At 62.4% G+C, this 57229-nt stretch carries 54 protein-coding genes, 1 tRNA gene and 1 pseudogene (1 of these 56 cut by a window edge); 36 read left to right on the top strand and 20 right to left on the bottom strand.

The window, feature by feature from the left end; translation table 11 throughout:
• The 11 genes from GM676_RS06350 to GM676_RS06300 all read left to right on the top strand — a co-directional run.
• Positions 1-736, top strand: the 3' portion of a protein-coding gene (locus GM676_RS06350; RefSeq protein WP_155462591.1) for a VOC family protein. Its footprint begins 128 nt before the window's first position; only the last 736 of its 864 coding nucleotides appear in the window; the start codon falls outside the window, past its left edge; it ends in the stop codon at positions 734-736.
• Positions 733-1431 (top strand): class II aldolase/adducin family protein, encoded by a 699-nt coding sequence (locus tag GM676_RS06345; RefSeq protein WP_155462590.1) that lies wholly within the window; start codon positions 733-735, stop codon positions 1429-1431. The genes GM676_RS06350 and GM676_RS06345 overlap by 4 nt, the downstream gene beginning before the upstream one ends.
• A 2-nt stretch (positions 1432-1433) precedes the next feature.
• A complete protein-coding gene (locus GM676_RS06340; protein ID WP_155462589.1) occupies positions 1434-2897 on the top strand; it encodes a 2-hydroxymuconic semialdehyde dehydrogenase in 1464 nt (487 codons plus the stop codon).
• Positions 2898-2904: 7 nt separating this feature from the next.
• Positions 2905-3684 carry a fumarylacetoacetate hydrolase family protein gene (locus tag GM676_RS06335; RefSeq protein ID WP_155462588.1) on the top strand — a complete coding sequence of 260 codons (780 nt, stop codon included), beginning with the start codon at positions 2905-2907 and terminating at the stop codon, positions 3682-3684.
• Positions 3685-3692: 8 nt separating this feature from the next.
• Positions 3693-4481, top strand: coding sequence for a 2-oxo-3-hexenedioate decarboxylase (gene dmpH, locus GM676_RS06330; RefSeq protein ID WP_155462587.1), 789 nt, complete (start codon positions 3693-3695; stop codon positions 4479-4481).
• Positions 4482-4498: 17 nt separating this feature from the next.
• A complete protein-coding gene (gene thmT / locus GM676_RS06325; RefSeq protein WP_155462586.1) occupies positions 4499-4690 on the top strand; it encodes a 2-hydroxymuconate tautomerase in 192 nt (63 codons plus the stop codon).
• Between the two features lie 18 nt (positions 4691-4708).
• Positions 4709-5647 (top strand): acetaldehyde dehydrogenase (acetylating), encoded by a 939-nt coding sequence (locus GM676_RS06320; protein WP_155462585.1) that lies wholly within the window; start codon positions 4709-4711, stop codon positions 5645-5647.
• Between the two features lies 1 nt (position 5648).
• The gene (dmpG, locus tag GM676_RS06315; RefSeq protein WP_155462584.1) at positions 5649-6659 is read left to right on the top strand and encodes a 4-hydroxy-2-oxovalerate aldolase; all 1011 of its coding nucleotides are present in this window, start codon (positions 5649-5651) and stop codon (positions 6657-6659) included.
• A 36-nt stretch (positions 6660-6695) separates the two neighbouring features.
• Positions 6696-8045 (top strand): MFS transporter, encoded by a 1350-nt coding sequence (locus GM676_RS06310; protein WP_155462583.1) that lies wholly within the window; start codon positions 6696-6698, stop codon positions 8043-8045.
• A 24-nt stretch (positions 8046-8069) separates the two neighbouring features.
• Positions 8070-9161 (top strand): porin, encoded by a 1092-nt coding sequence (locus tag GM676_RS06305; protein ID WP_155462582.1) that lies wholly within the window; start codon positions 8070-8072, stop codon positions 9159-9161.
• Between the two features lie 165 nt (positions 9162-9326).
• Complete coding sequence (locus tag GM676_RS06300; RefSeq protein ID WP_229262562.1) at positions 9327-10238, top strand: LysR family transcriptional regulator; 912 nt, start codon at positions 9327-9329, stop codon at positions 10236-10238.
• Positions 10239-10336: 98 nt separating this feature from the next.
• Here the strand turns inward: GM676_RS06300 and GM676_RS06295 are convergent.
• Positions 10337-10468, bottom strand: a pseudogene (locus GM676_RS06295) (IS3 family transposase); the annotation flags it as partial.
• A 185-nt stretch (positions 10469-10653) separates the two neighbouring features.
• Between GM676_RS06295 and GM676_RS06290 the strand changes: the two are divergent.
• From GM676_RS06290 to GM676_RS06270, 5 genes are all read left to right on the top strand, one after another.
• On the top strand, positions 10654-11205 hold the full coding sequence (locus GM676_RS06290) for a TetR/AcrR family transcriptional regulator (protein ID WP_155462580.1): 552 nt from the start codon (positions 10654-10656) through the stop codon (positions 11203-11205).
• 47 nt (positions 11206-11252) lie between these two features.
• On the top strand, positions 11253-12422 hold the full coding sequence (locus GM676_RS06285) for a glycoside hydrolase family 113 protein (RefSeq protein ID WP_229262561.1): 1170 nt from the start codon (positions 11253-11255) through the stop codon (positions 12420-12422).
• Between the two features lie 331 nt (positions 12423-12753).
• Entirely contained in the window at positions 12754-12993 is a 240-nt protein-coding gene (locus tag GM676_RS06280) for a hypothetical protein (RefSeq protein ID WP_155462579.1), read from the top strand.
• A gap of 65 nt (positions 12994-13058) precedes the next feature.
• Positions 13059-13286 carry a hypothetical protein gene (locus tag GM676_RS06275; protein WP_155462578.1) on the top strand — a complete coding sequence of 76 codons (228 nt, stop codon included), beginning with the start codon at positions 13059-13061 and terminating at the stop codon, positions 13284-13286.
• 64 nt (positions 13287-13350) lie between these two features.
• Positions 13351-14139 carry an alpha/beta fold hydrolase gene (locus GM676_RS06270; RefSeq protein ID WP_155462577.1) on the top strand — a complete coding sequence of 263 codons (789 nt, stop codon included), beginning with the start codon at positions 13351-13353 and terminating at the stop codon, positions 14137-14139.
• On the opposite strand, the gene GM676_RS06265 is transcribed toward GM676_RS06270, so the two are convergent.
• Positions 14127-14639, bottom strand: a complete 513-nt coding sequence (locus tag GM676_RS06265; protein WP_155462576.1) for an Lrp/AsnC family transcriptional regulator — start codon at positions 14637-14639, stop codon at positions 14127-14129. The two genes, GM676_RS06270 and GM676_RS06265, sit on opposite strands and share 13 nt — an antisense overlap.
• A 131-nt stretch (positions 14640-14770) precedes the next feature.
• On the opposite strand from GM676_RS06265, the gene GM676_RS06260 reads away from it, so the two are divergent.
• From GM676_RS06260 to GM676_RS06240, 5 genes are all read left to right on the top strand, one after another.
• Positions 14771-15958 (top strand): amino acid aminotransferase, encoded by a 1188-nt coding sequence (locus GM676_RS06260; protein ID WP_155462575.1) that lies wholly within the window; start codon positions 14771-14773, stop codon positions 15956-15958.
• A 1-nt stretch (position 15959) separates the two neighbouring features.
• Positions 15960-16256: a 4a-hydroxytetrahydrobiopterin dehydratase gene (locus tag GM676_RS06255; RefSeq protein ID WP_155462574.1), complete on the top strand. Its 297-nt coding sequence runs from the start codon at positions 15960-15962 to the stop codon at positions 16254-16256.
• A complete protein-coding gene (gene phhA / locus GM676_RS06250) occupies positions 16243-17097 on the top strand; it encodes a phenylalanine 4-monooxygenase (RefSeq protein ID WP_155462573.1) in 855 nt (284 codons plus the stop codon). Before GM676_RS06255 ends, phhA begins: the two co-directional genes overlap by 14 nt.
• Position 17098: 1 nt before the next feature.
• Positions 17099-18166, top strand: coding sequence for a 4-hydroxyphenylpyruvate dioxygenase (hppD, locus tag GM676_RS06245; protein WP_155462572.1), 1068 nt, complete (start codon positions 17099-17101; stop codon positions 18164-18166).
• Positions 18167-18390: 224 nt separating this feature from the next.
• On the top strand, positions 18391-19488 hold the full coding sequence (locus tag GM676_RS06240; RefSeq protein WP_155462571.1) for an ABC transporter substrate-binding protein: 1098 nt from the start codon (positions 18391-18393) through the stop codon (positions 19486-19488).
• On the opposite strand, the gene GM676_RS06235 is transcribed toward GM676_RS06240, so the two are convergent.
• Positions 19475-21091 (bottom strand): GMC family oxidoreductase, encoded by a 1617-nt coding sequence (locus tag GM676_RS06235; protein WP_155462570.1) that lies wholly within the window; start codon positions 21089-21091, stop codon positions 19475-19477. The genes GM676_RS06240 and GM676_RS06235 overlap by 14 nt on opposite strands.
• 109 nt (positions 21092-21200) lie before the next feature.
• Here GM676_RS06235 and GM676_RS06230 point away from each other — a divergent pair, with 109 nt between their 5' ends.
• Entirely contained in the window at positions 21201-22217 is a 1017-nt protein-coding gene (locus GM676_RS06230) for an AraC family transcriptional regulator (protein WP_155462569.1), read from the top strand.
• Here the strand turns inward: GM676_RS06230 and GM676_RS06225 are convergent.
• Positions 22187-25177 (bottom strand): sensor histidine kinase, encoded by a 2991-nt coding sequence (locus GM676_RS06225; protein ID WP_229262560.1) that lies wholly within the window; start codon positions 25175-25177, stop codon positions 22187-22189. The genes GM676_RS06230 and GM676_RS06225 overlap by 31 nt on opposite strands.
• Positions 25178-25348: 171 nt before the next feature.
• On the opposite strand from GM676_RS06225, the gene GM676_RS06220 reads away from it, so the two are divergent.
• From GM676_RS06220 to GM676_RS06210, 3 genes are all read left to right on the top strand, one after another.
• Positions 25349-26503 (top strand): ABC transporter substrate-binding protein, encoded by a 1155-nt coding sequence (locus tag GM676_RS06220; protein WP_155462568.1) that lies wholly within the window; start codon positions 25349-25351, stop codon positions 26501-26503.
• 138 nt (positions 26504-26641) lie between these two features.
• Positions 26642-27283, top strand: coding sequence for a DUF4351 domain-containing protein (locus GM676_RS06215; RefSeq protein ID WP_155462567.1), 642 nt, complete (start codon positions 26642-26644; stop codon positions 27281-27283).
• A gap of 94 nt (positions 27284-27377) precedes the next feature.
• On the top strand, positions 27378-29480 hold the full coding sequence (locus GM676_RS06210; RefSeq protein ID WP_155462566.1) for a beta-galactosidase: 2103 nt from the start codon (positions 27378-27380) through the stop codon (positions 29478-29480).
• Between the two features lie 15 nt (positions 29481-29495).
• Here the strand turns inward: GM676_RS06210 and GM676_RS06205 are convergent, their stop codons facing one another.
• The 5 genes from GM676_RS06205 to GM676_RS06185 all read right to left on the bottom strand — a co-directional run bounded on the left by GM676_RS06205 (position 29496) and on the right by GM676_RS06185 (position 37483).
• A complete protein-coding gene (locus GM676_RS06205) occupies positions 29496-31589 on the bottom strand; it encodes a GGDEF domain-containing protein (RefSeq protein ID WP_155462565.1) in 2094 nt (697 codons plus the stop codon).
• 277 nt (positions 31590-31866) lie between these two features.
• The gene (locus GM676_RS06200; protein WP_170304235.1) at positions 31867-33741 is read right to left on the bottom strand and encodes a cellulase family glycosylhydrolase; all 1875 of its coding nucleotides are present in this window, start codon (positions 33739-33741) and stop codon (positions 31867-31869) included.
• 358 nt (positions 33742-34099) lie between these two features.
• Positions 34100-34176 (bottom strand) — tRNA-Pro (locus GM676_RS06195).
• 52 nt (positions 34177-34228) lie between these two features.
• On the bottom strand, positions 34229-35215 hold the full coding sequence (locus GM676_RS06190) for a Gfo/Idh/MocA family protein (RefSeq protein WP_155462564.1): 987 nt from the start codon (positions 35213-35215) through the stop codon (positions 34229-34231).
• Between the two features lie 15 nt (positions 35216-35230).
• Complete coding sequence (locus GM676_RS06185; RefSeq protein WP_155462563.1) at positions 35231-37483, bottom strand: heme-degrading domain-containing protein; 2253 nt, start codon at positions 37481-37483, stop codon at positions 35231-35233.
• Positions 37484-37543: 60 nt separating this feature from the next.
• Here GM676_RS06185 and GM676_RS06180 point away from each other — a divergent pair, with 60 nt between their 5' ends.
• From GM676_RS06180 to arsC, 3 genes are all read left to right on the top strand, one after another.
• Positions 37544-38902, top strand: coding sequence for a metal-dependent hydrolase family protein (locus GM676_RS06180; RefSeq protein WP_155462562.1), 1359 nt, complete (start codon positions 37544-37546; stop codon positions 38900-38902).
• A gap of 139 nt (positions 38903-39041) precedes the next feature.
• Positions 39042-41369 carry a TonB-dependent receptor gene (locus tag GM676_RS06175; protein WP_155462561.1) on the top strand — a complete coding sequence of 776 codons (2328 nt, stop codon included), beginning with the start codon at positions 39042-39044 and terminating at the stop codon, positions 41367-41369.
• Positions 41370-41410: 41 nt separating this feature from the next.
• Complete coding sequence (gene arsC, locus GM676_RS06170) at positions 41411-41758, top strand: arsenate reductase (glutaredoxin) (protein WP_155462560.1); 348 nt, start codon at positions 41411-41413, stop codon at positions 41756-41758.
• On the opposite strand, the gene ispB is transcribed toward arsC, so the two are convergent.
• On the bottom strand, positions 41755-42732 hold the full coding sequence (ispB, locus tag GM676_RS06165; RefSeq protein ID WP_308936679.1) for an octaprenyl diphosphate synthase: 978 nt from the start codon (positions 42730-42732) through the stop codon (positions 41755-41757). The genes arsC and ispB overlap by 4 nt on opposite strands.
• Before the next feature lie 216 nt (positions 42733-42948).
• Between ispB and rplU the strand changes: the two genes are divergently transcribed.
• The 4 genes from rplU to proB all read left to right on the top strand — a co-directional run bounded on the left by rplU (position 42949) and on the right by proB (position 46053).
• On the top strand, positions 42949-43260 hold the full coding sequence (gene rplU / locus GM676_RS06160; protein WP_092278707.1) for a 50S ribosomal protein L21: 312 nt from the start codon (positions 42949-42951) through the stop codon (positions 43258-43260).
• A gap of 37 nt (positions 43261-43297) precedes the next feature.
• Entirely contained in the window at positions 43298-43555 is a 258-nt protein-coding gene (gene rpmA, locus GM676_RS06155; protein ID WP_155462559.1) for a 50S ribosomal protein L27, read from the top strand.
• Positions 43556-43659: 104 nt separating this feature from the next.
• Positions 43660-44769, top strand: coding sequence for a GTPase ObgE (obgE, locus tag GM676_RS06150; protein ID WP_155462558.1), 1110 nt, complete (start codon positions 43660-43662; stop codon positions 44767-44769).
• 165 nt (positions 44770-44934) lie between these two features.
• Complete coding sequence (proB, locus tag GM676_RS06145) at positions 44935-46053, top strand: glutamate 5-kinase (protein WP_155462557.1); 1119 nt, start codon at positions 44935-44937, stop codon at positions 46051-46053.
• Here proB and nth read toward each other — a convergent pair.
• The 7 genes from nth to fdxA all read right to left on the bottom strand — a co-directional run bounded on the left by nth (position 46050) and on the right by fdxA (position 52542).
• Positions 46050-46697, bottom strand: a complete 648-nt coding sequence (nth, locus tag GM676_RS06140; RefSeq protein WP_155462556.1) for an endonuclease III — start codon at positions 46695-46697, stop codon at positions 46050-46052. The two genes, proB and nth, sit on opposite strands and share 4 nt — an antisense overlap.
• On the bottom strand, positions 46694-47368 hold the full coding sequence (gene rsxB, locus GM676_RS06135) for an electron transport complex subunit RsxB (RefSeq protein WP_371866130.1): 675 nt from the start codon (positions 47366-47368) through the stop codon (positions 46694-46696). The genes nth and rsxB overlap by 4 nt, the downstream gene beginning before the upstream one ends.
• Before the next feature lie 28 nt (positions 47369-47396).
• Entirely contained in the window at positions 47397-49148 is a 1752-nt protein-coding gene (locus GM676_RS06130; RefSeq protein ID WP_155462555.1) for a chloride channel protein, read from the bottom strand.
• The gene (locus GM676_RS06125; protein WP_155462554.1) at positions 49141-49551 is read right to left on the bottom strand and encodes a MarR family winged helix-turn-helix transcriptional regulator; all 411 of its coding nucleotides are present in this window, start codon (positions 49549-49551) and stop codon (positions 49141-49143) included. Before GM676_RS06125 ends, GM676_RS06130 begins: the two co-directional genes overlap by 8 nt.
• 100 nt (positions 49552-49651) lie before the next feature.
• Positions 49652-50887, bottom strand: coding sequence for a polyhydroxyalkanoate depolymerase (locus GM676_RS06120; RefSeq protein ID WP_155462553.1), 1236 nt, complete (start codon positions 50885-50887; stop codon positions 49652-49654).
• Positions 50888-51108: 221 nt separating this feature from the next.
• Positions 51109-52176: an NAD(P)/FAD-dependent oxidoreductase gene (locus tag GM676_RS06115; RefSeq protein ID WP_155462552.1), complete on the bottom strand. Its 1068-nt coding sequence runs from the start codon at positions 52174-52176 to the stop codon at positions 51109-51111.
• 42 nt (positions 52177-52218) lie between these two features.
• On the bottom strand, positions 52219-52542 hold the full coding sequence (fdxA, locus tag GM676_RS06110) for a ferredoxin FdxA (protein ID WP_092278688.1): 324 nt from the start codon (positions 52540-52542) through the stop codon (positions 52219-52221).
• A gap of 220 nt (positions 52543-52762) precedes the next feature.
• On the opposite strand from fdxA, the gene GM676_RS06105 reads away from it, so the two are divergent.
• Together GM676_RS06105 and GM676_RS06100 are read left to right on the top strand one after the other, a co-directional pair.
• Positions 52763-53041 carry a polyhydroxyalkanoic acid system family protein gene (locus GM676_RS06105; RefSeq protein WP_155462551.1) on the top strand — a complete coding sequence of 93 codons (279 nt, stop codon included), beginning with the start codon at positions 52763-52765 and terminating at the stop codon, positions 53039-53041.
• 129 nt (positions 53042-53170) lie between these two features.
• Positions 53171-53947, top strand: a complete 777-nt coding sequence (locus GM676_RS06100) for a PEP-CTERM sorting domain-containing protein (protein WP_155462550.1) — start codon at positions 53171-53173, stop codon at positions 53945-53947.
• A 25-nt stretch (positions 53948-53972) separates the two neighbouring features.
• Here the strand turns inward: GM676_RS06100 and GM676_RS06095 are convergent, their stop codons facing one another.
• Entirely contained in the window at positions 53973-54224 is a 252-nt protein-coding gene (locus GM676_RS06095; RefSeq protein WP_155462549.1) for an acyl-CoA-binding protein, read from the bottom strand.
• Positions 54225-54384: 160 nt separating this feature from the next.
• Entirely contained in the window at positions 54385-54702 is a 318-nt protein-coding gene (locus GM676_RS06090; RefSeq protein ID WP_255490429.1) for an HU family DNA-binding protein, read from the bottom strand.
• A gap of 174 nt (positions 54703-54876) precedes the next feature.
• Between GM676_RS06090 and GM676_RS06085 the strand changes: the two genes are divergently transcribed.
• Positions 54877-55641, top strand: coding sequence for a hypothetical protein (locus tag GM676_RS06085; RefSeq protein ID WP_155462548.1), 765 nt, complete (start codon positions 54877-54879; stop codon positions 55639-55641).
• Between the two features lie 5 nt (positions 55642-55646).
• Here GM676_RS06085 and GM676_RS06080 read toward each other — a convergent pair whose 3' ends face one another.
• The gene (locus GM676_RS06080) at positions 55647-56003 is read right to left on the bottom strand and encodes an FKBP-type peptidyl-prolyl cis-trans isomerase (RefSeq protein WP_155462547.1); all 357 of its coding nucleotides are present in this window, start codon (positions 56001-56003) and stop codon (positions 55647-55649) included.
• A 97-nt stretch (positions 56004-56100) separates the two neighbouring features.
• Between GM676_RS06080 and GM676_RS06075 the strand changes: the two genes are divergently transcribed.
• On the top strand, positions 56101-57063 hold the full coding sequence (locus GM676_RS06075; protein ID WP_155462546.1) for a YVTN family beta-propeller repeat protein: 963 nt from the start codon (positions 56101-56103) through the stop codon (positions 57061-57063).
• The last annotated feature ends 166 nt before the right edge of the window (positions 57064-57229 follow it).

The raw sequence follows: 57229 nt of genomic DNA, 5'->3' as shown, positions 1-57229 counted from the left end.
CTCGGACAGCCGAGATCACACACTGTGTTATTTCGAAGGCGATCCGGGCGATCACACCACGGCCTTCGAAGTGGAGGACGCCGGTGCCTTCGACGCGGCGGCCGCCACGCTGGAAGCCAACCACTTCCACATCCACGTTGGCACGGCGGACGAATGCGAGCAGCGTCATGTGCGCGGCTTCCTGTCCTTCAAAGACCCCACTGGCAACAAGATCGACCTGGTGCTGGCGCCGCACCACAGCGGCCAGCGCTACTTTCCGGCGCGCGACGTCAAGATCACCGGGTTTAGCCATGTCGGCTTGCGCACCACCAACGCCAGGCGCGACGAGGCGTTCTGGACCACGCTGTGTAGTGCCAAGGTGAGTGACTGGATCGGAGACGCGCCGCTGCTCCGCATCGACGACGTCCACCATAAGATTGCGCTGTTCCCGTCGACTTACGCCGGCATCCAGCACATCAACCACCAAGTCGAGAGCATCGACGAACTCATGCGGGCTTATTACGTTCTCATGGAGCGGAAAATCGCCATCCGCTTCGGGCCTGGACGCCATCCGACCTCTGGCGCGATGTTCCTTTACTTCGAAGGCACGGACGGCCTTACTTTCGAATACTCGACCGGGGTGCGCACCATCACCGAGGAGGACGAGCGCACCTATATACCCCGCCACTTCCCGTTCGTGCCGGAATCGTTCTGTCAGTGGGGCTCGCGGCCCGACATCCCGGAGTTCAAGAAATGAGCCGCGCCACCCAACTGAAGGTGCGGGTGGCGGCGCGGGCGTTGGCGCGCGCGGGCTTGGTGCACGCCTACGGCCATTGCAGCACGCGGCTGGACGCCGGTCATTTCCTGGTCTGTGCGGCCAAGCCCATGGCACTGATCATGCCGGACGACGAGGGCGTCATCGTGCCGGTGCACGGCGAATTGCCCGACGGCGTGCTCGGCGAGGTGCGCATCCACCAGCACATCTATCGCGAACAGCCGGACGCAGCCGCTGTGGTCCGCAGCATGCCGCCGACGGTGATGTCGCTGTCGGCGGCGCGGCGTACGCCGCGCCGGCTGCACGGCATGGGCGCCTATTTCACCGACCCGGTGCCGCTGTGGGACGACCCGCAATTGATCCGTACCGAGGCGCAGGCGGCGGCCGTGGCCCGGACCATGGACGGCGGCAACGCCGTCGTCATGCGCGGCAACGGCCTGGTGATCGCGGCGCCGTCGCTCGAGCAGGCGGTGGTGCTGACCTGGTACATGGAGGATGCCGCCCGCACCGACTGGCAATTGCGCGCCGCTGGTCTGGAGGCCCAAGCGGCCGTGCTTAGCGCGCAGGAGGCGCGGGCGCGTGCGGTCGGCACCGGCCGGATCTACGAACGCATGTGGGATTACCTGACCGACGGCGATCCCGAACTCTCACAAATCACGAAACAGGATGCACAATGAACATGACGCGACCCGCTGGTTTCCCCAACTTTATCGACGGACGATGGGTGGAGAGCGCACGCCGCTTTGAAAACCGCAATCCGGCCGATAACTCCCTTATCGGCATGGTCAGCGAGGCCAGTCGCGCCGACGTGGACGCCGCTGTGCGCGCCGCCCGCGCGGCGCTGGACGGCCCCTGGGGCAAGATGTCGATCGCCAAACGTGCCGAGTTGATGCACGCGGTCGCGGACGGCATCATGGCCCGATTCGACGAATTCGTCGCCGCCGAGGTAGCCGACACCGGCAAGCCGTACGCGATGGCCAGCCACCTGGACGTGCCACGCGGTGCGGCGAACTTCAAGATGTTCGCCGACGTCGTCAAGAACGTCGCCACCGAGAGCTTTGAGATGGTGGCGCCGGATGGGGGGGACGCCCTGAACTACGCGGTGCGCGTGCCCAAGGGCGTGATCGGCGTCATTTGTCCGTGGAACCTGCCATTGCTGTTGATGACCTGGAAGGTCGGCCCGGCGCTGGCCTGCGGCAATACCGTGGTGGTCAAGCCATCCGAGGAAACGCCGGCCACGGCGGCGCTCCTGGCCGAGGTGATGAACGAGGTCGGCGTGCCGCCCGGCGTCTACAACGTGGTGCAGGGCCACGGCCAGGATTCGGCCGGCGCCTTCCTGACCGCACATCCGGACGTCGACGCCTACACCTTCACCGGCGAGACCGGCACCGGCGAGGCCATCATGGCCGCCGCCGCGCGCGGCATCCGGCCGGTGTCGATGGAATTGGGCGGCAAGAATCCGGGCATCGTGTTCGCCGATTGCGACTTCGACGCGGCGGTGGCCGGCATCCTGCGCTCGGCCTTCTTCAACAGCGGCCAAGTCTGCCTGGGCACCGAGCGCGTTTACGTGCAGCGGCCCATCTTCGAGCGCTTCGTCGCCGCGCTCAAGGCAGGCGCCGAGGCGATGCGCCCCGGCGATCCGAACGACAAGGACACCAACTTCGGACCGCTGGTGTCGCAAGAGCACCGCGGCAAGGTGCTGGGCTACTACCGCCGCGCGGCCGAGGAGGGCGCGACGGTGGTCACCGGCGGCGGCGTGCCCGACATGCCGGCGGCGCTGGCCAATGGCGCCTGGGTGCAGCCGACCATCTGGACCGGACTGCCGGAAAGCTCGGCGCTGATCCGCGAAGAGATCTTCGGGCCGTGCTGCCACGTGGCGCCGTTCGACACCGAGGAGCAGGCCGTGGCGCTGGCCAACGACACCCGCTACGGCCTGGCCGCCACCGTCTGGACCAAGGATGTGGGTACCGCGCACCGCATGGGCAAGCGGCTTAAGGTCGGCATTTGCTGGATCAATTCCTGGTTCTTGCGCGACTTGCGCACCGCGTTCGGTGGCGCGCGCCAGTCCGGCATCGGCCGCGAAGGCGGCGTCCATTCGCTGGAGTTCTACACCGAACTCCGTAACGTTTGCATCAAACTTTGAGGACTTTATGAACCAGCAAGAAATCGAAACCCATGGCGCGCGGCTGTATGAGGCGCTGTTGGCGCGCGCACCCGTCGCGCCGCTGACGCAAGGTGCGCCGAGCATGACGCTCAAGGACGCCTATGGCATCCAGCAGGATCTGCTGCGCCGCCGCCTGCAACGAGGTGAGCGCCTGATCGGCCACAAGATCGGCGTCACCAGCCGGGTGGTGATGGAGATGCTTCAGGTCGACCAGCCGGACTTCGGCCACCTGACCTCGGCCATGGTCTACTACGACGGCGCGGTGCCGATCGATAGCCTGATCGCCCCCAAGGCCGAGGGCGAGATCGCCTTCATCCTCAAACATGACCTCGCCGGCCCCGGCGTGACCGAGGCCGCCGTGCTGCGCGCCACCGCCTGCGTGCTGCCATGCTTCGAGATCGTCGATTCGCGGGTGCGCGACTGGAAGATCGCGATCCAGGACACGGTGGCCGACAACGCCTCCTCCGGCTGCTTCGTGCTGGGCGACAGCGCGGCCGATCCGCGTGCGGTCGACCTGGCCACGGTCGGCATGACACTGGAGAAGAACGGTGCGGTGCTGGCTACCGGCGCCGGCGCGGCGGCGCTGGGCCATCCGCTGGCGGCGGTCGCCTGGCTAGCCAATACCCTGGGCGAGCTGGGGCAGACGCTGCGCGCCGGCGAAGTGATCCTGTCGGGATCGCTCGCGGCGATGGTGCCGGTGGCGCGCGGAGATCGTCTGCGCATGAGCCTCGGCGGGATCGGCTCGGCCGAAGTACGTTTTTACTAGGGACAGCAATGAAACTGACACCACACACCATCGCCGCGCTGGCCGCGCACCTGGAACAGGCCGAACTCAATGCGACAGCCGTGCCCAAGATCACGGACAACCATCCGGACATGGACTGGGACGACGCCTACGCGATCCAGGACCTGATCCGCGCCGCCAAGGCGGCACGCGGCGTGCCGGTCGCAGGCCTGAAGATGGGCCTGACCTCGGCCGCCAAGATCCAGCAGATGGGCGTCAAGGAGCCGATCTACGGCTTCCTCAACGGCGACCATGAGTTCCGCAGCGGCGCCGACATCGCCACCGACCAACTAATCCACCCGAAGGTGGAGGCGGAAATCGGTTTTGTTCTGAACCGTCCACTGAGCGGGCCGGGCTGCCATATCGGCGACGTGCTGGCCGCCACCGCCTACGTGGTGGCGGCCGTGGAGGTGATCGACTCACGCTACGAACACTTCAAATTCGACCTGAAGAGCGTTATCGCCGACAACACCTCAGCGGCGCGCTATGTGCTCGGCACCAGCTACCACGATGCCGTTGGCCTGGACCTGAGAAACCTTGGCATCGTGCTGCGCAAGAACGGCGAGGTGGCGGCTACCGCGTCTGGCGCGGCCGTGCTTGGCCATCCGGCCGCCAGCGTCGCCATGCTGGCCAACATGCTGGGCGCGCGCGGTCGGGAGATCCCCGCTGGCGTGCTGATCATGACCGGCGGCGCCACCGAGGCGATACGGGTGGAGGCGGGCGACCGCGTCGCCGTCGACTACCAGTGGCTGGGCAGCGTGTCCATGCAATTCACCTAATCGAGATGGAGTCCTCCATGCCCGTTATTCACGTCCATTTGATGGAAGGCCGCAGCGATACGCTGAAGGAGGCGCTGATCGGCGCCATCACCGCCGCCACCGCCGAAACGCTGGGCGCCAAGCCGGACAGCGTGCGTGTGCTGCTGCACGAGCTGCCGAAGAACCATTTTGGCATCGGTGGCCAGAGCGCCAAGGCGCTGGGTCGTTGACATCCACAGGAGATAATGATGAACAAGAAGATCAAGGTAGCGATCATCGGCTCCGGCAATATCGGCAGCGATTTGATGATCAAGGTGATGCGCCACGGCCGTCACCTGGAAATGGGGGCGATGGTCGGCATCGACGCCGCGTCCGACGGCTTGGCGCGCGCCACGCGGCTCGGGGTGCCGGTCACCCCCGCGGGGATCGAGGGCCTGCTGGCGATGCCGGGCTTCGCCGACATCGGCTTGGTGTTCGACGCCACCAGCGCCGGTGCCCATCACCGCCACAACGCGCTGCTGCAACAGCATGGCAAGCAGGTGATCGACCTGACGCCGGCCGCCATCGGCCCCTACGTGGTGCCGGTGGTGAACCTGGAACAGCACCGCGGCGCGCGCAACGTCAACATGGTCACCTGCGGCGGCCAGGCCACGATCCCGATCGTGGCGGCGGTCTCGCGCGTGGCCAAGGTGCACTACGCCGAGATTGTGGCATCGATGTCGAGCCGCTCGGCCGGTCCCGGCACCCGCGACAACATCGATGAGTTCACCGAGACCACGTCACGCGCGCTCGAGCTGGTGGGCGGGGCCACGCGGGGCAAGGCCATCATCGTGCTCAACCCTGCCGAGCCGCCGATGATGATGCGCGACTCGGTGTTTTGCTTCTCCGATGTCGCCGACCAGGCGCGCATCGAGGCGGCGGTGCTTGAGATGGTCGAGCAGGTGCGGCAATACGTTCCCGGCTACCGTCTCAAGCAGCGCGTGCAGTTCGAGGAATGCGGCGCCGGCCGCGAACTCAACATCCCGGGACTGGGCATGCTGGCCGGCCTGAAAACCTCGGTCTACCTGGAGGTGGAGGGGGCCGCCCACTATCTGCCCGCGTATGCCGGCAACCTGGATATCATGACCAGCGCGGCGCTGGCCTGCGCCGAACGCTACGCCGAGCGTTTGCACTACCTGGAGAACTGACATGAACGACAAGAAGCTTTATATCTCCGATGTGACGCTGCGCGACGGCAGCCACGCGGTACGCCACCAGTACTCGCTGGCGCAGGTGCGCGAGATCGCGGCCGCCCTCGACCGTGCCGGCGTCGACAGTATCGAGGTCGCCCACGGCGACGGCCTGCAAGGCTCGAGCTTCAACTACGGCTTCGGCGCTCATACCGACCTGGAATGGATCGCGGCGGCGGCCGACGCCGTGCGTCAGGCCAGGATCGCCACCTTGCTGCTGCCCGGCATCGGCACCATCCACGACCTGAAGAACGCCCGCGCGGCGGGCGCCCACGTCGTGCGCGTCGCCACCCACTGCACCGAGGCCGACATCGCGCGCCAGCATATCGCTTGCGCCAGGGAACTGGGCATGGACGCCGTCGGCTTCCTGATGATGAGCCATATGATTTCCCCGACGGAGCTGGCGCAACAGGCCAAGCGCATGGAGTCGTACGGCGCCGGCTGCGTGTATGTGGTCGATTCCGGCGGGGCGCTGACGATGGACCAGGTGCGCGAGCGTTTCCGCGCCTTCAAGGATGTGCTCAAGCCGGAGACACAGACCGGCATCCATGCGCATCACAACCTGAGCCTGGGGGTGGCCAACAGCGTCGTCGCGGTCGAGGAGGGCTGCGACCGCGTCGACGCCAGCCTGGCGGGCATGGGCGCCGGGGCCGGCAACGCGCCGCTGGAGGTGTTCATCGCCGCCGCCGCGCGCATGGGCTGGAACCACGGTTGCGATCTGTTGGCGCTGATGGACGCGGCCGACGACATCGTGCGGCCGCTGCAGGACCGTCCCGTGCGCGTCGACCGCGAGACGCTGGCGCTGGGCTACGCCGGCGTGTACTCGAGCTTCCTGCGCCACGCCGAGGCGGCGGCGGCGCGCTACGAGCTCAAGACCGTCGACATCCTGATCGAGCTGGGCCGGCGCCGCATGGTCGGTGGCCAGGAGGACATGATCGTCGACGTCGCACTGGATTTGAGCCGGCGTTGACCGGCCCCTAACGCAAACTGAAGAGGAGACAAAAAAATGACCATAAAAAATACCGTAACGGTCGACCAGATCATCGGCGCCAGCAAGTTGTCGGGCTATCAGATCCTGGTGCTGGTGTTGTGCTTTGTGGTGGTCGCCATCGACGGCTTCGACACCGCCGCCATCGGCTACATCGCGCCCGCGCTGATGCAGGAGTGGGGGCTCAAGCCCGCCCAGCTGGGGCCGGCGTTCGGCGCCGGCCTGTTCGGGTTGATGATCGGCGCTTTCCTGATGGGGCCGGTGGCCGACCGCGTTGGCCGCAAAGCCGCCATGCTGATCAGCGTGGCCGTCTTCGGCGTCGGCACGCTGTTTTCCGCCACCTCCAGTTCGCTGGAAATGTTGACCTTGATACGCTTCCTGGTCGGCATCGGCCTGGGGGGCGCCATGCCCACGTGTATTGCGCTGACGTCCGAATACTCGCCGCAGCGCCAGCGCGTGCTGCTGGTGACGCTCAGTTTCTGCGGCTTCACACTTGGTTTCGCGCTGGGCGGCGCGTTGTCGGCGCAGATCATCGTCCATTACGGCTGGCGCGCGGTGCTGGTGGCGGGCGGCATGGCGCCGCTGCTGCTGCTGCCGGCGTTGTGGCTGTGGCTGCCGGAGTCGGTGCGCTACCTGGCGGCCGACCCGACCCGCCAGCGGGCGTTGCGCAAGATCGTGGACCGCATCGCCGGCGACAACCGCTGGGCCGGCCACGAGATCGTGGCCGGCGACGCGGTCGGCCAGGCACGCTCGCCGATCTCGCTGTTGTTCGTCGACGGCCACGCCAAAGCCACCTTGCTGGTGTGGGTGGCGTATTTCTGCTCGCTGTTCGTGTTCTATCTACTGTCGAGCTGGCTGCCGACCATCATGCGCGGCAGCGGTTATTCGATCCCCGACGCCGCGCGCATCGCCGCCATGGTGCCGCTGGGCGGCACCATCGGCGCCGTGTTGCTGGCGCGCCTGATGGACCGGGGCAACCCCTGCCTGGTGCTGTCGCTGACCTACCTGTTGTCGGGCGCCGCCATCGCCGCGCTGGGGCATGTGATCGCCGAGCCGGGCTGGCTGGCCTGCGCCGCCTTCGTGGTCGGCTTCGGCGTGGTCGGCGCGCAGACTGGCATGAACGCCTTCGTGGCCGGCATTTATCCGACCCCGGCGCGCGCCACCGGTATCAGCTGGGCGCTGGCGGTGGGGCGCATCGGCTCGATCGTCGGCTCCATGACCGGCGGCGCGCTGTTGGCGGCGTTCGCCGATCCGGGCTCGTTGTTCCAGATGGTCGCTATCCCCACGGTGCTGGCCGCCGTCGCACTGTATGCGATCAACGCCCGCTACCGCAAGCCGGCCGGCGGCGTCGCCGTCAATGCCCACTAAATTAAACCAATAACGGAGACAATCATGACAAAAAAAATATGCCGCGCGCTGGCGTTGCTCGCTTGTGTGGATGCGGCGAACGCCATGGCGCAAAGCCAGGTCACTGTGTATGGGCTGCTCGATACCGGCCTGGTCCACACGACCAATGCCAACGCCGCCGGTTCCTCGGTGACCAGAATGCCGTCGCTGACGGGTTCTCTGCCGTCGCGGCTGGGCTTTCGCGGCGTCGAGGACCTGGGGGGCGGTCTGCAGGCCGTCTTCACGCTGGAGACCGGAATTTTGCTCGACAGCGGTGGCGTCAGCCAAGGCAACCGCCTGTTCGGACGTCAGGCCTCGGTCGGCCTGAAGGGCGATTTCGGCACGGTGACTCTGGGCCGCCAAATCAATATGACATTCATTTCCATCCTCAAATCGGACGTCATGGGCCCGAACCTGTTCTCGATCAGCAGCATTGATGGCTATTTCCCGAACGCCCGCAGCGACAACGCGGTCGGCTATCTCGGCAACTTCAAGGACGTGCTGGTGGGCGCGACCTACAGCACTGGCCGCGACACGTCGGCAAGCGGCGGCCCGGGCGCCACCGGTTGTCCGGGCGAGGTCGCCGGCAACAGCAAGGCGTGCCGCCAGGTCACCGCCTTGCTGGGCTACGAAAGGCCGGCGTTCGGCGTCAACGTCGTCTACGACAATTTGTATGGCAACACCGGCGCGGCGGGCGGCTTGACCAGTAGCGACAACAGTGACCGGCGCATCGGCGTGCATGGCTATGTCAAGGCCGGCGCCACAAAGCTGGGCGGCGGCATTGTCGAGCGCACCACGCGCGCCGTCACCGGTTTGTCGGAGTCGGACCTGTACTATTTCGGCGCCAGCCATCCGCTGACGCCGCTCATTACCCTCGATACCCAGGTGGCGCGTCGCGACCTCAAGCGCAGCGACGCTGACGTCACGCTGCTTGTCGCCCGGCTGACCTACAACCTGTCGAAACGTACCGCCGTGTACGGCGGGCTGGGGAAGATAAAAAACGCCGGCCTTTCAGCGATCGCGCTCGACGCCGGCGGCACGGTCGGTGCCGGCAAGACGCAGAACGGGGTCATGACCGGGCTGCGGCATTCTTTCTAAATGGGCTAAAACTGTTATGGCAATGCCCGGTCGGGCATTGCCAGGCCCTGATAAGTAGATGTTGTTCAGAGGTTCGCGTAGGGGGCTGGTATATTCTCTCGTTCAGAAATAGACTCGCAAGAGACGGCTAAAACTTCCCACTATGTAATGAGAACAGATCTTAATTTGCTGCGTCTGCTGGTGGCGGTGTACGATACCGGCAGCGTGACCGCCGCCGCCGCCCAACTGAAAATGAGCCAGCCGGCCGCCAGCGCCGCGTTGGCGCGTTTACGCGAATCACTCGGTGACCCATTGTTTATTCGTCAGGCTGGCGCGATGCTGCCTACCCCGCGCGCGCAGCGCATCATCGGCAAAACGCGTGAGGTCATCGGCCTGATCGACGCGGATATCCTGCGCAGCGCGATATTTGATCCACAGAAGTCCCGAGACGAATTCGTTTTTTGCTTGAGCGCGATTGGTGAGATTGTCTTTCTTCCCGCATTGTTTAACTTTCTGCGCGAGGCGGCGCCGCAGGCCAAAGTCCGTTCGGTAAGTCTGCCGCCACAGCAGTTGGAGGAAGCATTGAACCAGGGCGCGGTGGATCTGGCGTTGGGCTATTTTCCCGATCTCAAACAGGGTAATATGTACCAGCAGCGTTTGTTCTCCCACACGCTCGTGTGCATGGTGCGAACAGGTCACGCTATTCAGGGCGCGCGCATGACCTTGAGCCAATTCACGGAGGCGGAGCACGCCTTCGTTCAAGACGGCGGGCGCAGCCAGGAGATGTTCGAGGCGGAACTGGCGTCACGAAAGATCGTCCGTAACATCGTCCTGAGGACATCGCATTACATGAGTATTCCAACCATCATCGCCGATTCGGATCTGGTCGTCGTGCTGCCGGGGCCGGTTGGCAATGCCTTTGCAGATTCGAGCAAAGTACGAGTGGTGCTGCCCCCGGTGGAGATACCCTCATATGACCTAAAACAACACTGGCATCGCCGTTTCCACAACGATCCCAAGTTGATCTGGCTGCGCTCGGTGGTGGCGCAATTATTCGCGGCCTCGGACGCGACGGCAGGCGTGTTCTCTGGCGAGTGAGCTGGCATCACCGCTGGCCGTGCCGTGCTCGCTTGACGCGATTTCTGATGTCGATCAGCCCTGGTCGGCGATGCCGTGCGGTTCGGTAGGATCCATTGTCGGAAGCGCCCATTGCAGCTTTCCACCTTGGCGTTGTCGGTCGACTTGCCTCGCCGGTCGCAGTCCAACTCCACCTCGCGCTCGTATGCCCATTTGTCCATGACCTTCGAAACGAATTCGCTACCGTTATCCATTCCAGCGTGCGATCACGAATCACTGGATGACATTCACAGGACCTGATATAGCTGAGGTTGCTGTGACATCATCGTTTTTGAAACCGCTTCTAAGCCGGACATGTATCGCAAGGGGAATTGATAAATATTGTTTTTTTTGGGACATCAATGTGTCATAATGAGATGGTGGAGTCTCAAAAAAAATGAATGTCACATCGTCTAGCCCCGTATCTGATCGAACGCGCAACTCAATACTGGATGCAGCTGCTTGGGTCTTGGCGCGCGATCCCGGAGCAACCATTGCGCAGATTGCCCAGAACGCCAACATGTCACGCAGTACCGTGCACCGCCATTTTCCGGAACGCGAAAGCCTCGTGCACGCCCTGCGTCAGCGCGCCGGCGACGAGGTACTAGCAGCCTATGCAAACGTTGGAAACGACCTGGCGCGAATACGCCTGCTTCGCCTGGCGCATGCGTTTTTCGATCGTGCCGATCTGCTAATCGCCGCATATGTCAGCTTGTCGCGGGAGGACCAACTCGTGACGCTGGACGTTGCCGATCCGACCATGAGGATGTTGATCGAGCGAGGCCATGTGGACGGTTCGATCGACACTTCACTTCATCCTGCCTGGTTCCAACAGGCCTTGTGGGGCCTGCTTTTTGCCTCTTGGAAGAGTGCCGCTAACGGTAGCCTGAGCCGATTCGATGCACAAGCTGTTCTAATCCGTGCCTTGGAGAAATTGCTGGCGCCCTAACAATGGCTACGGCTGCCAAAGCTTGCTTCACTACTTAAGGAATACTTATGAACCGATCGCATTACAAACGCCGAAGCTTTCTTGCCAAGACACTCGGCCTTGCCGCTTTGTCGTCCATCGGTGCCTGCGCAGGTCCGATGTATAAATCAGGCTCGGGCGGTCCCACGTATCGCGGCGTGGTATACGACGTTGGGGTACGTTTCGCTGCCCGGCAGCCTCTTTCGGTGGAGCCTTTCGACCTTGAGTTGGCGCGTTATGACTTGCAGACCATCGGACGAAAGCTGCACTGCAACGCCGTACGCATTGAAGGGGAAGATATTGGCCGCCTGCTTGTGGCAAGCCGCATCGCGCACGCGGAAGGGATGACGGTGTTTTTTAATCCTTGGAAGATGAACGTGCCGGTTACCGACTTGTCGGAATACTACAGATTGGCTGCTCGAGCGGCCGAGCAGCTACGCGCTGAGGGCGTAGAATTGGTATTCGTTTGCGGTTGCGAAATCACCTTGTTCAACGAGGGACTGTTCCCGGGATCGGGAATAATGGAAAGAGCGTCGTGGCTGAGCTCTTTCGGTGGCGCCGACAAATCGAAGGTTGACTATACCGAACTGCTCAAGCGTGGCACGGAGCTCAATGCGGTGCTGCGCTCGATTGTCACCTCGGTGCGAGAGGAATTTGGTGGGAAAGTTTCCTACGCGTCCGGCGCATGGGAAATGGTGGACTGGACCCTGTTCGATCTAGTTGGCGTCGATCACTATCGTAACGGCGAGCCGGAGAAGGAGTATGTAGCCGGCCTTGACCGCTTCCGTCAAAACAAGCCGCTGGTCGTCATGGAAGTCGGGTGCTGCGCGTATGAAGGGGCCGGTCCGCGAGGTTCCACCGGCTTTACGATTCTGGAGGGCCAGAACGAAGACGGCTCTGGCAGGTTCGCTGGCGGGAAAATACCGGCGCGCAGCGAAAGAGAGCAGGCGGACTATGTGGACGAACAACTGCGATTGTTGAGCCAAGCGGGCGTGGACGGGGTCTTTATTTACGTCTTTTCGTTCCCCCTGTATACGCACGGTTCCGGGGCCAAGGATTTGGATATGGTCAGTTATGCGCTAGTCAAGACCTATCCGAAGGACGACCCGCGATCGCGCCAAATCCCCCCATGGGCACCGAAAGAGTCATTTGCCCGCGTTGCTGGGTTTTACAAGCAATTTCCCCGGCAAGTGCCCTAAGAGCGTAGCCATCGCTGTAGGTTGTTGATTTGCACGGAAAGTTGGCTCACTTCACCCCATAATAAATACGGGCGCATTCGCGACCAGGTGCCCGTGTCGAGAAATAGCCAGACGCCTGGGCATATCAGGAAACACCGTCGGGGAGGGGCCAACTGAGAGGGGCAATCCGGCAAGCAAACGAACAGCCAACGAGGCAAAAACATGGAAAAGACAACGTTGCCCGACGATTAAATCATGGTTGGCTCGAACTCGAGCGCGGCTAAAATCTGGAAAGGATGCCCGGTATTTCTTTACAGCGTTCCTGACATTCGATAAGCGCCTGATCGAGATCATGGATCTGTATCCGCTTCGCTCGCTGGGCTTCAAGGTTGGGGGGAATAAAGTACTTCCCGTGTTCAGCGGCGACTGGTTTGAAACCGTGGCGCCCGAGCCCGGCGGTTCACCGTTGCTGTACCGCTTGTATTCGCAAGAAGCAAAGGAGTCGCGAGATGGTCGCAGGGAGATGGCCAAGGCCAATCTGGCTCAGGTCGTGGCAGGCCTGGAAGCCGAATTGATCGCTGTCGCTGGTTAAGTGCTTAACAGAACCACAGGCTTGCAACGCTTATCCTGCAACAATAGCTGACGAAGGAGGCCGCCATGCCCAGAGGAGCCAGCCCGAAGCGCGAGCGCGAGTATCAAAAGCTGGAGCGCAAGTTCAAAAAGGAGGGACGTTACGCCGGCCGCGAGGAGGAAGTGGCGGCGCGTATCGTCAATAAGCAGCGGTCCGAGTCTGGCGAAACCAAAACACGCCACAGGCCGCCGGCCCGTTCCGCCTCCCGCCGCAAGAGTCGCAAGAGCCACAGCACGCGCCGTCGCCGGCGCTAGGCGCAGGGCGCATCCAGACATCAGCCGCCCCAGCGGCAGCCGAGCGCTGGTGTATGATGCCCCCATGCCCGAACAAGTATTCAATCTTGCCACGCCGCACGGTCAATTGCATGCGCGCTGCTGGACGCCAGCCGATGCGACGTGCGCGGGCCGAACGCCCATCATCCTGTTCCACGATTCGTTGGGCTGCGTCGCTTTGTGGCGCGATTTCCCCGCTTTGCTGGCCGAGGCCACCAGCCGCAAGGTGATCGCCTACGACCGCTTCGGCTTCGGCCAGTCGGCGCCGCATCCGGGCGGCTGGTCGATCCATTTCATTGAAGACGAGGCGCGCCTGTACTTTCCCTTGCTGCGCAATGCTTTGAACATCGGCCGCTTCGTCGCTTTCGGTTACAGTGTGGGCGGCGGCATGGCCGCCAGTTGCGCGTCACTGTATGCCGATGACTGCGACGCCCTGATCACCATGTCCGCACAGGCGCAAGTCGACCGGGGCATCGTCGACGGTCTGCGGCAGGCGCAAGCCGCCTTCGCGCAACCGGGTCAACTGGAACGCCTGGCCAAATATCACGGCGACAAGGCAGCGTGGGTGCTGCACGCATGGCTGGACACCTGGCTGTCCACCGGCTTCGCCGATTGGCGCATCGGGCAAAGCGCGCCGCACGTCCGCTGTCCGTTGCTGGCGCTGCACGGCGACCGTGATGAATACGGCTCGCTGGAGCACCCGCGCCTCATCGCCCGCTTGACCAGCGGCCCGTCGCAAGTCGTTGTCCTGCCGGATTGCCATCACTCGCCGCAACGCGAATATCCTGCGCTGGTGCTGCAAGCCGTGCGGCGGTTCCTCGCTCAGGTGAACTGAATGCGCTTGCGGGTCTCGGTCGGCTGCATTACGTGATCCAGCGGCAGCATGTGCGTGTGCTTGATCTTGCGCAGCGTGACGGTGGACTTCATTTGCGCCACGCCGGGGATGCGCAGGATCTTCTCCGTCATGAACCTGGACAGCGACGCCAGATCCGGCGCCACCACGCGCAGATGGTAGTCGGCGCGGCCGGCCAGCGTGTAGCATTCGGTCACCTCGGCCAGCTCCGCCACTTCCTTCTCAAAACGTTCGCTGGCGGACGGGCTGTGATGATCCAGCGTCACCTCGGTGAACGCCAGCACATCCAGACCCACCGCCACCGGATCGATGATGGCCGCATAGTGGTCAATCACGCCGCCTTCCTGCAAGCGCTGCACCCGCCGGCTCACCTGCGAGGTGGACAAGTGGATCTTGTTGCCCAGGGCGCTATTGGTGGCCTGGCCGTCGCGCTGGAGCTCGGTCAGCAGTTGCAAATCGAACTTGTCGATGGTGGTGATCATTTTGTGCGCCTCGGTTGGTGTATGTGAGTAATTTGTGCGTAGATTATACAAAACTCCGTTAAAAGCGGTTACTTTTCCCGGCTTTTGAGGTTTAAGCTCTTCCTGTTTTCATCATAAAAACAGGAGACGAAATGTTTCGGCATATTGAAGCATTTGCTGGGGACCCCATCCTCACGCTCAACGAGCAATTCGTCGCCGATCCTCGGCCGGCAAAGATCAATCTGAGCATTGGCGTGTACCTCAACGACGAGCAGCGCATTCCGTTGATGGGCGCTGTTGCCGCCGCAGAAAAGCAGCTGGCCCAGTCGTTCCACCCGCACCCCTACCTGCCAATGGCCGGCTCGCCCGCCTACCGCGAACAATCGCGCAAGCTGGTGTTCGGCGGTGCCAACGCGGAACGCATCGCCACCATTCAGACCCTGGGCGGCTCGGGGGCGCTGAAAGTCGGCGCCGACTTTCTCAAGGCATGGTTCCCGCAAGCCCGCGTGTGGGTCAGCGATCCAACCTGGGACAACCACAAAGGCATCTTCGGCGGCGCCGGTTTTGAAGTCAAAACCTATCCGTACTATTCGCCCGCAACCCACGGCGTGGCCTTCGACGCCATGCTGGACCAACTGCGCGGCCTGCCGGCCGGCGACGTCGTGGTGCTGCACGCCTGCTGCCACAATCCGACCGGCGCCGACCTCAACCCGCAGCAATGGCGCGAGCTGGCGCTGGTGGTTCAGGAGCGCAGCCTGCTGCCGTTCTTCGACATCGCCTACCAGGGCTTTGGCGGCGGCATCGAAGAAGACGCATTTGCGATCCGCCATTTTGCGGAGCAGAATATCCCTTTGCTGGTCGCCAGTTCCTACTCCAAGAATTTCGCCATCTACGGCGAGCGTTGCGGCGCGCTGCACGTCACCTGCAAGGACGCCGGCGAAACGGCGAAAGTGCTGGGCCAACTGCAATCGGCCGTGCGCAAGAACTACTCCAGCCCACCAGGCTATGGCGCGCGCGTGATCGGCGCCGTGCTGCAAGACGCGCAGCTGCGCGCCCAGTGGGAACAGGAACTGACCGCCATGCGTGTGCGCATGAAGCACATCCGCTCCGCGCTGCACGCCGAGTTGCAAGCGCGCCTGCCGGGCGGCGATTTTGAATACCTGCGCATCCAGCAGGGCATGTTCAGCTTCACCGGCTTGCCGGTCGAACAAATCCGCAAACTGCGCGATGAACATGGCGTGTATCTGATCGATTCCGGCCGCATGTGTCTGGCGGCCCTGAGCAACGCGGGCGTGGCGCCGGTGGCGCAGGCCATGGTTCAAGTCATGACGGAGAATTGAGATGGAAAAAATCGACCTCACCAAAGTACCAGTGCCGCAAGGCTGGACGCTGGCGGCGGACCAGCTGTCCATCAGCCGCGACTTCAAGTTCGCCGGCTTTGTGGAAGCCTTCGCCTTCATGAGCGCCGTCGCGCTGACGGCCGAAAAGCGCAACCACCATCCCGAGTGGAGCAACGTCTACAACAAGGTGAGCATCACCTGGACCACCCATGATGCGGGCGGTCTGACGCAGCGCGATATCGACATGGCGCTGTTCTGCGACGCCGCCGCGAAAGGTCACGCTCATGCATCTGTCTGACCTGCCGCCGGGCCAGCGCGACGACTGGACCATCGACCAGCAATGGGACAAATACACGCCGCAGCAGCACGCGGTGTGGAAAACGCTGTTTGAACGCCAGAGCAAGCTGCTGGAAGGCCGCGCCTGCAATGAGTTCCTGGCCGGCATGCGCGCGCTGCCGATCGCCCCGGACAAGATCCCGGACTTCCGCCTGCTGAGCGAAGTGCTGATGCGGCACACCGGCTGGCAAGTGGTCGCCGTGCCGGGACTGGTGCCGGACGAAGTGTTCTTCGAACACCTGGCCAACCGCCGCTTCCCGGCCGGCCAGTTCATACGCAGCGCCGACCAGCTGGACTACTTGCAAGAGCCGGACGTGTTCCACGACGTGTTCGGCCACGTGCCGCTGCTGATGAACCCCATCATCGCCGACTACATCCAGGCCTATGGCGTGGGCGGCCTGCGCGCCAAGGAAAAGGGCGTGCTGGATCTGCTGGCGCGCGTCTACTGGTACACCGTGGAATTTGGCCTGGTGCAGCAGAAGGACGGCCTGCGTCTGTATGGTGCGGGCATCGTCTCCTCCTACACCGAATCGATCTTTGCGCTGGACGATGCCTCGCCCAACCGCGTGCGCTTCGACCTGCCGCGCGTGATGCAGACCGACTATCGCATCGACGACTTCCAGGAAACCTATTTTGTCATTCGCGATCTCGACGAGCTGCTGCAACTGGCGCACACCGATTTCGCCCCGCTGTACGAACAGGTACAGCAAAAGCCGGTGCTTCAGCCGGGCACCATCCTGCCCGAAGACGTGCTGGTCACGCGCGGCACTGGCAGCTATCACAACTTTAAAAAGGAAAAATAACATGGCAGACTTGTTCGACAACCCTATGGGCCTGATGGGCTTTGAATTCGTGGAATTCGCTTCGCCGGTGCCAGGCCTGCTGGAAACCGTGTTCGCGCAACTGGGCTTCACCAAGGTGGCGAATCACCGCTCCAAGAACGTGCAGCTGTACCGCCAGGGCGGCATCAACTTCATCATCAACCAGGAGCCTAACAGCCCGGCCGCCTACTTCGCGGCGGAGCATGGCCCGTCGGCCTGCGGCATGGCTTTCCGCGTGCGCAATTCGCACCAGGCCTACAAGCGCGCGCTGGAACTGGGCGCACAGGCCATGGACATGCAGACCGGCCCGATGGAGCTGCGCCTGCCGGCCATCAAAGGCATCGGCGGTGCGCCGCTGTACCTGATCGACCGCTTTGAAGACGGCGCCTCGATCTACGATATCGATTTCGAATTCATCGAGGGCGTGGAGCGCCACCCGGCCGGCCATGGCTTGCAGATCATCGACCACCTGACCCACAACGTCTATCGCGGCCGCATGAGCTACTGGGCTTCGTTCTACGAGCGCCTGTTCAACTTCAAGGAAATCCGCTACTTCGACATCAAGGGCGAATACACCGGCCTGACCTCGCGCGCCATGACCGCGCCGGACGGCAAGATTCGCATTCCGCTGAACGAAGAGGGCAAGGCCGGCGGCGGCCAGATCGAAGAGTTCCTGATGAAGTTCAACGGCGAAGGCATCCAGCACATCGCGCTGCTGAGCGACGACCTGATCGGCACCGTCGACAAGCTGCGCGCCGCCGGCGTACCGCTGATGACCGCGCCGCCAGCCACCTACTATGAAATGCTGGACAGCCGTGTGCCGGGCCACGGCGAAAATGCCGACGAGTTGCAAGCACGCGGCCTGCTGCTGGACGGCTCGGTGGTGGACGGCAAGCCGCGCCTGCTGCTGCAAATCTTTTCCGAGACCCAGCTGGGCCCGGTGTTCTTCGAGTTCATCCAGCGCAAGGGCGACGATGGCTTCGGCGAGGGCAACTTCAAAGCCCTGTTCGAGTCCATCGAGCGTGACCAGAAACGCCGCGGCGTGATCTGATCCGTGTGGCTACGCTGCGACAATATTGTCACTTGCTTCATGCTATTTGCACTGTATGACGAAACGTTGTGCGTGCGCTATTGAAATGTGTTGCTTGGAAGGATACTGTGGGACCGGGTTCTCATCCGCATCTTTGAGTTACCGCCGGGCTGGTCCCGGCGGACTGCGAAAGGAATAAAATGAAACGCGCCGCCCGTACTGTCCTTCTGAGTCTCTTCTTTGCCATGATGTCCGTCGCCCGTGCGGAAACCGGCGTCACCGCTACCGAAATCAAAATAGGCATGGCCAATGCCCAGTCCGGTCCCACCGCCGCCCTCGGGCAAGGCATCAAGGCGGGCAGCGAAGCTTATTTCAAGAAGGTCAATGCCGCCGGCGGCGTCCATGGCCGGAAGATCACCCTGATCAGCGAGGACGATGGCTATGACCCGCAGCGCACCGCCACCGCGACCGAAAAGCTGATCAAGAAAGACGGGGTGTTCGCCCTGTTTGGCTATGTGGGCACGCCCACCAGCAAGGCCGCGCTGTCGCTGGTCAACGACAACAATGTGCCGTTCTTCGCCCCATTCACCGGCGCGGAATTCCTGCGCGCGCCGCTGAATAAAAATGTCTTTAACATCCGCTCCTCCTACTTCAACGAGATTGAACTCCAGGTCGAGCGTCTGGTGAGCGATGCCGGCATTACCAAGATCGGCTTGTTCTATCAGGAAGACACCTATGGCAAGGTCGGCAAGGAAGGTCTGCAATTGTCGCTGCAAAAGCGCAAGCTGAATATCACCGGCGAAGGCCATTACCTGCGCAATACCGAGGACGTCGATGCCGGCCTGGCGGCGCTGTTGCAGGCCAAGCCGGAAGCGGTGCTGATGGTCGGCACGTACAAAGCCTGCGCCGCGCTGGTGCAGAAGGCCCATGCCGCCGGCTTCAAGCCCAAATTCTTCAACCTGTCGTTTGTCGGCACCGCCAACTTCATCAAGGCGGCCGGTGACGCCGCCGAGGGCGTTTACATTACCCAGGTGGTGCCGTCGCCGTTTGATGACAGCCTGCCGATCGTCAAGCAGTATCAGGCCGACATGAAGGCTTCCGGCGTCAGCGACTACGACTATACCTCGTTTGAAGGCTATATCGACGCAGTGGTGCTGGTGGAAGGCCTGAAGAAAGCCGGCGCCGATCTGACGCGTGCCGGCCTTCTCTCGTCGCTGGAAAAGTTAAGCAGCAACTTTGGCGGACTCGATATCGCCTTCGGCCCGCAAGACCACCAGGGCCTGAACAAGGTGTATCTGACCAAGGTACAGAAAGGCAAGGCGGTTACGGTCAGCAAACTGTAAGCTGACGCATCCACTCCGCCGCGCGTTCGGCGATCATGATGGTGGGCGCGTTGGTATTCCCGCTGGTGATTGTGGGATACACCGAAGCGTCCACCACCCGCAAGCTGTGCAGACCATGCACGCGCAGCTGCGGGTCCACCACCGCCATCTTGTCGGTGCCCATCTTGCAGGTGCCGACCGGATGGTAAATGGTGTCGGCGCGCGCGCGGATCTGTGCCGCCAGTGCCGTATCGTCGTTGAAATCCACCGGATAGAGATTGCGCGGCATGTGCCGGGCCAGCGATGGCGCGTTCACGATGGCGTCGGTCTTGCGCGCGCCGGCCATCAGCAGCGACACATCGTCCGGATGCGACAGGAAGCGCGGATCGATGCGCGGCGCCGACAACGGATTCGCATCGCGCAGCCCCACCTCGCCGCGCGACTTCGGCCGCAGCACGCACACGTGGCAGGAAAAGCCGTAGCCGTAGCGCAGCTTGCGCGCATGGTCGTCCACCATGGCGATCACAAAGTGCAGCTGCAAATCGGGCCGCTCCAGCTGCGGCGACGATTTGATAAAGCCCGCGCCTTCCGCATACGGCGTGGCGATCATGCCTTGTCCGGTCTTGCGCCATTTGGCGATTTCCCTGGTCACGCGCAGCACGCCGCCCGGCGCCAGCGCGAACAAGTCCTTTTCCTTGCACTGATAGGCCAGGATGTAATCCAGATGGTCTTGCAGGTTCTTGCCCACGCCGGGCAGGGCGTGATGCACGGGAATGCCATGCCGCGCCAGTTCCTGCGGATCGCCGACGCCGGACAGCATCAGCAACTGCGGCGTGTTGAAGGCGCCGCCGGCCAGCGCCACCTCCCTGCGCGCGCGCACCTGCGACACCACGCCGGCGCGTTTGATTTCAACGCCGGCGGCACGGCGGCCATCGAACAGCACGCGCGTCGCTTGCGTCTCCGTCAGCACCGTCAGGTTGTGGCGGATGTCCTGTACCGGATGCAAGTAGGCCGCGGCAGCCGAACAACGCTCGCCGTTGCGCGCACCGCCGTGGAATTGCGTCACCTGATAATGGCCCACGCCTTCCTGCTGCGGACCGTTGAAATCATGATTGCGCGGATAGCCGCACTCCACGCCGGCGCGCACGAAGTCCTCGGTGATGCTGCGCGGGTTGCGCTGCTCGCCGACTTGCAGCGGGCCGTCGGCGCCATGCAGATCGCAGGCGCCGCGCTGATTGCCTTCGGCGCGCTTGAAGTAGGGGAGCACGTCATTGAACGACCAGCCGGTGGCGCCATTCCGGTCCCAGTCGTCATAGTCCTGGCGCTGGCCGCGGATGTACAGCATGGCGTTGATGGCGCTGGAACCGCCCAGGCAGCGGCCGCGCGGCTGGTAGCCACGGCGGCCATTCAGGCCGGGCTGCGGCTCGGTCTCGAAAGCGTAGTTGTTGATCCGGGGCCGGCCCGGCACCATGCTTGCCACGGCCGCCGGCGCGCGCACCAGAATGCCGCGGCCATCGCCGCCGGCTTCGATCAGGCACACCGACACATTCGGATCTTCGCTCAGGCGCGCGGCCAGCGTTGCGCCGCCCGAGCCTCCACCTACGACGACAAAATCAAATTCCATACTGGTCCTGGCCTCTATGTTGTAGTGTGATTGCAGCATGGTAGGGTGCGGGTGCATATGGGACGAGGTGGATTATTGACATTAAATAGTCATTTATTGACAATGAACCATGCGCTCCCAAGAATTCACACTCCCGGTTCAGTACATCCGCCAGATCGCCGACCAGGTCGCGCGCATGGATGCGCGGATGCCTGCCTCGTTCCGCCGCAAGCGCTGGGATGCCGTGCCCGCCGGCGATGTGCAGGTGCTGGCGCTGGACGAATTCGAGCAACTGGTGCAGGACGCCATCAGCGCCACCGGCGAACCGGCCTTCGGCCTGCTGGTGGGGGAGCGCATGCAGATCAACAGCCACGGCATGCTGGGTTACGCGGCCATGAACAGCGCCACCCTGCGCGACGCTATCGCGCTGATGGAGCAGTACCTGCAAATCCGCACGCAACTGGTGCGGGTGCGCCATGCCGCCGTGGATGGCGCGGTGCGCATCATCGTCGAGGAAGCCATTCCGCTGCAAGTGGTGCGGCGCTCGGTGCTGGACACCATTGTCCTCACCATCAAGAATCTGTTCGACCATATCACCGGCGGCGCGGTGCGCACGCTGCATGTGTGCTTTCCACTTGAGCAGCCGCCGTATGCGGCGCTGGCGGAGGAGATGTTCGGCTGCCCTGTGCGGTATGGCCAGCCGTGGTGCGGCTTTGCCTTCGCCGCCGATGGACTTGACATCCCGCTCAGCATGGCCGATCCGGTCACGCTGCGCCAGGCCATTCAGGTTTGCCAGATAGAGCTGGACAAAAGCGCCCAGCGGCAAAGCTGGGCCGGCAAGCTGCAACGGCTGCTGCTGGAATCGCAAGGCAGCTTCCCCTCGCTGAACGTGGCGGCACGCCTGTTCAACGTCACGCCGCGCACCCTGCACCGGCGGCTGGTGGAGGAGGGCACATCCTACCGCGCCGTGATCGACGAGGTACGCCTGCGGCTGGCGGTCGAGCATCTCAAGCTGGGCAAGCTGTCCGTCGATGAAATAGCCTTCACGCTGGGCTATACCGACACCGCCAACTTCCGCCGCGCCTTCATCCGCTGGATGGGCGTGTCGCCGTCCGCCTACCGCGCTGCCGCCTGGGCTGGCTCATAGGCGTTGCGCGCCTGTAGCACCAGCGAGACCTCCGTGCCCTGCGCCGGACGGCTGACAATGGCCAGTTTGGCCGCAATGCAGCCGGCCCGCTCGCGCATGCCCACCAGTCCCCAGTGGCCGGGGCGCTGGCCGGCATTCAGCGTGTGATCGTCCAGTCCCCGGCCGTCGTCGCGCACGCTCAGGCTGAATTGGCGCGGCGAGTACGCCAGTTCCAGCCTGATGTTCTTTGCTTCCGAGTAGCGCGAAGCGTTGTACAGCGCTTCGCGCGCAATCGCATAGACTTCCTCGTGCACGTCCGGCCGCAAACGGACCGGCGTGCCGCGCACTTGGACGCTGAAAGTGTGCCTGCCATGTTCCGCCAGCCATTGGCCGAACTGCGCCAGACCCGGTCCCAGGTCGTCCGGCGAAGAAGCGGCGCGCAAATCCATGATTTGATCGCGGCCGTCGACCAGCAGCTGTTCCGCCATCTCCAGTGTTTTTTCCAGACGCACGCGGTCCTGCGAGCCGGGGGCGTACTTGTTGGCGTACATCTGGAAGCTCAGGATCAATCCCTGCACGCTTTGCAGCAGCGTGTCGTGCAGCGCGCGCGCAATCCGTGAACGCTCCGCCATGCGCGTCAGGAAGGTGTCCCGCATGCGCCGCGTGATCACCCGCACCCGCAGCAGGTAGGCGCCCCACACCAGCAGCAGCGCGCCCAGCGCCAGCAGCACGATGAACCACGGTGTTTGCACAAAGGTCGGAGGAATGCGGATGTCGAGCGCCGCGCCCTGGGTGTTCCAGACGCCGTCCTCGTTGGCGGCGATCACCTCGAAGCGGTAATTGCCCGGCGGGAGATTGGTGTAGTAAGCCTCGCGCCGGCCGTGCGGTTCCTCCCACCTGTCGTCCAGTCCCAGCAAGCGATACCGGAAGCGCACGCGCTCCGGTATCGACAGGCTGAGCGCCGTGAACGACACCGAGAACTGCTTGCTGCCCTTGGGCAGTTCCAGCTGGCGCACGTCGTCGACCTGGAATCTCTGGTCGCCCGCTTCCACGCTGCGCAGGTACACCGGCGGCGGCAGCGGATTGCGCCGCACGTGCGAGGGATCGATCTGCGCCACCGTGTAGTCGGTGGTGAACCACAAATGACCATCGCGGGTGCGCAGCAGCGAAGGGTTGGACGGGATCTGTTGCGCATGGCCGCGCAGACCGTCCAGCGCATCGAATCGTTCGAAGTCCACGGCGGCGCGGCCGTCCTGCCGCCACGCGGCCAGCGCACCCGCACCGACGCGGTAGATGCCATCTGCCCCGTTCAGCCATAGCTCGCCGTCCGGCAGGCGCACAATGCCGGAGACGCCACGGAAGGTTTCCTCATTCCTGCCACGCAGTTGCTGGAAGCGGCCATCGCGGTACAGGAACACGCCGCGCTCGCCGCCGACCCAGATGTCGTTGCCATCGCGGTACAGCTGCATCACGATGCCGGCGCCCAGGCCATTGCCGCCATCCAGCCGCCTGAGCGTGGGGCCGCCCTGTTCATTTTCGCTGAGCAGGGTGATGCTGTTGTCGGCGTGCGCCATCCAGATGGCTCCCTGGGTGTCGGTGGTCATTGAGGACGTCATTTCCCTGGGCAGGCCCGCCAGGCCGCCATCGCGCGTCCAGACCCCCTTGTTCATCCTGAACAAGCCGCCGCCGTGGAAGGAAACCCAGACGGCGCCGTCGCGTGTCGACTGGATGGCGTGCGCCAGGCGGTTCTGAAAGCCTTCCGGCAGCGGGAAGGCGGTGACCGTGCCGTCGGCCGCGCGGCGCAGCAGCTGGTTGTTCCATGCGTACCAGAACACGCCGTCGGCGCTCCAGTGGGTGGCGCCGATCTGGCCGCTGGCGATGTGGCGCGACACGCCGTTGCCGTCCACGCTGCGCAGGCCATTCCAGATATCGCCCACCCAGGTCGAGCCGTCGGGGCCGGGCAGGATGGCCGGGCCTTCCAGTTGCAGTTCCGGCGTTACCGGCTTGAGCCGGTTTGGCCGCAGGCGGTCGACGCCGGTGGCGGTGCCCAGCCAGAGATTGCCTTCGCGGTCCTGGAAGATGGCGCCGGGCGTGGTGCCGCTCAAGCCGTTTTGCGGTGTCAGCCTTTGCGCCGGCGAACTGGGGCCAAGGTCCAAGCGGCGTTCCAGGCCTTCGTTTTGCAGCACCCACATCACGCCATCGCGGTCGAAGCGCAGGCCGCGCCCCCTGAAGGCTGGCGCCGGCAAACCGGGGTGCGCCGGCCGGGTGGTCTGCACGCGGTAGTAATTGCGCCGCGGGTCGCAGGCCCAGATGGCGCCGTCCGGCGCCTCCGCCATGGCGTACAGCAGGGTGCGCGGCCAGGCCTGATGAAAGGCGGTCTCGCCGGGACGGCGGTAGTAAATGCTCTCCATGGTGGCGATCCACTGCGTGCCGTCGCCGGCGAGCAGGATCTGGAACACGCCTTTTTTCGGCAGGCCCACATCCCCGCCCAGCCGTTCGATGCGGTCGCCCGCAGGCAGCAGGCGCGCCAGGCCGCCGCGCGCGCCTATCCACACCGAGCCATCCGGCGCCGGTTCGAGATGGAACACAATGCCGCCAGGCAGGCCGTCTGCCTCGCTGAAGGTGCGGGTATAGCCCTTGCGGAACACGCTGACGCCGCCCAGCTGGTAGCCGACCAGCAGTGCGCCGTCCGCCGTGGCGGCCAGGCCGATCAGGATGTTGGATTTGAGCGGATGGCCGTAGACGCTGTCCACGCGCTCGAAGCGCACGCCGTCGTAGCGCCACAGGCCGGCGGGCGTGGCCATCCACAGCCAGCCGTCGCTGGTCTGGGCGAACTTCATGACATCCACCGGCGCGCCATCCAGCACGCTCCAGGCCTTGTGGTTGTAATCCGACAGCAGCGGCATGGCGGCCGTGGCCGTCGTCAGCTGCGCGCTGAGCAAGGCGATGCAAAGGAAACGCCAGAGGTGACCGAGTATCATCCGTAAATCGCGGGGGAGAAAACAGCACTATAGCTTATCGCTGCCCCGGCGGCGCCTGGCGGCTTGGCAGGGAATCCGGAATTCGCATAAACGTTATTCGGTTTATTCCATTTTAAAATTCTCGATAGTCCACGATCATGTTTCATACAAAACTCAAACAATGGAGACCATATGAAACACGTGCTGATCGCGGCGTTATGCCTGTGCGCTGGCGCCGTCCATGCCGATACCGTCCGTATCGGCGTCATCACCTCGCTGAGCGGGCCGGCCGCGCAGAGCGGTGAACAGATGCGGGCCGGGATCGATACCTGGATGCGCATGAACGGCGGCCAGGCGGCCGGCAGGAAAATCGAAATCCTTTACAAGGACGACACCGGTCCGCAGCCGGAAGTGGCCAAGCGGCTGGCCACGGAGCTGGTCAGCCGGGACAAGGCGGACATCCTGGCCGGCTTCGTGTTCACGCCGAACGCCATCGCCGCGGCCGGCGTCAGCGAGCGTGCCAAAAAGCCGATGGTGATCATGAACGCGGCGGCATCGGCGATCACGGCGCGCTCGCCTTATCTGACCCGTACTTCCTACACCATTGCGCAGTCGGTGCAGCCGCTGGCGCAATGGGCCTACAAATCCGGCTCGCGCCGGGTGTTCTCCATTGTGGCCGACTACGCGCCCGGGCATGATGCGGAGGCGTGGTTCAACAAGAGTTTCCAGGCCGCGGGCGGGACCATCATCGATTCGGTGAAAGTGCCGCTGGCCACGGTGGATTTCAGCGCCTTCATCCAGCGCATCAAGGATGCGAAGCCGGATGCGGTTCACGTGTTCCTGCCAAACGGCCAGCCGATGGTGGCCTTCATGAAGGCGTATCGCGAGAAAGGGCTGGACAAGGCCGGCATCCGCTTCCTGGGCGGCGAGGGTTGGGCCGATGAGGATGTGCTGACCGCTGCGGGCGAGGCCATGGCCGGCATCTACACGGCTGGTTTTTATGCCTTCTCGCGTCCCGGCGCCGACAACGCCGCCTTCATGGTGGCGTTTGCCAAAACCGTGAACAACCGCTTCAAGCCCAATTTCCAGGCCGCTTCCGCCTACGATGGCATGGCGCTGATCGCCGCCGCGCTGGGCAAAACCGGCGGCAAGACGGACGGTCTGGCGTTTATCGGCGCGGTCAAAGGCTACAAGGCGGCCAGCCCGCGCGGCACGGTCATGATCGATGCGCAAACCAACGACATCGTGCAAACCATCTACATCCGCCGCATCGACAAACTGGCCAACGGTAGCTATGGCGCGGTGGAGATCGACCGCTACGACGCGGTGAAAGACCCGACCAAATAGCTGGATTTTGTAATTTGTCATACGGCGTGGCGGAGTCTTGCAGCAGACTGGGCGGATGCCGAATATCGCTCCGCCCGCCCGTTATGATGTGCCTTGGAAAGCTGCGCTGACGCATGCTTTGCAAAACTGGCGCGGCGCATGCGCGACTACAATGACCGTATCAGCGAGGCATATGGCCTGCCGGTAGTCAGCCTGGCACTGCTGGCCGACGAGCATCCCAACTGGCGTCCGCGCCATTTCCGCCAACAGTTACAAGGCACGGTAAAGGAATTCATCTTCCGCACCGCAAAACTGCTCGATCACGTAGTCGATATCGACGCGCTGGAGGCCTCAAGCAATCCGATCGCCTGGGTCACACTGGCTCACTGGCTCACGCAGCAGGCTCATCATGATCCGGACAAACTCTATGCGGCCAAAGTGCATTTGACACGCCTCCTGCCAGACCCGTATCACCAACGCTACCTGCGGGCTATTTCCAGGTTGGAAAAGGAGCACGAAATGAGAGAGTACAATCAATTGGAACAAACATTCATCGACAATGGCATCAAGATAGGCCTGAAGCAAGGTATTGAAAAAGGCATCGAAAAAGGCATCGAGCAGGGGTTGCAGCGGGGGCGCAAGGAAGAGGCGGTTTTGCTGTTGGAGCGGCAGCTTGAATTGCGCTTCGGCCCATTGCCCCAGACCGCGCGCAAGAAGCTGGCCAAGGCCAGTGTGGCGCAGCTGGAAGCGTGGAGCGACGCGTTTGTGGTCGCGCAATCGTTGAAGCAGGTCTTTGGATAGGGCAAAAAAATTATCGCTTGCAATAAAAATATGATTGGATGACCGGCAAGCGGCGGGCTAGGATGGTCGATATAACTCTAAAATGGGAGAGAGGATGAGACCGATCCACAAGCGCCTGCGTCAATACGCATGCGGCGCCGGCCTGGCGCTGGCAGCTTTCAACAGCGCCGCCGCGCAACTGCCAGACACCATCCTGTATGGCGTGGCCTACTACTCGGAATACACGCCGGTAGACCGGGTCGACGAAGATGCCCGCATGATGAAAGAGGCCGGCATCAACGTGGTCCGGATCGCCGAGTCAACCTGGGGCACGCTGGAAAAATCCGAAGGCGTGTTTGACTTCTCCCACGTGGACCGGATGCTGACCGCGTTTCATCAGGCCGGCATCAAAGTCATCATCGGCACGCCGACCTATGCCGTGCCAACCTGGCTGGCGCGCCAGCATCCCGATGTGTTGGTTACCACCCCGAACGGCCGCGCCGAGTATGGCCGCCGGCAAAACATGGACATCACCAACGCCGAATTCCGCCGCGCGGCGGAGCGTGTGATCGTCAAGCTGGTGGAGCATGTGAAGGACCATCCGGCGGTGATCGGCTATCAGGTCGATAACGAGACCAAGGCCTACTTCACCAGCGGGCCCAACGTGCAGGCGGCGTTCGTCGCATCGATGCGTAAAAAGTTCCCGGACCTGGACGCATTAAACCGCGCGTTCGGCCTGGATTACTGGAGCAACCGCATCAACGACTGGGCCGATTTCCCGTCCACCAATGGCTCGATCAACGCCAGCCTGTCGAACGCCTTTGCCCAGTTTCAAAGAGAACTGGTCACCGAATACCTGACCTGGCAAGCGGATCTGGTGCGCGCGCATGCGCGCAAGGACCAGTTCATCACGCAGAACTTCGATCTGGGCTGGAAAGACCATTCCTTTGGCGTGCAGCCGGAAGTCGATCACTGGGAAGCGGCCAAACCGCTCGACGTCGCCGGCATCGACATTTATCATCCGAGCCAGGACAAACTCACCGGCGCCGAGATTGCCTTCGGCGGCGACCTGACGCGTTCGATGCGTAACGGCCAGAACTATCTGGTGCTGGAGACCGAGGCGCAGGGATTCCCGCAGTGGACGCCGTATCCGGGCCAGTTGCGGCTACAGGCCTTCAGCCATCTGGCCTCCGGTGCGAATATGGTGGGGTACTGGCACTGGGCGACCACCGCCAACGCCATCGAAACTTACTGGCGCGGCGTGCTGTCGCAGGATTACCAGCCCAACGAGGTGTATGCCGAGGTCAAGACCATCGGCGCCGATCTGAAGCGGCTTGGGCCGGCCTTGGTCGACATGAAGAAGACCAACAAGGTCGCATTCTATGTCAGCAATATCGCGCAAGCGGGATTTGACGCGTTCAAAATCCAGGTGGACGGAAAATCGCTCAGCTACAACGAGGCGATGCGTCCCTACTACGACGCCCTGTATCGCATGAATGTGGAAGTCGACATTCTTTCGCCGTCCTCGACCAAGCCGCTGTCCGATTACAAGCTGATTGTGGTGCCGTCGCTGTATGCCGCCAGCGATGCCGAGATCGCCCGCCTGAACGACTATGCGAAAGCCGGCGGCCATCTGCTCTACACCTTCCGCAGCGGCTTTTCGGATGAGAATACCAAGGTGCGCTACGCGGTGCAGCCGGGCGCGATCAGCGAGGCGGCCGGCGTGCGCTATCACCAGTTCACCACGCCGCTTGACGTCACGCTGGATGGCGATCCGTTCGGCGTCGGCAAAGCCGACAACCAGGCGCGCTGGTGGATGGAATTCGTCACGCCAACCACCGCCCAGGTCGTCGCCCGCTACAAGCATCCGTCGTGGCCAGCGTACGCGGCCGTTACCCGCAACAATTATGGCCGGGGCGAGGTGAGCTATGTCGGCTTCATGCCGACCGACGCCATCATCGGCAAACTGCTGGCCGATCAAGTCAAGCGGGCAGGGCTCGACCTGCCCAAGGCCAGCTTCCCATTGATCGTCCGTGGCGGCACGCTAAACAACGGCCATGACGTGCGCTATCTGCTGAATTACTCCGCCAAACAACAAACCATACGGTACGAGTACCCGGATGGCACCGAGCTGTTGTCAGGCAAGCGTGTCGGGCGAGGGCAGGCGCTCACCATCAAACCTTGGGGCGTGGCGATCGTCGAGGAGCTAAAACCCTAAGCCGTGCCGACAGCCTCACGCACACGGCTGGCTCGCATGATCGGGTGCGCAGCCCAGAACCACGCTCAGACCAACCAATCCCATGTGAAAAGCGTGTTCCAGGTTCTTCTCGATCACATCCAGCGTAGCATGCCTGGCATCACTGAACCCCTGGACGCCGTAAGCACGATTGCGGCCTTGGGTTTTTGCCAGGTACAGCGCCATGTCGATCAGGTTAACCACCCGCTCCCACGGTAGTGGCATGTGACGGTAGGCCAGAGGAAAAGGAGCGAACCCGAGCGATGCCTGGACCGTGATCGCGTGTTCGCCATATCTGACCGGCGTGGCTGAAATCTCATTCAGGATGCGGCGCGCGATGTCGTCCGCGCCGTCGCACGGAATGGTCGGCAGGTAAGCGAGGAATTCTTCGCCACCCCAGCGCACGATCATGTCTGTCCCGCGCAATGCGACCCGCAGGCGCTCGGCGACTATTTTGAGGACGGCGTCGCCGGCCGCATGGCCATAGCTGTCATTGATATGCTTGAAGTGGTCTACATCGAGCAGAAAAAGAGCACCGATGGTGTTGTCGGCCGGCTGGCCTTGCCCGCTGGCGGGGGCGCCGTGCATGTGATCCTGGAAATGGCGACGGTTGTACAGCGAGGTCAACGGATCGTGTGTGGACAGTACCTTGAGCTCCAGGTTCTTTGTTGCCAATGCGGCGTTGGCATGCCGTACCTTGCGGTACAGCAGCCCGACCGCCAAGGTCGTCACCCCGAATACCATCGACAGCAGCCACCAGATGCGCTGCCTCAGGCGGTGGTTGTCGATCTGCGCGCTCTTGATCCGGTTTTCATTGCTGAGCAGTTCAATCTGGTGCTGTCTTTTTTCGGCTTCATATTTCTCTTGCAGCTCCAGCATGGACTTTCGGCGCTCCACCTCGAACAGCTCACTCGACAGTATGCGTTCACGATGATAGGCGCGCAGCGCGCTGTGCAAGTCGCCCGCATTTTCCAATGCCTGGCCATATTCGAGCAGCACCTCTTGCAGTTGCGGCTTGTCGCCGCTCTTTTCGAACCAGGCCAGGCCGGCCTCGTACTGGCCTTTACCCTCGGCTACGCGGCGCAGGCCCAGATAGGCATGGCCCAGATTGATGTGGGCGACAGCCTCGCCAGCCGTGACATTGCTTCCCTTGGCTAACGACAGCGCTTCCGACGCATATTGCGCCGCGCGCGCATAATCGGATTGTCGCAGGTAGCTGTCGGACAAATTGTCCAGAGTGGAGGTGAGCATTCCCTTCAAGCCGAGCTGACGCTGCAAGGCCAGGCTGTCCAGCAAAGCAAGTTGGGCGCGCCTGGGTTCGCCGAAGCTGTCGTTGACGTTGTATTCGGCGGTTTTGAACTGCACCGTTCGCACCAGAGAGGGCTGCTGTTTAACGAGCGCTTGCAATTCGTCCAGCGCCGCATACGCCTTCTCCTTTTCCTTGGCGTGGATATAGAGCCGGATCAGCGTTTTGAGCGCGTTCAGCAGTGGCACCGGGTCATCGGTGACCTTGCGCGCGGTATCGACCGCCAACTGTAATTTGGCCAGCGCGGTTGGGAAATCGCCTTGCTCGTCAGCCGCCTCGCCCGCCGCGGTCGCGGTCTGCGCCAACAGGGCAGGATTGGCGCTGCGTCTGGCGAGCGTCTCCGCCTCCCGGACCAGGCGTTGTGCCCCCTTGGTGTCGTTGCGTCCGTAGAATACCCAGCCCTTGGTCAGCATGCCTTTGGCGACAATCGCGTCGTCATGCAGCGCGGTGCCGTAGGCGATGAGTTTATCGGCGTTGATCAGTGCGACGTCGATTTGGTTCAAACGTTCCTGCGTGATGCTGATCTGTGCCAGCAGCTCCGCCCGCGCTGGCGGCGCTTCCGAGCCCATCTGAGGCTCCAGCTTGAACAACTGTTCCAGTACCTGTTCCGGGTTGAGGCGGCTTTGTTCGCGGAGATCGAGGACACGGTCATGCAGGGGAGAGCGGGCAAGCGCCGATGACGCGAGAGCAAGACAAACGATGGCCGAGAGGACTTGCGGAATACCATCAGCACGCCATTTCCTGCGCTGTTCCCCGCAGTTCGTCTTGCCGCAGCTATTTTTCATAAACTAGATAACCATCATCTGACGGCCCTCCCGATTGCTATGCTCGCGAGCATAGCAAAAACCGGTGCCAGCCTCTGTCAGCCCTGTCTGCATTTCAGGTAGGGAATTCCTTACTTGCGTTTTCTCGATTACAGGTGTGGGAAGTGACTTCGTTTTCTGCCGCCCACAAGCGCTGCGGCGCTTAGGAACGGGGATTGCATCACATTGTTGGCTTGCGAGAGAACCCCGCACTCAAAAAAGCCGGCTTCCTTCAGGAAGCCGGCTGTGAGCCAGAAACTTACTGAGCAAATTTAATAGCTGCTCTCTTGATGGTGACGGAACCTGCTGCTTTAGGGAATTGGATACCAACCCCCACCGCATTCGGGATGGTGAAGCCAGAACATGTGAATTCTGTATCCTGATCTGCAACCAGCGCTTGATTAGCGGTCCAGCACTTAAACTCGGAAGCAGTCCAATTCGCGGCGTAAGCATAGAACTGCAAAATGGGATCCATCCCTCCATTTCGACCGGAGACAAACGTCTGATCGAAATTAAGGACCATTTTCCAAGTCGCGCCATTCAAATTAACTGGATTGGCGAAGGTAGAGCTAGCAGCCGCCCCCGCCTCGTTCAGCGTAAACCGCATGTTTGAGCCCGTACTGGTATTTGCCGCCCCGGCGCTGACAGTCCAGCTATTTGGGCGCGCACTTACTACGACACCTTTTCCTGCGCCTGCCAGAAGTGAATCAAGAATTTGCGGGTCATTCACAGCCGGAGTGGTGCGGTTAAACAAGTCTACCGCAGAGCCAATCTCCCAATAGAATGGAATCATGCCATTGGCAAGCGCAGTCTGGGCCACATATTGGGAATAATACGCCCGCGAGGCGCGATGCAGGGCGAGGTTATCGCCAGTCAGCTGAGTACGGTACATAGCCTCAAACTCTCCCAGCACAACCGGAATCCCGCGGTTAGCGAATTTTGCCTTCATTTTGGCAAACTCCGCATTCACATAATCCTCTTCCTCCCGAGTTGAGTTGCGCGTGGTGTCAGTCGTCGAGTGGAAGCCGTTACCCCAGTAGTAGAACATGGTGGCATACCATTCGTCTTGCGTCTGGATCGACCAGCTGAATGGGTAAAAATGCACTTCTGCCATTTGGCGGCCGGTGATCGTATCGGTGGGCATGACATTCCAAAGATTGGCAGCCAAATCGATGTTGGTTTGTGGCGATTGGACAATCAACACGCGATAAGCATTTCTACCACCCGTCGAGCGAACCGCATTGACAAATGTTTGGTGATAGCTTTCCAGAACTGCTATCTCGGCTGCGTCGTCGGCGTCCGGCTCATTGGCGCTGGCAAACAGGACGTGCTCGTCAAAGTCACGCAGTGCCGTGGCAATTTGCTCCCAATAGGCTTTCTGTTTGGCGTTGACCGCTTCCTTCTTATCCTCGGTAAAATTCTTTTCCAGCCAGCCGCCATCCCAATGGATGTTAACGATGACGTACAGCCCGTTGTCCACTGCATACTGCACCACTTGCTTCACGCGGTTGAGCCAGGCGTCGCTGATTTTTCCAGTCTTCTGATCGGCATACTGATCCCAGGACACGGGAAGCCGAATCGCGTCAAAACCGCTGTCCTTCACCAGTTTGACATAAGCGGCAGAGACCATCGGGTTGCCCCAGCAAGTCTCCGACGCCGGGGGGCAACCATACGCTTCCATCGTATTGCCAACGTTTGTTCCCAGCTTTATTTTGGCGGCCAGTTGCGTAGCGTTACTGCTCATGCCAGTCGCGTTCGGGGCAATTGGATTTGTGTTGTAGCTCGGATAAAGAGGAACCTTGATCGTAAAGTCCTGGGAGGTTTTTGCGCCGCAACTGTTGGTATAGGCTGCTGTTGCAGTACAGCTAGCGCTTGGCGTTATGGTTTGCTCACGCGCAGTGCCGGATGTCCCACAGTCGCCACTCCATAGCCAGGCCCCGCCGCTAACTGGTTGTGGTCCAAATACAATTTGATTGCCAGCATTAACCGAGGCAGTTGCCGCCTGATTCCAGACGCCAGCCAACTTGATGTATGGTGTAACCGCAGTTGGAGTGCAGGTTTGAGCCTGCACGCTTGTCATGCTTCCTGATAGTGCTAGCAGAACGGATGTAATAATTAAACGCTTATTATCCATATAATGACCTTATCATGATTAATATTGTGGGATGCTAGAAACGATGGCCAGAGCGGGGCGAGCAGGCGCGCGCCCAGCCAATTCAGGCCGTCAGGGACTTGAACGGGAAAAGGGGCGGATTACTCGGAAGCCGCCGGCCTCGAAGACAACAGCGGCTGGAGGGGGCGTGCAGGAAGAACAGGCGTGTTATCGCGTCCTTTGTTGTGAACCATCGCAATGTCTCCTTTGCTGACGATATCGCCTGGACTCAGGCGATGCGACGATTCTGCACCCTGCACTTTAGCGAAGCTAGTATGAAATTTGCCAATTGGCGGAATGAAATAGCGTAGTCGGGTTTGTCTAACCTCAACGACTCGATTGGTCGGGGCGAGAGGATTCGAACCTCCGATCTCTACGTCCCGAACGTAGCGCTTTACCGGACTAAGCTACGCCCCGACTGTGATGTGAATTACATCAGATTTTTTCAAGCTTTTCAACTGGCACGAATTTACTCGTCGGCCGGGTAGCGTACGCCGATCTGGGCGCGGATGGTGTCCAGCAGTTCCATCATTGCCAGGGTCTCGTCGTGCGTCATGCCCGGACTCTCCAGCAGGCCCTCGCGCAGGCAGCGGCCGGCTTCGATGACTTCGTGCACGTAGCCGTTGCCGAGGTAGGGCGTGGAGACGGTGCGGCTCACGCCACCGGCCAGTTTCACCGTCACGGTTTGCGACAGGTGGAACATACCTTCCATGCGCACGCTGCCCAGCGTGCCCGAGACGGTCAGTTCGGAAGGCGAGCGTGAGCGCAGCGAGCAACTGCTGATCGACATGGTGCCGCCTTTGTGCTTCATGGTGAAGCCGGTGGTCATGTCGACACCAGCCTCGCTCAGTATCGCCTGCGCCTGCACCGATTCCGCCGGCCCCAGCAGCGCACACGCGATTGACAGTGGATAAATGCCCAGGTCCAGCAACGCGCCGCCGCCCAGCTCGCGCTTGTTGACGCGGTTTTCCGGATCGGTGGTGGCGACGAAGCTGAAGTCCGCATGCACGGAATTGACCACGCCGATTTCACCGGAAGCGATGATGCGTTTGACTTCCGCCAGCGCCGGCATGAAGCGCGTCCACATGGCTTCCATCAGGAACAGCTTGCGCCGGCGTGCCTCCGCCACCACTTGCCGCGCTTCGCGCAGGTTGATGGTGAACGGTTTCTCGCACAGCACGGCCTTGCCGCCCCGCAGTGCCAGCAGCGTGTTCTCGGCGTGCATCGGGTGCGGCGTGCCGATGTAGATGATGTCCACCTCCGGCGCATCGGCCAGCGCCTGATATGAACCATAGGCGGACGGATTGCCAAATTCGCGGCCGAACGCTGCCGCGCTTTCCACGCTGCGCGAGCCGACCGCCGCCAGCACCGCGCCCGGCGTGTCTTTCAATGCGTTGGCAAAGTCGCGCGCGATGCGGCCGGTGCCGAGGATGCCCCAGCGGATGATGTCGCTCATGTGTTTTCCCTGTTGTCAGAGGTCGACGTTCAGATACGCTTGCAGCGCGGCCACGGCCATGGCGTGGTCCTCCGCTCCCGGCAGGCCGCTGACGGTGAGGGTGCCGATGCGGCCTTTGCCTTTGACCACCAACGGGAAGGAGCCGCCATGCGCCGCGAACTCTTTCATGTCCATGCCGGGAATGTGGTCGTAATCGCCGCCGGCGTTTTTCACTTCGGTGTGGGTGTAGAAGGAGCTGTGGCCGGTGCGGTTGACCAGGTTGCTCTTGCGGCGTATCCAGTTGGCGTTGTCGGCGTTGGTGCCCGGCATGCCGTGGTAGAACAGCATGGTGCCGTCCTGCGTGATGTTGACGGCCACCGATTTGCCGGCGGCGCGCGCCAGTTCAATCACCTTCATGCCCAGCGCCAGCGCGGTGTCGTTGTTGAAGCTGTCGAATTGCAGCAGTTCTTCCTGGCGAGTTAGCGTCGACAGTTCTACTTTTTGCTCCATGGATGCTCCTGCGGTAAGTTGGTCCAGCGCGGCCGAGACGTACACCAGCGGCGCGTTCCAGTTGATGGCGATTTCATTGCTGGCGTAGCTGCACACGTGATCGAGGTAGGACGTGGCTGGCAGCTTGGCCGGGTAGGGAACAGGGCAGTCTTTCTTGTCCTGCTGGCCGGGCTGCGGGCCACCGACCAGGAAGCCCGGCGCCGGCGCCGCCAGCTTGTCCGCCGCCGATGGGCGGTGATGTGGATGCATGGCCGGCCGCGCACCAATGCCGGTCACGAAGGAGTAGCCGGTGGCGTTGCGGCCTAACACGTAGTCGAGGCCCGATTGCGCCGCGTTCAGATAGTCCGCCTTGCCGTTCAGGCGATAGCCCTGCAACAGCATCATGGCCTGATTCAGCACCGTGGCGTTGCTGCCCCAGACGAAGTCCTTTTCCTGCATCGCCACGCGGTAGGCGGAGGCTTTCCAGTTGGCGGCCAGGCTTGCGGCCAGGCCGTCGATGCGGCTTTCGATCAGTTTGCGATCGGCCGCCGGCGTCAGGTGCGCGCGGTGCTGCGCCAGCGAGATCCAGGCCAGCGCGCCGACGTCGCTCCATGACGGCGTGGTAGCCGGCAGCTGGTCCGCTTTGATCGCGCGGTAGTAGCTGTCCTTGCCGGTGCCGATGTAGAGCTCCGCAGCGGCCCAGGCGAATTCGTCACCGAGTTGCGCGTCGCCGTATTCGCCGGTCTTGATGTCGGCCGGATTGCGGAACACCACGGCCGGATTGGCCTGCGCCCAGTTCCATGCCGTTTCCGCCGCCGCCATCATGCGCGCCGACAGGCCGGGACGCTGCTGTTCATAAGCCTTGAAGATGCGGCCGGCGGTGGCCATGGTGGCCGCGAAGTCCAGCGCGGCCGCAGTGCTTTTCTGGACCACGTAGCGCGGCGTGGGCTTGACCTGATCCGGCATCTCCATGCCGTCGAAGGCTTTGTTGGTCAGCTTGTGATACACGCCGCCGTCATTGGGGTCCTGCATGGTCAGCATCCAGTCCAGATTCCACAGCGCTTCGTTGAGGATGTCTGGCAGACCGTTGCCCGATTCGGGGATGTTGAGGTTTTGTTTGGCGAAGTATTGCGGGAAGTGTTCGAACGCGGCCAGCAGGGTGTACGTCGAAATGCCCGAGTTGACGATGTATTTGTTGTAGTCGCCGGCGTCGTACCAGCCTTTGGGGCTGGACAGGACGCTGCCTTCGGCGCGCTGCCTCGACGCGGCGGACGAATGCACCAGCACCTTGTCATCCGGATGTCCCGCCGGACGCGCGTAGGCGCCGGCGTATTGCGGCGGCAGCGCGATGCTGGCGCGGTTCAGGTAATAAGCCTTGATGGCGGCGGCGTTGAGGGCGCGATAGGCATGGTCGCGGATGGCGAAGCGGTCGGACAGCGTCTGGCCGTCGATCTTGATGCGGTATTCGCCGGGCGTTTTCAGTGCGGAGAAGTCGGCCAGGCGCACGGTTTCCGCCGATGGCTTCCACAGCGCCGGCGCGCCCAGTTTGCCGGTGAAGACGGTCTTGCCCGTATCGGCGGCCACCACCTCGAAGCTGCTGGCCGTGCCGTCGGTTACCACGGCCAGTTTCTCGGATTGCGGCTCAAAGCCCACCTGGTTGATGCGGGTGGCGGCGGAAGCGTCGGCGCCGAAGGCCAGCAGCAGGGCAGCGCTCAGGTATTTGATAGCGCTAACACGAGTATTGGATGCAGGGAAGCTCAATGTGGTCTCCGTCGGTTTTTTATATGGAATCGTTTTCATGATACATCAATCAGCGTTGAGATAATATCTATGCTTACCTTTTTTCAGGGAGTTGTTCCGATGCGTATTCATACCGCTTTGTCCGTGATCGCCGCCTGCTTTGCCACCTGCGCCAGCGCCGCGCCGTCTGTCGTCGCCGTCCAGTGCGGCCAGTTGCTGGATACGCAAGCTGGCAAGTTGCTGGGCCCGACCACGGTGGTCATCGACGGCAAGCGCATTACGCAGGTGAGCGCGGGCCGGGTCGCACCTGACGGCGCCACCGTGATCGACCTCGCCGGCCAGACCTGTCTGCCGGGCCTGATCGACAGCCATACCCATCTGACGGGCCAGACCAGCCCCACCGGCTACTCCGACCAGTTCCGCTGGAATATCGCCGATTATGCGATCCGTTCCACCAACTACGCGCGTGTGACGCTGCTGGCCGGCTTCACCACGGTGCGCAACCTGGGCGACAACGCCAACACCTCGATCTCGCTGCGCAACGCCATCAACGCTGGCGTGATTCCCGGCCCGCGCATTTTCACCGCCGGCAAAGCGGTCGGTTCCACCGGCGGCCACGCCGACGATTCCGATGGCTACCGTGCCGACCTGATGGCCGACTACGGCGCCAAGGACGGCATCATCAACAGCGCCGCCGATGCGTGGAAGGCGGTGCGCCAGCACTACAAGGATGGCGCGGACCTGATCAAGATCATGCCGTCCGGCGGCGTGCTCGATGAAAGCAAGAGTGCCGACAACGCGCAGATGACCATCGAAGAAATCAAGGCTGTGGTGGCCGCGGCCAAGGATTACGAAATGACGGTGGCCGCGCACGCGCACGGCGCGGAAGCGATCCGCCGCGCGGTGATTGCCGGTGTCGATTCGATCGAGCACGGCACCTACATGAACGAGGAGGACATGAAGCTGATGAAGGAACACGGCACCTTCTATGTGCCGACCATCATCGCTGGCAAATATGTGGAGGGCAAGGCCAAGGTGCCGGGCTACTTCCCGCCGCAGGTGGCGGTGAAGGCCGCCGCCATCGGCCCGCTGATCCAGGGCACGGCGGGCCGCGCCTACAAGGCCGGCGTGAAGATCGCCTTCGGCACCGACGCCGCCGTTTATCCGCACGGCGACAACGCCAAGGAATTCGGCTACATGGTGGAGGCGGGCATTCCGCCGCTGGCCGCGATCCAGGCCGCCACCACGCAGGCCGCCGCGCTGCTCAAGCAGGAGAAGGATCTGGGCAGCATCAGCGCCGGCAAGTTTGCCGACATCGTGGCGGTGCCGGGCAATCCGCTGTCCGACATCAGCCTGATGACCAAGGTGAGCTTCGTGATGAAGGAGGGCGTGGTCTACAAGCAGGCCGACCAGGCTGTGCCTTTCGTCGCCAACGTGAATGAAGGCGTGGCGCCCAAGGAGATGGATTACGGCCTGTGATACATGGCTGGATTGTGGTGGTATTCCAACGCCTTGGCAAACTTCTTGCTTTGTTAAAACATTAATATGGTTAATATAAGCAACTAGCCCAATATGAGCAAAAACGCATCATTTTGGGGCGCCAAGGAGAAGATCACACATGGATATTCGACGCAAACTTATCGCCACCGCCGTGCTCACGGCATTCAGTGCCCCATCGTGGGCACAGCAGGTGCAGCCCTCGGAAGAAATCGAAGTCGTTAAAGTGACCGCGCAAAAGCGCAAGGAAGATCCGGCCAAGGTAGCGATGAGTATCAGCGCCGTTACCGGTTCGCAGCTGCAAGCGGAGCATGTGCGCGATATCACCGACCTGACGCGCGTGGTGCCGAATATCTCCTTCACCGCCGCCAGCGGCAACGGCGGCGCGGGGCCAGGCACGTCCAACATCGAGATCCGCGGCATCAGCTCCACGGCTGGTGCGGCCACGGTGGGCGTCTACCTTGGCGATACGCCTATCACGGTGGGCAACGTCTACACCATGGGGAATATCGAGCCGCGCTTCTTCGATATCGACCGGGTGGAAGTGCTGCGCGGTCCGCAGGCCACCTTGTACGGCGCCAGCTCCATGGGCGGCACCATCAAGTTCGTGCCGAACGAGCCGGATTTGAAAGAGCGCGAATTCACCACCTACACCGAAGGCTCCAACACCAAAGGCGGCAGCGCCAACTATGCGGCCAACGTGGTGGCCAACTTCCCGCTGATTCCCGAGGAACTGGCGCTGCGCATCGGCGTGCAGGCGCAGCACACGGGCGGCTTTATCAATCAGGTCGATGGCGACGGCAAGGTCATCGCCAACAACATCAACAAGATCAGCGACCAGGAATTCCGCGCCGCGCTGAAATGGCGACCGACCCGCACGCTGACGATTACGCCATCGGTGTATTACCAGCGCGTGGATGCCAAGGATATCTCGGCCTTCAACCTCGATCTGCCGCTGTATCAGGCCCAGAAGCAGGTGCGCGAGCCGTCGATCGACAAACTGCTGTCGCCCAGCGTGACCGTCAACTGGGATCTGGGTCCGTTCGACCTGACCTCGGCCACCAGCTACTTCCAGCGCAAGTTCGACCGCACGCAGAATGGCTCGGCCTACAACAGCTATTCGCTGTCGACCTTCCTGACCTCGACCGAGGATGGCGGCAAGGCGCCGCCGGAGCTGATCGCGGCGATTGCGGGGCTGCCGTCGGCGGTGTACCTGAACAATCAGGTGCGGCAGGTGTCGCAGGAATTCCGCCTGGCTTCGCATCCGTATGACGAGAAGGTGTCGCCGTGGACCTGGCTGGCCGGTACCTACTTCTCGCGCCAGCACACCAACATCATCGAGAACGATCCTATCTTCGGCGTGACCGATACCTTCAAGCAGTTCGGCTTCGATATCGCCGATCCGGACCTGCTGCCGGATGCGCGTCCCGGCCAGTTCCCGGGCGATAACTCGTTTGCGGGCGCTTTCCATTATCGCGAGAAGCAGGCCTCCATCTTCGGTGAGTTGAACTACTACTTCTCGCCGACCGTGCACGCCACCGTGGGCGCGCGCTACCTGAAAGCGAATACCACGCTGGAGCAGCGCAACGGCAACTACCTGGCGGGTGCGGGCAACAACAGCAGCGCCGAGACGTCGTCCAGCGCCTTCACGCCGAAGTATGCGCTGACGTGGGAAGTCAATCCGACCAACACCGTGTACACCAGCGTGGCCAAAGGCTTCCGCCTTGGTGGCGCCAACATCTACGTGCCGCCGACCACCTGCGGCCCGGATCTGGAGGCGAACGGCATCACGGCCGGTCCGCCATCGTATTCGCCGGACAGCTTGTGGAGCTATGAGGTCGGCAGCAAGTCGCGCTTCCTCAACAACCGCCTGACCATCAACGCGGACGTGTTCTACGTGAAGTGGAAGAACATCCAGCAGGGCGTGTACCTGCCGACCTGCGCCTACACCTACAACGCCAACGCCGGCGACGCCACCACCAAGGGCTTCGAATTCGACATCAAGGCCAAGCCGCTGCCAGGCCTGACGCTGAGCGCATCGGGTGGCTACGTGAAAGCGGAACTGTCCAACGATGTCGGCATCGAGAACGGCGTGGTGGGCGCGGTGGCCGGCGCGCAGATTCAGGGTGTGCCGAAATATAACGCCGCCGTCAACGCCACCTACAACTTCTCGGCGTGGGAGCGTCCGGCGTTTGTGATGGCGGGCATGCAGTGGGTGGGTTCCAGCAAAGGCTCGCTCGATCCGGACCAGACCGACCATGACCGTCCGGCGTATCACACCACCGACTTCAGCGCCGGCATCACCTTCGGCAGCTATGCGTTTACCGCCTTTGTGAAGAATGCCTTCGATACCGACACCATCATCCAGCATCCGCAGGTGGCGTCGATCGTGCAGGGTTACCGGCTGGCGCCGCGCAGCATCGGCCTCAGCCTCGCGACCAAGTTTTAAGCCATAATGCTGCCTTTGTTATTGCGTACAAGGGCAGCATCATGAGCGTCACCATCTACCATAATCCCGTCTGCGGCACTTCGCGTAAAACGCTGGAAGCCATCCGCGCTACCGGCGTTGAGCCCGAGATCATCGAATACCTCAAGACCCCGCCATCGCGCGCGCAGCTGCAAGAGCTGATCGCCAAGGCCGGCCTGACCGTGCGCCAGGCCATGCGCAACAAGGGCGATTTGTATGTGGAACTGGGACTGGCCGACGAGTCGCTGTCGGATGAAGCGCTGCTGGACGCCATGATGGCGCATCCCGCCTTGATCGAACGCCCGCTGGTGGTGACGGCAAAAGGCGTACGCCTTTGCCGTCCTTCCGAGTTGGTGCAGGAGATCCTTTAGTGGTTGCGGTGCACTGAGAAGTGCGCCAGCTGGAGCAGCGACTCTTTGTAGACGCTGTCCGGCAGGTCGGCAATCGCATCCGATGCGCGTTTGGCGGCGATCACCGCCTGTTCACGTGTGTAGTCCAGCGCGCCGCTGCTGGTGATGGCGGCCAGGATGGTGTCGAAGTGCTGCTCGTCGCCGTTTTCAATGCATGAACGCACCAGCTCGCGCTGCTCGGCCGTGCCGTTTTCCATCAGGTAGATCAGCGGCAGGGTAGGCTTGCCTTCGCGCAGGTCGTCGCCGACGTTCTTGCCGATTTCGCTGGCGTCGCCGGCGTAGTCCAGCACGTCGTCGATCAGCTGGAAGGCGGTGCCCAGCGAGCGGCCATATTCGCCGGCCGCGGTGATCTGCGCATCGGTGGCGCCGGCCACCAGCGCGCCCAGCTCGGCCGCCGCTTCAAACAGCTTGGCGGTCTTGGAGCGGATCACTTGCAGGTAGCGTTCCTGCGTCACGTCCGGATCGTGCATGTTCAGCAGTTGCAGCACCTCGCCCTCGGCGATCACGTTGGTGGCGTCCGACAGGATTTGCATCACGCGCATATTGTTCAGGCTGACCATCATCTGGAACGCGCGCGAATACAGGAAGTCACCCACCAGCACCGACGCGGCGTTGCCAAACAGGGCGTTGGCGGTGGCGCGGCCACGGCGCAGCGAGGATTCATCCACCACGTCGTCGTGCAGCAGGGTCGCGGTGTGGATGAATTCCACCACCGCCGCCAGCTCGTGATGGGCCTTGCCTTGATAGGAGTAAGCGTTCGCTACCAGAAGTACCAGCACCGGGCGGATGCGTTTGCCGCCCGCGCTGATGATGTATTCGGCGATCTGGTTCACGAGGGGAACCTCGGAATGCAGGCGTTGGCGGATCACCGAATTGACCGCGTCCATGTCGGCGGCGATGGTTTGGATGATGGTGTTTTGGGTGGCGGCAGACAAGACAAACCTGTGCAGTTAGACTAATGGTGCCGGGATTATACGCCATGCCCCCGCTCAGAGGGCGCCGCCCCGTCTTCAGAAGTTGGCAAAATTGTTTGACATACCACGTCATCCGCCATTTGTGAATAGTTTTTGACGCAAATTCCTATCCTGTGTATAATCTGCGGTTCCCCTGTTTTCGGGGAATTTTCTTAACATTTGAAGAGGTTTCAAATCATGTACGCGGTCATAAAAACCGGTGGCAAACAGTACAAAGTTGCCGCAGGCGAAAAACTCAAAGTAGAACAGATACCGGCAGACATTGGTTCCGAAATCACCATTGACCAAGTCCTCGCCGTTGGCGCGGGCGACAGCATCAAGTTCGGTGCTCCGCTGGTTGAAGGTGCCAAGGTTCTGGTAACTGTGGTTTCCCACGGCCGTCACGAAAAAGTGACGATCTTTAAGATGCGTCGTCGTAAGCACTATCAGAAGCGTCAGGGTCACCGTCAGAACTACACCGAAATCCAAGTTGTATCGATCAACGCTTAATCGCGTATCGACACTTTTTTAGTCAAGGAGCTTTAGCATGGCACACAAAAAAGGCGGCGGCACTACGCGAAATGGTCGTGACTCAGAATCAAAACGCCTGGGCGTTAAAGTCTACGGCGGTCAATCGATCAATGCAGGCGGCATCATCATTCGTCAACGCGGCACCCCAGTGCGCGCCGGCGAAGGTGTTGGCACCGGCAAAGACCACACCCTGTTCGCCCTGGTGAACGGCGTGGTCAAGTTCGTGACCAAAGGCGAAGGTAAGAAGTACGTTACCGTCGTCGCAGCAGCGTAATTTACGCTCCGGCCTGCCAATGGCAGGCCGTTTGTAAGGCGCAAGCCTTCAATCGAAAGGCTCTGCCCATCCGGTAGAGCCTTTTAGTTTTATGGCGGTACATCATGAAGTTTATCGACGAAGCAAAAATTGAAGTAATCGGTGGCGACGGCGGCAATGGCTGCTCCTCGTTTTGCCGTGAAAAATTCCGCCCGTTTGGCGGCCCTGACGGCGGCGACGGCGGCAAGGGTGGCTCGATCTGGGCCGTAGCGGACCGTAACATCAATACCTTGGTCGATTTCCGCTTCTCCAAGGTGCACCGCGCCGGCAACGGCGAAGCCGGCCGTGGCGCCGATTGCTATGGCCGTGGCGCCGATGACGTGCACCTGCGCATGCCGCTGGGCACCTTGATCATCGACGACGTCACCGGCGAGATCCTGGCCGACCTGAGCGAGCACGGCCAGCTGGAACTGCTGGCCAAGGGCGGCGAGGGCGGCTGGGGCAACATCCACTTCAAGACCTCGACCAACCGCGCGCCGCGCCAGAAGACCCCGGGCAAGGAAGGCGAACATCGCACGCTGCGCCTGGAACTGAAGGTGCTGGCCGACGTGGGCCTGCTGGGTATGCCGAACGCCGGCAAGTCGACCTTCATCACCGCCGTGTCGAACGCGCGCCCGAAGATCGCCGATTATCCGTTCACCACCTTGCACCCGAATCTGGGCGTGGTGCGGGTGTCGCATGAGAAGAGCTTTGTGATCGCCGACATTCCGGGCTTGATCGAAGGCGCCGCCGAAGGTGCGGGCCTGGGCCACCAATTCCTGCGCCACCTGTCGCGTACCGGCCTGCTGCTGCACATCGTCGACCTGGCGCCGTTTGAAGCGTCGGTCGATCCGGTCAAGGAAGCCAAGGCGCTGGTCAACGAACTCAAAAAGTACGACGAAGAACTGGTCGACAAGCCGCGCTGGCTGGTGCTGAACAAGCTGGATATGATTCCGGAAGAGGAACGCGCCAAGAAGGTCAAGGACTTCATCAAGAAGTTCGGCTTCAAGGGCCCGGTGTTCGAGATCTCCGCGCTGAGCCACGAAGGCACGCAGGAGCTGGTCAACGCCATCCAGAAGCACCTGGAGGAAACCCGTCGCGTCGAGCAGCGCGCTGAGGAAACCCACATGACCGAAGACGCGCGCGCCATCTCGTCGATCGATCCGGACGATCCACGCTTCAAAATCCTCGACTAAAACACTGCATCCCCGGCATAATCTGTTATCAGCTGATTATGCCTTTCCCATTCGGCGCCGCTCCCGCATCACGGGCGCGGCGACTGTTCGCGGCAAAGCAGGGCAATCCGCCCGCCAAAATACAGCACTTTTTTCCCCGCTTGTTTTGAGAATGTTGTCGCACCCATGAATTCCGTCATACAAAAAGCTACACGCGTCATCATCAAGGTTGGATCGTCTCTGGTCACCAATGATGGACGCGGCCTCGATCATGCGGCCATCGCGCGCTGGGCCGCGCAGATCGCCGGCCTGCGCGCCATGGGCAAGCAGGTGGTGCTGGTGTCGTCCGGCGCCATCGCCGAAGGCATGCTGCGCCTCGGCTTCGAACAGCGCCCCACCGATATCCACGAATTGCAGGCCTGCGCCGCCGTCGGCCAGATGGGCCTCGCGCAGATTTACGAAACCAGCTTCCGCGCGCATCAACTGGGCACGGCCCAGGTGCTGCTGACGCACGCCGACCTGGCGGACCGCGAGCGCTATCTCAACGCGCGTTCGACGCTGACCACCTTGCTGCGTCTGGGCGTGGTCCCGATCATCAACGAGAACGATACCGTCGTCACCGACGAGATCAAGTTCGGCGACAACGATACGCTGGGCGCGCTGGTCGCCAATCTGATCGAAGCCGACGCGCTGATTATCCTCACCGACCAGCAAGGCCTGTACAGCGCCGATCCGCGCAAGGACCCTGCCGCGGTGCTGATCCAGCATGGCCGCGCGGGCGATCCGGCGCTGGAGGCGATGGCCGGCGGTGCCGGCTCCAGTCTGGGGCGCGGCGGCATGCTGACCAAAATTTTGGCCGCCAAGCGCGCCGCCAAATCCGGCGCGCATACGGTGATTGCCTATGGCCGCGAGAACGAAGTGCTGGCGCGTCTGGCCAGCGGTGAAGTGATCGGCACCGAGCTGGCCGCGCAAACCGGCCACCTGACCGCGCGCAAGCAGTGGATGGCGGATCATCTGCACACGGCGGGACAGGTGGTGCTGGATGCCGGCGCGGTGCAGAAGCTGACCGGTGACGGCAAGTCGCTGCTGCCGATCGGCGTGGTGGAAGTGAAGGGCGAATTCGGGCGCGGCGCGGTCATCACCTGCGTCAATGCGGAAGGCGCGGCGATCGCGCGCGGCCTGACCAACTACACCAGCGCGGAAACCCGCCGCATCATGCGCAAGCCCTCAAGCGAAATCGAATCCATCCTCGGCTTCGTCGAAGGCAAAGAGCTGATTCACCGCGATAATCTGGTGCTGCTTTAAACACCGGCCGGCGCGGGCGTTTTGCCGCGGTAGTCGCACAGGTCGATCTGGATGCAGTTCCAGCATTCCGGCTTGCGCGCCTTGCAGGTATAGCGGCCGTGCAGGATCAGCCAGTGGTGGGCGTCGTGCAGGAATTCTTTCGGCACGAATTTCAGCAGTTTCTGCTCGACGATGTCGACGTTCTTCCCCGGCGCCAGGCCGGTGCGGTTGGAGACGCGGAAGATGTGAGTGTCCACCGCCATCGTCGGCTGGCCGAAGGCGGTGTTCAGCACCACGTTGGCGGTCTTGCGGCCTACGCCTGGCAGTTCTTCCAGCGATTCACGGTCTTCCGGGACGACGCCGCCGTGTTTCTCCACCAGGATCTTGCAGGTGGCGATGACGTTCCTGGCCTTGGTCTTGTACAGGCCGATGGTCTGGATGTAGGTCTTCAACTCCTCGTCACCCATATCCAGTATGGCCTGCGGCGTGTTCGCCACCGGGTAGAGTTTGCGCGTGGCTTTGTTGACGCCGACGTCGGTCGCCTGCGCCGACAGCAGCACGGCGATCAGCAGTTCAAATGGCGTTGTGTATTCGAGTTCGGTGACGGGTTTCGGATTGGCGGCGCGGAAGCGCACAAACATTTCGTAGCGTTTGGCTGCGTTCATTGACTCTCTTGTTCCTTTTTGATCCGCGCGCGTTCCATGGCGGCGGCGATGATGGCGCGCTTGCGTTCCAGCGCGGCGGCCGATTCGGCATCGGCCGGATCGATGGCCTGCACGGCGGCCATCTTGGCCTCGGCCTTGGCGGCCAGGCGGGCGTCGTTTTCCTGCTTGTCGCGCTTGAGGCGCATGGCGCGGAAGTCATGGCGCTCGCGTGCGGCGTCGGCGTCAGCCTGCGTCCACGCGGCCCAGCCGGTGTTTTCGGTGACAGGGGCCATGACGATGCAATCGACCGGGCAGGGCGACACGCACAGGTCACAGCCGGTGCACAGCGACGGCACCACGGTGTGCATCAACTTGGCCGCGCCGACAATCGCGTCCACCGGGCAGGCCTGGATGCACAGGGTGCAGCCGATGCACAGCGTTTCGTCGATGTAGGCCACGGCACGCGGGCGCTCTAGCCCGTTCGCCGGATTCAGGGGAATCACCTTGCGGCCGGTGACGGCCGACAGCCGTGCGATGCCCTCGGCGCCGCCGGGCGGACACTGGTTGATCTCGGCCGTGCCGGCCGCTATCGCTTCGGCGTAGGGACGGCAGCCGTCATAGCCGCACTTGGTGCACTGCGTCTGCGGCAGGGCGTCTTCGATGCGGTCGGCAAGGGTAGGGTGGTCGGGCACGGCGAGCGGATGTCAGGCAAAAACGCCATTATCCAATATTCGCGCGCGCCTTACGTAAAAACCTCACCCGGCGCACGGTTTGCCGTTCCAGCTCTTCGGCGTGCAGGCCGAGCGCGGGCTTCATCAGGTCGCGGTGGCTGACGATGCCGACCAGCTTACGCGACTGCATGTCGGCCACCACCGGCAGCCGTCCGACCTTGTGCACTGCCAGCCGCGTGGCCAGCGCGCGGCAGGTTTCGTCGGCCAATGCGACGATCGGCACGTTGACGCCAAACAGTTCGCGCACGCGCACGGCCCCCGGTTTGCTGGCCAGGCCGGCGCGGTCCAGCATGCCGACCAGCGCGCCGTCGCGCACCACGGGATGGGCGTGGTGCTTCAGCACGACGTCGGCGATCAGTGCGTCGGCGTCGATGGTCTGCACCTCGCTGGTCATCACCTCGGCCACGCTGTGGCGCTCCATCGGGTCGATGCCGTATTCGCGGTAGATGTGATGGCCGCGCCGGGCGATCTTCTCGGTCAGGATGGAGCGATGCATGGTGATCACGGTGAAGGCATAGGCCACGGTAGCGGTGGCCAGCACCGGCAGCAGGGCGTTGACGTCGTGCGTCAGCTCGAACGCGAACACCACCGCCATCACCGGCGCGCGCATCATGCCGCCCAGCGTGGCGGCCATGAACACCAGTGGCCACACGGCCGGTTCGCCGCCCGGCAGGTAGGGGCCGAGCAGGGCGCCCAGGCCCGCGCCCAGCATCAGCAAGGGCGCCAGCACGCCGCCCGAGGTGCCGGAACCCAGTGCCAGCAGCCAGATCACGGCCTTGACGATCAGCAGGCTGACGATCGCTGCGGCGGCCATGTGGTTGTTGAGCAGGTCGGCGATCACGTCGTAGCCCACGCCCAGCGCGCGCGGCTGGAGGTAGCCGCCGATGCCGACCGCCAGGCCGCCGATGGCCGGCCACCACATCCAGTGGACCGGCAGTTTGTGGAAGGCGTCTTCCACCCGGTACAGGGAGGTCGACAGCAGCCATGCCAGCGCGCCGCACAGCACGCCGGCGATCAGGCAGGAAATCAGGGCCGACGGCGGCAGCTCGGCGGTATGCAGCGGGAACAGCGGCCCGCTTTCGATCAGCGGCGGGCGCAGGAAGCCGGCCACCGCGCACGCCACCGCCACCGGCGCCAGGCTGCGCGGACGCAGTTCGAACAGCAGCAATTCCACCGCCAGCAGCACGGCCGCAATCGGCGTGCCGAAGACGGCGGTCATGCCGGCCACCGCGCCCGCCACCAGCAGCGCCTTGCGTTCGGCCGCGCTCAGGTGGAAGTGCTGGGCGATCAGCGAGCCGACCGCGCCGCCGGTCATGATGATCGGACCTTCGGCGCCGAACGGGCCGCCGCTGCCGATGGCGATGCCGGAGGCCAGCGGTTTGAGCACCGCCACCTTGGGCGACATGGTGGATTTCTTGAACAGGATGGCCTCGATGGCTTCCGGGATGCCGTGGCCGCGGATCGCCTCGGTGCCGTAGCGGGCGATCAGGCCGATGATCAGGCCGCCGATCACCGGCACCGCGATCACCCACGTGCCCAGCGTGTGCGTGGCCGGCGAGGTGAAGGTGGTGGAGAATTTCTGGAAGAAGAACAGGTTGGTGAAGAAGCGGATCGCATGCAGCAGCAGGTCGGCGGTGACGGTGCTGAGGGCGCCAACCACGGCGGCGATGCTGGCGATCAGCAGCAGCCTGGCCTGGCCGTCGAAGTCGCGGCGGCCATCGTATTGAGTGTGTTTATTCATGGCGGATTCGGGGAATGGTGAAGACGCCTTCCAGCGACAGCAGCTCGACGCGGTGCTGTTCGGCCAGTTGGGCGAGGATGGTTTCGCCTTTGCGCAGCAGGTGCACTTCCACGCGGCGGCGGTCGATGGCGCTGTTGCGGCGCTCGACCAGTCCCATGGCTTCGCAGCGCGTGATCAGCGCCACCACGCCGTGGTGCTTGGCTTGCAGCCGTTCGGCCAGCTCGCCCACCGTGGCCCAGTCGCGGCCGGGATAGCCTTTGATGTGCAGCAGCAGCAGGTACTGGAGTGGCGTGATGCCTTGCGCTTGCACCACGTCTTCGGAAAAGCGTTCGAAGCGGCGCATCTGGTAGCGGAATTCGGACAGCGCGGCGAAGTCCGATTTGCTGAGGTTGGGAGAGGTCATGCCGAAATATATCACAATGTGATGTATTTGGCCGTAAAAAAAAGCCCTGTGCGCTGCGACGCTCAAGATCGTCGCATGGCCACAGGGCTCTTAAAACCGTTTATCCGTGCTTCTTGATGAACTCGGTGATCTTCGGGCACACCATCTCGCGCCAACGGCGGCCGGAGAAAATGCCGTAGTGGCCGGCGCCCGGCGCCACGAAGTCTTGCTGCATGTCGGCCGGAATGCCGGTGCACAGGTCGTGCGCGGCCTGGGTCTGGCCGGCGCCGGAAATGTCGTCCAGCTCGCCCTCGACGGTGAACAGGGCCACGCTCTTGATGTCCTGCGGGCGCACCAGCTTGCCACCCACCAGCCATTCGCCTTTCGGCAGGGCGAAGTCCTGGAACACGGTCTTGATGGTATCGAGGTAGTACTCGGCCGGCATGTCCAGCACGGCGTTGTACTCGTCGTAGAACTTGCGGTGCGATTCGGCGGTTTCCTCGTCGCCTTCCACCAGGTGGTTGTAGAAGTCGCGGTGGCTCTGGGCGTGACGGCCCGGGTTCATGGCGATGAAGCCCGCGTGTTGCAGGAAGCCCGGGTACACCTTGCGGCCGAAGCCCGGATAGTTCGGCGGCACCGAGTAGATCACGGTGTTTTCAAACCACGAGAACTTCTTCTCGGTGGCCAGGTTGTTGACGGCTGTGGGCGAACGGCGCGGATCGATCGGGCCACCCATCATGGTCATGGTCTTGGGCAGTTTGGGATCGTTTTCAGAAGCCATCAGCGAAATCGCCGCCAGCACCGGGACGGTCGGCTGGCATACCGAGATCACGTGCACGTTCGGACCCAGCAGGCGGATGAATTCCTGCACGTAGAAGATGTAGTCGTCCAGGTGGAACGCGCCTTCGCTGACCGGCACCATGCGCGCATCGGTCCAGTCGGTGATGTAGACATCGTGGTCGACCACCAGGCCGCGCACGGTGTCGCGCAGCAGGGTCGAGTGGTGGCCCGACAGCGGGGCGACCAGCAGCACGGTGGGCTGTTTCAGCGCCTTGATCTTTTTGTCGTCCAGGTCTTTCTTGAAGTGGATCAGGCGGCAGAAAGGCTTGTTGACGGCGACCTGTTCGATGATGCCCACGGTTTCGCCTTTGATCTCGGTGCTGTCTATTTCAAACGCCGGTTTTTCGTAATCCTTGCCGAGCCGGTACATCAGCTCGTAGCCGGCGGCGATGCGCTGCGAAAACGGCGTGTGCGCCAACGGCGACACCGGGTTGGTGAACAGCTTGGAGGAGGCGTCGGCCCATTGCATCAGTGGCGTCAGGAGCGAGCGCTGCATTTCATGGAGTTGGTAGAGCATAGAGCATTCCCGGGGTGGTGAGCGTGGTGCGATGCATCAATAACTGACATCATAAGCCAATTTAAAAGCGCTGTGTTCGTAACATAAAGCATTTGCTCGTTCTTTTTAGCAAGGCTACGTGGAACCCATAGGCAATCTTGTAAGAAAGATTAATACGATTCCGAGAATAAAAAAAGCAGCCAAATGGCTGCTTTCGTGTAGGACAAATACCCGTTGTGTACTTAATCGAACACAGGCGTCTCCACGCCCAGCACCTTGTGCAGTTTCGGCGAGGTGGTGGTGTACTGCATGTGGATCTTCTTGTCCGGGAAGATGTACGGCGCGGCGCCGAAGGCGGCCAGCGCGGCTTCGTGGAAGCCCGACAGGATCAGCTTTTTCTTGCCCGGGTAGGTGTTGATGTCGCCCACGGCGAAGATGCCCGGCACGTTGGTTTCGAACTTCTCGGTGTTCTGCACCTTCAGCTGGCGGCGCTCGATGTCCAGGCCCCACTCGGCGATCGGGCCCAGCTTCGGCGACAGGCCGTAGAACACCAGCAGCATGTCCAGCGGCACGCGGCGGGTCACGCCGTCGGCGGCGGTCACCTTCAGGTGCTCCAGCTTGCCGTCGGCCGAGGTTTCGAAGCCGGTGGCGGTGCCGATCAGCAGTTGCATTTCGTAGTCGTCGCACAGGGCCTTCATCTTGGCGACCGAGGCCGGCGCGGCGCGGAAGTCTTCGCGACGGTGCAGCAGCACCACCGACTCGGCCTTGCCGACGAAGTTCAGCGCCCAGTCCAGCGCGGAGTCGCCGCCGCCGCAGATGACCAGGTTCTTGCCTTCGAACTGGGCGGGGTCCTTGACCTTGTAGTGCAGCTGGCTGCCTTCGAACACTTCGATGCCGTCCACCTTCAGGGTGCGGGCCTGGAACGAGCCGACGCCGGCGGCGATGAAGATGGTCTTGGTCAGGAACTTGGTGCCCAGCGTGGTTTCGACGTCGAAGCGGCCGTCGTCGCGGCGCTCGACCTTGGTCACTTCCTGGCCCAGGTGGAAGGTCGGCTCGAACGGCTCGATCTGCTTGAGCAGGTTGTCGGTCAGTTCCTGGCCGGTGCACGATGGCACGGCGGGGATGTCGTAAATTGGTTTGTCAGGATACAGTTCCACGCACTGTCCACCCACGGCGTTCAGCGAATCGATCACGTGCGCTTTGATTTCCAGCAGGCCGAGCTCGAAGACCTGGAACAAGCCGACCGGGCCGGCGCCAATGATGACGGCATCAGCTTCGATGACGCCGGTAGGTGTAACGGTACTATTCATACGTGGTTTTCCTGTGATTTCAATAATGCAGTTGCCGGCGGCTTAGCGCACCAGCAGTTGCAGTTTCTCTTTGACGTCCTTGAACTGGTCGGCGTCGGCCAGCGGCGCGACCGTCTTGGTAATCGAAGGCCATTTGCGCGCCAGATCAACGTTGAGCTTGATGAATTGCTGTTGATCGCCTGGGACGTCCTCTTCCGCGTAGATCGCGTTGACCGGGCACTCGGCCACGCACACGGCGCAGTCGATGCATTCATCAGGGTCGATGGCGAGGAAGTTTGGGCCTTGGCGGAAACAATCTACCGGGCAAACATCGACGCAATCCGTATAGCGGCAGGCGATGCAAGATTCGGTGACAACGTGGGTCATAACAGTCCTATCAATGTAGTTGTGCAGCGGCGTCGGTGGCGGGGCAGTGCCTGGCTAACCTCGGCAAAGCACTGTATTTTAAGGTAATTCGCTCTTTCTCACAAATTGCGCTTATATACAATACATATAAGCAAATTCATTCAAGCCCTGCACAGACTGGCGCGGCGGGGGCGCAACTGGCATCATGGCGCCTTTGTTTATTCAGAGCAGGGAGATCCGCATGGCGGACATCAACATCGTCCAGGAGCATCACCTGGCGCCGGAACAGGCCCGCGCGGCGGCCCAACAAGTGGCCGACAAACTGGCCGAACAGTTCGAACTGGCCTGCCGCTGGGACGGCGACGTGCTGCGCTTCGAGCGCAGCGGCGTGAACGGCGCCCTGACCCTGCGCCCCAACCAGGCGCAGTTGCAGATCGCGCTGGGCTTCCCGGTCAGCATGATGGCCGGCATGGTCGAGGCCAAGGTGGCCGAGAAAATGCGCCGGGTGTTCGTTGCTTGATGTTGCTTAAAGATAATTTAAGTTGTTATTAGAAAAATTCAATTGCACTAAGGAACTGTGTCGGTATAATGCGCGGCTATCGATGCTTTTTTTCTAACCAGCTTTTACTATCTTCATTAAGGACACGCCATGCGCCTTGCCATCTCCGCCGTTGTTGCCGCCGCTTTCGCCCTGCCGGCTTCGGCGGCAGTCATCGACCTGTCGACGCTGAACGCCGTGGGCAGCGCGCAGTATGTGGATGGCGGCTTGCAGCTGACGCAGGCGACCGACGTCTCGCACCCGTCGGGCGTGGCCGGCGCCGGCTGGCTGACCCAGTCGATCTCGACCAGCCAGTCGTTCAGCACCACCTTCTCGTTTTCCCTGAAGGGCAATGACAGCGGCAAGATGGCGGACGGCATCGCGCTGGCGTTCCAGAACATCGGCAACAACGTCACCGGCACCGGTGGCGGCGACGTCGGCTACTGGAACCTGGGCGACCAGGGCGCGGCCGCGGTCGGTTCGGTGATCCTGACTTGGCACACCAATGACTATGGTCTGAGCACCAACGGCGTGGTCCAGGGCCTGAAGGATGCGCCATTCAACCTGGGCGCGGCCAACTACGTGACCGGCAGCGAGACCGTCAGCTACAACGCCCTCACCCACGAGCTGACCATGACCGGCACCTTCCTCGACCGGAGCACCAACACCTCGTACGCGGTCAGTGACGCCAGGATCGTCAACCTGAGCGAGAAGTTCGGCGGCACCATGTACGTCGGCTTCACCGGCGGCACCGGTGGCACCGACGCCGACCAGCGCATCACGGCGTTCAGCCTGACTTCGGCCGTGCCGGAACCGGAAAGCTATGCCATGCTGCTGGCTGGCCTCGGCCTGGTCGGTTGCGCCAGCCGTCGCCGCAAGGCAAAATAAAAAAGGCCCGCAAGGGCCTTTTTTATTACTTCAAATCTTCGATCAGGTCGATGTACAGCTGCTTGGCTTCGTCCTGGCTTTTGCCTTTCAGCTCGGCCCATGCGTCGTACTTGGCGCGGCCGACGAAGTCGGTCATGCCGGGGCGCTCGCCGGTGACGTCGCCGCTGGACGCCTGTTTGAACAGGGCGTAGATCTTCAGCAGGGTCATATTGTCCGGACGTTCCGGCAGATTCTTCGAGTCCGCCTGGGCCTGGTCAAACTGTTCTTGCAAACTCATACCGCGCTCCTTGAATGGTTGATGGTGACCGCGCCATCATAACCGCAGCACGCTAGAGGGCGGGCTCCAAAACAAAACGGCGGCCATGCCGGGGATGAGCCCGCATGTGCCGCCGTTTTCCCGATGCCCTCGCGGGCAGGCGGGTAAAACACCGGAAGAATTACTTCTTCTTCGTCGGGTTGACAGCCGATTTCAGCGTGGCGCCAGCCGAGAATTTCGGGGTTTTCGACGCTGCGATCTTGATCGCTTCGCCGGTTGCGGGATTGCGGCCTTTGCGTGCAGCGCGCTTGGCTACGGAGAAGGTGCCGAAGCCGGTGATGCCTACCGAGTCGCCTTTTTTCAGACGCTCAGTGATGATGGCGATCAGCGTGTTCACTGCGCCGTTGGCGGCAGCAGCGGACAGCTCGGTGCGTTTCGCAAATTCTGCAATCAGTTCGCCTTTTTTCATTACTACCTCCTTGGTTATTGGAGCGCGCAGATTAGCATAAATATTGTCAAATGTAATGGTTTCTCTACGAAGCGCGCCTTATATTTACTGTCTCGCTGCGCTGCAACGTAAATAAAGCCTTGTATTTAAAGGGCTTACGCGTTTTCCGCAAATCCGCGTCCGGCAAAAAAAAGGTTTATGATGGAATGCGTAAAGGATGGGACCATGAGCTTTTCAGACGAAACACTGATGGCATATGCCGATGGCGAACTCGACGAGGCGACCCGCCTCGAGGTCGAAGCGGCCATGCGTCTGGACAGCAGCATCGCCCGCCGCGTGGCGCGCCTGCGCGCCGCGCGCGATGAGGATGTGTACCTCGACCGGCGCAACCGCGCCGGCCGCGGCGCCAATGTGGTGCAGCTGGCGGCGGTGCGGGCGCAACGCCTGGCCACGCAGCAGGCGGCGCGCAAGGCGGCGCGCCGGCATTGGGGCTGGCTGGAGTGGAGCGCGCTGGCGCTGGTGATGGTGCTGGGTCTGGCGGCCGGCAAGTTCGGGCTGGCGCGCTGGCAGCCCAACTGGCTGGGCGAGCCGGCGGCGGCGCCGACCGAGGTGGCCAGCCGCGGCGGCGTGCTGGTGGCGCAGGGCCGGCTGGCGGTGGCGCTCAGCCAGCAACTGGGCGGCGCCGCGCCGTCCGACAGCGACGTGCGGGTCGGTCTGAGTTTTTTATCCAACGAGGGGAGTTACTGCCGCAGCTTTACGCTGGTGGGCGGCACGCAGGATCTGGTGGGCATCGCTTGCCGCGCCAGCGAGGAGTGGCGCATCCCGGTATTGGTGCAAAATGCGCGGCCGCTGCCGGCCATGGGCAGCCACCGGATGGCGGGGACGGAGATGCCGACGGCGCTGCTGGAAGCGATCGACCAGCGCATCGTCGGCGGCATGCTCGACACGCGAGCGGAAGTGGAAGCGCTGCGCCGGAACTGGCAGCGCTGAATGACTTAAACGCCCAGCAGTTCGACGTCGAAGATCAGGGTGGCGTTCGGCGGGATCACGCCGCCGGCGCCGCGCGAGCCGTAGCCCAGGTCCGACGGGATGATCAGCTGGCGGGTGCCGCCGACCTTCATGCCTTGCACGCCTTCGTCCCAGCCGCGGATCACCATGCCGGCGCCCAGGGCGAATTCAAACGGGTCGTTGCGGTCTTTGCTCGAATCGAATTTCGGGCCTTTGCTGCCGTCGTCGTTTTGCAGCCAGCCGGTGTAGTGCACGGTGACGTTCTGACCGGCTTTGGCTTCGGCGCCTTCGCCCACGGTCAGTTCAATGTATTGCAGGCCCGATGGGGTGGTGATGGTGGACATGGTGATTCCTTCTAATCGTTAAACACAGGCCCGAATTGTAGCAGGGGCGAAGGTTTGCACGTAGAATGGGGTTTTGCTCTTCAAAGCGATTTTTTACATGCCCCGTAGTTTACGCCGTATCGTCCTTTCCTGCGCCTTGCTGGCCCTCGGCAGCGCGCAGGCCAATGTGGTGGTGGTCCTGAATTCGCGCGACGCCACCGTGCAACTGCTGGACCAGGCGACGTATAAAGACTTGTCCACCATCGCGGTCGGCAAAGAGCCGCATCACCTGATGGCCACGCCGGACAATAAATCCCTGATCGTCGCCAGCTCGGTCGGCAACGAGCTGATCTTCCTCGATCCGAAAACCGGCCAGCCGCAGCGCACCGTCAAGGATATCCTCGACCCTTACCAGATCGGCTTTTCGCCGGACCAGAAGTGGTTTGTCTCGAACTCGCTGCGGCTCGACCGCGTCGACCTGTACAAGTACGACGGCGCCAACATGACGCTGGCCAAGCGCATCCCGCTGGCCAAGCTGCCCAGCCACATGGCCTTCAACGCCGCCAGCAATATGGTGTTCATCACCCAGCAGGGCAGCGACCAGGTCAGCGCCATCGACCTCACCACGCAGGCGGTGAAATGGACGCTCCCGGTCGGCAAGCTGCCGGCCGGTATCGCCATGACGCCGGATGACAAGCATCTGCTGGTCGGCATCATGGGCAGCGATTATGTCGAGGTGATCGACTGGAAAGCGCAGAAGACCGTCAAGCGCATCAAGACCGGCATGGGCGCGCACAATTTCCGTTCGGCCGGCGACGGGCGCTATACCTATGTGTCCAACCGTGTTTCCAATTCGATTAACATCATTGATCAGAAGACCTTGGAAAACGTCGGCCAGATCAATGTGCCCGGCGGCCCGGATTGCATGGAGGTGACGGAGGATGGCAAGACCATGTGGGTGACGCTGCGCTGGATTAAGAAGGTGGCGGTGATCGATCTGCCAAGCCGCAAGGTCATCAAGACCATACCGGTGGGGCGCTCGCCGCACGGGGTGTTCTTCTTTAACGCCGCGCAACGCTGATGAAAACCGCCGCCGCCCTGACCTTGCTGGCGCTGGCGGTGTCGCCGGCCGCGCGGGCGGTCGATCCGATCAGGGTGAACGAGGGCGCGCGCGATGTGAACGCCGCCGCCCGCGCCGCCAACGCCCAGGCGCGCGAGCGTAACGGCCCGGCGCAACGGGCCGCCGA

Source organism: Duganella radicis, from assembly GCF_009720825.1.
Taxonomy (GTDB): domain Bacteria; phylum Pseudomonadota; class Gammaproteobacteria; order Burkholderiales; family Burkholderiaceae_D; genus Rugamonas; species Rugamonas radicis.
Note: the sequence above shows the minus strand (reverse complement) of the source record. Positions and strands in the feature narration are given on the sequence as shown.

Coding starts and splice junctions, on each gene's coding strand:
- GM676_RS06225 (WP_229262560.1), bottom strand. CDS start 25,177: ATGATACTCGGTCACCTCTGGCGTTTCCTTTGCATCGCCTTGCTCAGC.
- GM676_RS06080 (WP_155462547.1), bottom strand. CDS start 56,003: ATGTCCACCATCACCACCCCATCGGGCCTGCAATACATTGAACTGACC.
- thmT (WP_155462586.1), top strand. CDS start 4,499: ATGCCCGTTATTCACGTCCATTTGATGGAAGGCCGCAGCGATACGCTG.
- GM676_RS06175 (WP_155462561.1), top strand. CDS start 39,042: ATGGATATTCGACGCAAACTTATCGCCACCGCCGTGCTCACGGCATTC.
- arsC (WP_155462560.1), top strand. CDS start 41,411: ATGAGCGTCACCATCTACCATAATCCCGTCTGCGGCACTTCGCGTAAA.
- GM676_RS06340 (WP_155462589.1), top strand. CDS start 1,434: ATGACGCGACCCGCTGGTTTCCCCAACTTTATCGACGGACGATGGGTG.
- GM676_RS06075 (WP_155462546.1), top strand. CDS start 56,101: ATGCCCCGTAGTTTACGCCGTATCGTCCTTTCCTGCGCCTTGCTGGCC.
- phhA (WP_155462573.1), top strand. CDS start 16,243: ATGCATCTGTCTGACCTGCCGCCGGGCCAGCGCGACGACTGGACCATC.
- GM676_RS06120 (WP_155462553.1), bottom strand. CDS start 50,887: ATGCTCTACCAACTCCATGAAATGCAGCGCTCGCTCCTGACGCCACTG.
- GM676_RS06280 (WP_155462579.1), top strand. CDS start 12,754: ATGGATCTGTATCCGCTTCGCTCGCTGGGCTTCAAGGTTGGGGGGAAT.
- GM676_RS06085 (WP_155462548.1), top strand. CDS start 54,877: ATGAGCTTTTCAGACGAAACACTGATGGCATATGCCGATGGCGAACTC.
- GM676_RS06345 (WP_155462590.1), top strand. CDS start 733: ATGAGCCGCGCCACCCAACTGAAGGTGCGGGTGGCGGCGCGGGCGTTG.
- GM676_RS06290 (WP_155462580.1), top strand. CDS start 10,654: ATGAATGTCACATCGTCTAGCCCCGTATCTGATCGAACGCGCAACTCA.
- GM676_RS06130 (WP_155462555.1), bottom strand. CDS start 49,148: ATGAATAAACACACTCAATACGATGGCCGCCGCGACTTCGACGGCCAG.
- hppD (WP_155462572.1), top strand. CDS start 17,099: ATGGCAGACTTGTTCGACAACCCTATGGGCCTGATGGGCTTTGAATTC.
- GM676_RS06105 (WP_155462551.1), top strand. CDS start 52,763: ATGGCGGACATCAACATCGTCCAGGAGCATCACCTGGCGCCGGAACAG.
- GM676_RS06215 (WP_155462567.1), top strand. CDS start 26,642: ATGCGCGACTACAATGACCGTATCAGCGAGGCATATGGCCTGCCGGTA.
- GM676_RS06265 (WP_155462576.1), bottom strand. CDS start 14,639: ATGATCACCACCATCGACAAGTTCGATTTGCAACTGCTGACCGAGCTC.
- GM676_RS06180 (WP_155462562.1), top strand. CDS start 37,544: ATGCGTATTCATACCGCTTTGTCCGTGATCGCCGCCTGCTTTGCCACC.
- GM676_RS06305 (WP_155462582.1), top strand. CDS start 8,070: ATGACAAAAAAAATATGCCGCGCGCTGGCGTTGCTCGCTTGTGTGGAT.
- GM676_RS06095 (WP_155462549.1), bottom strand. CDS start 54,224: ATGAGTTTGCAAGAACAGTTTGACCAGGCCCAGGCGGACTCGAAGAAT.
- GM676_RS06100 (WP_155462550.1), top strand. CDS start 53,171: ATGCGCCTTGCCATCTCCGCCGTTGTTGCCGCCGCTTTCGCCCTGCCG.
- GM676_RS06320 (WP_155462585.1), top strand. CDS start 4,709: ATGAACAAGAAGATCAAGGTAGCGATCATCGGCTCCGGCAATATCGGC.
- GM676_RS06270 (WP_155462577.1), top strand. CDS start 13,351: ATGCCCGAACAAGTATTCAATCTTGCCACGCCGCACGGTCAATTGCAT.
- GM676_RS06235 (WP_155462570.1), bottom strand. CDS start 21,091: ATGGAATTTGATTTTGTCGTCGTAGGTGGAGGCTCGGGCGGCGCAACG.
- GM676_RS06205 (WP_155462565.1), bottom strand. CDS start 31,589: ATGAAAAATAGCTGCGGCAAGACGAACTGCGGGGAACAGCGCAGGAAA.
- GM676_RS06185 (WP_155462563.1), bottom strand. CDS start 37,483: ATGAAAACGATTCCATATAAAAAACCGACGGAGACCACATTGAGCTTC.
- dmpG (WP_155462584.1), top strand. CDS start 5,649: ATGAACGACAAGAAGCTTTATATCTCCGATGTGACGCTGCGCGACGGC.
- dmpH (WP_155462587.1), top strand. CDS start 3,693: ATGAAACTGACACCACACACCATCGCCGCGCTGGCCGCGCACCTGGAA.
- rplU (WP_092278707.1), top strand. CDS start 42,949: ATGTACGCGGTCATAAAAACCGGTGGCAAACAGTACAAAGTTGCCGCA.
- fdxA (WP_092278688.1), bottom strand. CDS start 52,542: ATGACCCACGTTGTCACCGAATCTTGCATCGCCTGCCGCTATACGGAT.
- GM676_RS06115 (WP_155462552.1), bottom strand. CDS start 52,176: ATGAATAGTACCGTTACACCTACCGGCGTCATCGAAGCTGATGCCGTC.
- GM676_RS06190 (WP_155462564.1), bottom strand. CDS start 35,215: ATGAGCGACATCATCCGCTGGGGCATCCTCGGCACCGGCCGCATCGCG.
- GM676_RS06200 (WP_170304235.1), bottom strand. CDS start 33,741: ATGGATAATAAGCGTTTAATTATTACATCCGTTCTGCTAGCACTATCA.
- GM676_RS06220 (WP_155462568.1), top strand. CDS start 25,349: ATGAAACACGTGCTGATCGCGGCGTTATGCCTGTGCGCTGGCGCCGTC.
- obgE (WP_155462558.1), top strand. CDS start 43,660: ATGAAGTTTATCGACGAAGCAAAAATTGAAGTAATCGGTGGCGACGGC.
- GM676_RS06230 (WP_155462569.1), top strand. CDS start 21,201: ATGCGCTCCCAAGAATTCACACTCCCGGTTCAGTACATCCGCCAGATC.
- GM676_RS06240 (WP_155462571.1), top strand. CDS start 18,391: ATGATGTCCGTCGCCCGTGCGGAAACCGGCGTCACCGCTACCGAAATC.
- rpmA (WP_155462559.1), top strand. CDS start 43,298: ATGGCACACAAAAAAGGCGGCGGCACTACGCGAAATGGTCGTGACTCA.
- GM676_RS06255 (WP_155462574.1), top strand. CDS start 15,960: ATGGAAAAAATCGACCTCACCAAAGTACCAGTGCCGCAAGGCTGGACG.
- GM676_RS06260 (WP_155462575.1), top strand. CDS start 14,771: ATGTTTCGGCATATTGAAGCATTTGCTGGGGACCCCATCCTCACGCTC.
- GM676_RS06125 (WP_155462554.1), bottom strand. CDS start 49,551: ATGACCTCTCCCAACCTCAGCAAATCGGACTTCGCCGCGCTGTCCGAA.
- nth (WP_155462556.1), bottom strand. CDS start 46,697: ATGAACGCAGCCAAACGCTACGAAATGTTTGTGCGCTTCCGCGCCGCC.
- GM676_RS06310 (WP_155462583.1), top strand. CDS start 6,696: ATGACCATAAAAAATACCGTAACGGTCGACCAGATCATCGGCGCCAGC.
- GM676_RS06275 (WP_155462578.1), top strand. CDS start 13,059: ATGCCCAGAGGAGCCAGCCCGAAGCGCGAGCGCGAGTATCAAAAGCTG.
- GM676_RS06335 (WP_155462588.1), top strand. CDS start 2,905: ATGAACCAGCAAGAAATCGAAACCCATGGCGCGCGGCTGTATGAGGCG.
- proB (WP_155462557.1), top strand. CDS start 44,935: ATGAATTCCGTCATACAAAAAGCTACACGCGTCATCATCAAGGTTGGA.
- GM676_RS06210 (WP_155462566.1), top strand. CDS start 27,378: ATGAGACCGATCCACAAGCGCCTGCGTCAATACGCATGCGGCGCCGGC.
- GM676_RS06285 (WP_229262561.1), top strand. CDS start 11,253: ATGAACCGATCGCATTACAAACGCCGAAGCTTTCTTGCCAAGACACTC.